The sequence below is a fragment of the Rhizobium sp. MHM7A genome (assembly GCF_005862215.1).
Classification (GTDB): domain Bacteria; phylum Pseudomonadota; class Alphaproteobacteria; order Rhizobiales; family Rhizobiaceae; genus Rhizobium; species Rhizobium bangladeshense.
Map to the genome: position 1 here is coordinate 1 of NZ_VCHT01000014.1, position 57,671 is coordinate 57,671.

The 57,671-nt window shown below is 62.3% G+C and carries 48 protein-coding genes and 3 pseudogenes; 30 read left to right on the top strand and 21 right to left on the bottom strand.

Annotated elements, in window-relative coordinates:
• Window positions 1-473 (bottom strand): annotated as a pseudogene (locus FFR93_RS31545) (GGDEF domain-containing protein); the annotation flags it as partial.
• Window positions 474-820: 347 nt separating this feature from the next.
• Between FFR93_RS31545 and FFR93_RS31550 the strand changes: the two are divergent.
• The 7 genes from FFR93_RS31550 (at window position 821) to FFR93_RS31580 (ending at window position 10,674) form a co-directional block, all read left to right on the top strand.
• Window positions 821-3,433 carry an AMP-binding protein gene (locus FFR93_RS31550; protein ID WP_138396088.1) on the top strand — a complete coding sequence of 871 codons (2,613 nt, stop codon included), beginning with the start codon at window positions 821-823 and terminating at the stop codon, window positions 3,431-3,433.
• Window positions 3,434-3,571: 138 nt separating this feature from the next.
• Complete coding sequence (locus FFR93_RS31555; RefSeq protein ID WP_138396089.1) at window positions 3,572-6,562, top strand: AAA family ATPase; 2,991 nt, start codon at window positions 3,572-3,574, stop codon at window positions 6,560-6,562.
• A gap of 11 nt (window positions 6,563-6,573) precedes the next feature.
• Complete coding sequence (locus FFR93_RS31560; protein WP_138396090.1) at window positions 6,574-7,722, top strand: YcaO-like family protein; 1,149 nt, start codon at window positions 6,574-6,576, stop codon at window positions 7,720-7,722.
• On the top strand, window positions 7,712-8,473 hold the full coding sequence (locus FFR93_RS31565) for a TfuA-like protein (RefSeq protein WP_138396091.1): 762 nt from the start codon (window positions 7,712-7,714) through the stop codon (window positions 8,471-8,473). Before FFR93_RS31560 ends, FFR93_RS31565 begins: the two co-directional genes overlap by 11 nt.
• Window positions 8,474-8,518: 45 nt before the next feature.
• Window positions 8,519-9,739: a hypothetical protein gene (locus FFR93_RS31570; RefSeq protein ID WP_138396092.1), complete on the top strand. Its 1,221-nt coding sequence runs from the start codon at window positions 8,519-8,521 to the stop codon at window positions 9,737-9,739.
• Window positions 9,740-9,758: 19 nt separating this feature from the next.
• Window positions 9,759-10,229 (top strand): hypothetical protein, encoded by a 471-nt coding sequence (locus FFR93_RS31575; RefSeq protein ID WP_064713235.1) that lies wholly within the window; start codon window positions 9,759-9,761, stop codon window positions 10,227-10,229.
• A gap of 28 nt (window positions 10,230-10,257) precedes the next feature.
• Window positions 10,258-10,674: a hypothetical protein gene (locus FFR93_RS31580; RefSeq protein WP_138396093.1), complete on the top strand. Its 417-nt coding sequence runs from the start codon at window positions 10,258-10,260 to the stop codon at window positions 10,672-10,674.
• 88 nt (window positions 10,675-10,762) lie between these two features.
• On the opposite strand, the gene FFR93_RS31585 is transcribed toward FFR93_RS31580, so the two are convergent.
• Window positions 10,763-12,856, bottom strand: coding sequence for a carboxy terminal-processing peptidase (locus FFR93_RS31585; RefSeq protein ID WP_138396094.1), 2,094 nt, complete (start codon window positions 12,854-12,856; stop codon window positions 10,763-10,765).
• 235 nt (window positions 12,857-13,091) lie between these two features.
• Between FFR93_RS31585 and FFR93_RS31590 the strand changes: the two genes are divergently transcribed.
• The gene (locus FFR93_RS31590; RefSeq protein ID WP_138396095.1) at window positions 13,092-13,388 is read left to right on the top strand and encodes a hypothetical protein; all 297 of its coding nucleotides are present in this window, start codon (window positions 13,092-13,094) and stop codon (window positions 13,386-13,388) included.
• A gap of 70 nt (window positions 13,389-13,458) precedes the next feature.
• On the opposite strand, the gene FFR93_RS31595 is transcribed toward FFR93_RS31590, so the two are convergent.
• The 4 genes from FFR93_RS31595 to FFR93_RS31610 form a co-directional block, all read right to left on the bottom strand.
• Window positions 13,459-14,658, bottom strand: coding sequence for a mandelate racemase/muconate lactonizing enzyme family protein (locus FFR93_RS31595; protein WP_138396096.1), 1,200 nt, complete (start codon window positions 14,656-14,658; stop codon window positions 13,459-13,461).
• A 14-nt stretch (window positions 14,659-14,672) separates the two neighbouring features.
• Window positions 14,673-16,034, bottom strand: a complete 1,362-nt coding sequence (locus tag FFR93_RS31600; protein ID WP_138396097.1) for a mandelate racemase/muconate lactonizing enzyme family protein — start codon at window positions 16,032-16,034, stop codon at window positions 14,673-14,675.
• Between the two features lie 64 nt (window positions 16,035-16,098).
• Entirely contained in the window at window positions 16,099-17,265 is a 1,167-nt protein-coding gene (locus FFR93_RS31605; protein WP_138396098.1) for a mandelate racemase/muconate lactonizing enzyme family protein, read from the bottom strand.
• 53 nt (window positions 17,266-17,318) lie between these two features.
• Window positions 17,319-18,029 (bottom strand): GntR family transcriptional regulator, encoded by a 711-nt coding sequence (locus FFR93_RS31610; protein ID WP_138396224.1) that lies wholly within the window; start codon window positions 18,027-18,029, stop codon window positions 17,319-17,321.
• Between the two features lie 208 nt (window positions 18,030-18,237).
• On the opposite strand from FFR93_RS31610, the gene FFR93_RS31615 reads away from it, so the two are divergent.
• The 9 genes and pseudogenes from FFR93_RS31615 to FFR93_RS31655 form a co-directional block, all read left to right on the top strand.
• Entirely contained in the window at window positions 18,238-19,716 is a 1,479-nt protein-coding gene (locus tag FFR93_RS31615) for a sugar ABC transporter substrate-binding protein (RefSeq protein WP_064707278.1), read from the top strand.
• Window positions 19,717-19,789: 73 nt separating this feature from the next.
• Window positions 19,790-20,749 carry a sugar ABC transporter permease gene (locus FFR93_RS31620; protein WP_138396099.1) on the top strand — a complete coding sequence of 320 codons (960 nt, stop codon included), beginning with the start codon at window positions 19,790-19,792 and terminating at the stop codon, window positions 20,747-20,749.
• The gene (locus FFR93_RS31625) at window positions 20,746-21,636 is read left to right on the top strand and encodes a carbohydrate ABC transporter permease (RefSeq protein ID WP_138396100.1); all 891 of its coding nucleotides are present in this window, start codon (window positions 20,746-20,748) and stop codon (window positions 21,634-21,636) included. The genes FFR93_RS31620 and FFR93_RS31625 overlap by 4 nt, the downstream gene beginning before the upstream one ends.
• A 10-nt stretch (window positions 21,637-21,646) precedes the next feature.
• Window positions 21,647-22,744, top strand: coding sequence for an ABC transporter ATP-binding protein (locus tag FFR93_RS31630; protein ID WP_138396101.1), 1,098 nt, complete (start codon window positions 21,647-21,649; stop codon window positions 22,742-22,744).
• Window positions 22,745-22,778: 34 nt separating this feature from the next.
• On the top strand, window positions 22,779-23,939 hold the full coding sequence (locus tag FFR93_RS31635) for a mandelate racemase/muconate lactonizing enzyme family protein (RefSeq protein WP_138396102.1): 1,161 nt from the start codon (window positions 22,779-22,781) through the stop codon (window positions 23,937-23,939).
• A gap of 21 nt (window positions 23,940-23,960) precedes the next feature.
• Window positions 23,961-24,707 carry a ribonuclease activity regulator RraA gene (locus FFR93_RS31640; protein WP_138396103.1) on the top strand — a complete coding sequence of 249 codons (747 nt, stop codon included), beginning with the start codon at window positions 23,961-23,963 and terminating at the stop codon, window positions 24,705-24,707.
• A gap of 104 nt (window positions 24,708-24,811) precedes the next feature.
• A pseudogene (locus FFR93_RS41650) lies at window positions 24,812-24,902 on the top strand (thermonuclease family protein); the annotation flags it as partial.
• 487 nt (window positions 24,903-25,389) lie between these two features.
• A complete protein-coding gene (locus FFR93_RS41085) occupies window positions 25,390-25,626 on the top strand; it encodes a hypothetical protein (protein WP_171049285.1) in 237 nt (78 codons plus the stop codon).
• A 14-nt stretch (window positions 25,627-25,640) separates the two neighbouring features.
• Window positions 25,641-25,997 (top strand): annotated as a pseudogene (locus FFR93_RS31655) (LysR family transcriptional regulator); the annotation flags it as partial.
• Between the two features lie 366 nt (window positions 25,998-26,363).
• On the opposite strand, the gene FFR93_RS31660 reads toward FFR93_RS31655, so the two are convergent.
• From FFR93_RS31660 to FFR93_RS31685, 6 genes are all read right to left on the bottom strand, one after another.
• Window positions 26,364-27,734 (bottom strand): alpha-glucosidase/alpha-galactosidase, encoded by a 1,371-nt coding sequence (locus FFR93_RS31660; RefSeq protein WP_138396104.1) that lies wholly within the window; start codon window positions 27,732-27,734, stop codon window positions 26,364-26,366.
• Between the two features lie 22 nt (window positions 27,735-27,756).
• Window positions 27,757-29,424, bottom strand: a complete 1,668-nt coding sequence (locus tag FFR93_RS31665) for an ABC transporter ATP-binding protein (protein ID WP_138396105.1) — start codon at window positions 29,422-29,424, stop codon at window positions 27,757-27,759.
• 10 nt (window positions 29,425-29,434) lie between these two features.
• On the bottom strand, window positions 29,435-30,571 hold the full coding sequence (locus FFR93_RS31670; protein ID WP_064707286.1) for an ABC transporter permease: 1,137 nt from the start codon (window positions 30,569-30,571) through the stop codon (window positions 29,435-29,437).
• A 1-nt stretch (window position 30,572) separates the two neighbouring features.
• A complete protein-coding gene (locus tag FFR93_RS31675) occupies window positions 30,573-31,580 on the bottom strand; it encodes an ABC transporter permease (RefSeq protein WP_064707482.1) in 1,008 nt (335 codons plus the stop codon).
• 159 nt (window positions 31,581-31,739) lie between these two features.
• Window positions 31,740-33,827: an ABC transporter substrate-binding protein gene (locus FFR93_RS31680; RefSeq protein ID WP_138396106.1), complete on the bottom strand. Its 2,088-nt coding sequence runs from the start codon at window positions 33,825-33,827 to the stop codon at window positions 31,740-31,742.
• A 122-nt stretch (window positions 33,828-33,949) separates the two neighbouring features.
• Window positions 33,950-35,416 (bottom strand): alpha-glucosidase/alpha-galactosidase, encoded by a 1,467-nt coding sequence (locus FFR93_RS31685; RefSeq protein WP_138396107.1) that lies wholly within the window; start codon window positions 35,414-35,416, stop codon window positions 33,950-33,952.
• A gap of 59 nt (window positions 35,417-35,475) precedes the next feature.
• Here FFR93_RS31685 and FFR93_RS31690 point away from each other — a divergent pair, with 59 nt between their 5' ends.
• The 5 genes from FFR93_RS31690 (at window position 35,476) to FFR93_RS31710 (ending at window position 40,488) form a co-directional block, all read left to right on the top strand.
• A complete protein-coding gene (locus FFR93_RS31690) occupies window positions 35,476-36,501 on the top strand; it encodes an AraC family transcriptional regulator (RefSeq protein ID WP_171049286.1) in 1,026 nt (341 codons plus the stop codon).
• 309 nt (window positions 36,502-36,810) lie between these two features.
• A complete protein-coding gene (locus FFR93_RS31695) occupies window positions 36,811-37,146 on the top strand; it encodes a transcriptional regulator (protein ID WP_064707289.1) in 336 nt (111 codons plus the stop codon).
• Window positions 37,147-37,407 carry a hypothetical protein gene (locus tag FFR93_RS31700; RefSeq protein ID WP_064707290.1) on the top strand — a complete coding sequence of 87 codons (261 nt, stop codon included), beginning with the start codon at window positions 37,147-37,149 and terminating at the stop codon, window positions 37,405-37,407.
• A 9-nt stretch (window positions 37,408-37,416) separates the two neighbouring features.
• Complete coding sequence (locus tag FFR93_RS31705; RefSeq protein WP_064707291.1) at window positions 37,417-37,656, top strand: hypothetical protein; 240 nt, start codon at window positions 37,417-37,419, stop codon at window positions 37,654-37,656.
• 270 nt (window positions 37,657-37,926) lie between these two features.
• Window positions 37,927-40,488, top strand: coding sequence for an FAD-dependent oxidoreductase (locus tag FFR93_RS31710; protein WP_138396109.1), 2,562 nt, complete (start codon window positions 37,927-37,929; stop codon window positions 40,486-40,488).
• Between the two features lie 60 nt (window positions 40,489-40,548).
• Here the strand turns inward: FFR93_RS31710 and FFR93_RS31715 are convergent, their stop codons facing one another.
• Window positions 40,549-41,286: a phosphatase PAP2 family protein gene (locus FFR93_RS31715; RefSeq protein WP_064713245.1), complete on the bottom strand. Its 738-nt coding sequence runs from the start codon at window positions 41,284-41,286 to the stop codon at window positions 40,549-40,551.
• A gap of 189 nt (window positions 41,287-41,475) precedes the next feature.
• Here FFR93_RS31715 and FFR93_RS31720 point away from each other — a divergent pair, with 189 nt between their 5' ends.
• Complete coding sequence (locus tag FFR93_RS31720; protein WP_138396110.1) at window positions 41,476-42,018, top strand: hypothetical protein; 543 nt, start codon at window positions 41,476-41,478, stop codon at window positions 42,016-42,018.
• Window positions 42,019-42,029: 11 nt separating this feature from the next.
• Here FFR93_RS31720 and hutH (FFR93_RS31725) read toward each other — a convergent pair whose 3' ends face one another.
• The 5 genes from hutH (FFR93_RS31725) to FFR93_RS31745 all read right to left on the bottom strand — a co-directional run bounded on the left by hutH (FFR93_RS31725) (window position 42,030) and on the right by FFR93_RS31745 (window position 46,708).
• Window positions 42,030-43,520 carry a histidine ammonia-lyase gene (gene hutH, locus FFR93_RS31725; RefSeq protein WP_138396112.1) on the bottom strand — a complete coding sequence of 497 codons (1,491 nt, stop codon included), beginning with the start codon at window positions 43,518-43,520 and terminating at the stop codon, window positions 42,030-42,032.
• Window positions 43,517-44,293, bottom strand: a complete 777-nt coding sequence (locus FFR93_RS31730; RefSeq protein WP_064707297.1) for an ATP-binding cassette domain-containing protein — start codon at window positions 44,291-44,293, stop codon at window positions 43,517-43,519. The genes hutH (FFR93_RS31725) and FFR93_RS31730 overlap by 4 nt, the downstream gene beginning before the upstream one ends.
• Window positions 44,294-44,319: 26 nt before the next feature.
• Entirely contained in the window at window positions 44,320-45,024 is a 705-nt protein-coding gene (locus FFR93_RS31735; protein WP_064707298.1) for an ABC transporter permease subunit, read from the bottom strand.
• A 10-nt stretch (window positions 45,025-45,034) separates the two neighbouring features.
• Window positions 45,035-45,760: an ABC transporter permease subunit gene (locus tag FFR93_RS31740; protein WP_138396114.1), complete on the bottom strand. Its 726-nt coding sequence runs from the start codon at window positions 45,758-45,760 to the stop codon at window positions 45,035-45,037.
• Window positions 45,761-45,865: 105 nt separating this feature from the next.
• Window positions 45,866-46,708 (bottom strand): transporter substrate-binding domain-containing protein, encoded by an 843-nt coding sequence (locus FFR93_RS31745; RefSeq protein ID WP_138396116.1) that lies wholly within the window; start codon window positions 46,706-46,708, stop codon window positions 45,866-45,868.
• Between the two features lie 194 nt (window positions 46,709-46,902).
• Between FFR93_RS31745 and hutC (FFR93_RS31750) the strand changes: the two genes are divergently transcribed.
• A complete protein-coding gene (gene hutC, locus FFR93_RS31750) occupies window positions 46,903-47,658 on the top strand; it encodes a histidine utilization repressor (RefSeq protein ID WP_064707301.1) in 756 nt (251 codons plus the stop codon).
• Between the two features lie 32 nt (window positions 47,659-47,690).
• Here hutC (FFR93_RS31750) and hutC (FFR93_RS31755) read toward each other — a convergent pair whose 3' ends face one another.
• Together hutC (FFR93_RS31755) and FFR93_RS31760 are read right to left on the bottom strand one after the other, a co-directional pair.
• Window positions 47,691-48,413: a histidine utilization repressor gene (gene hutC / locus FFR93_RS31755; RefSeq protein ID WP_138396117.1), complete on the bottom strand. Its 723-nt coding sequence runs from the start codon at window positions 48,411-48,413 to the stop codon at window positions 47,691-47,693.
• A 60-nt stretch (window positions 48,414-48,473) separates the two neighbouring features.
• The gene (locus FFR93_RS31760) at window positions 48,474-49,823 is read right to left on the bottom strand and encodes a formimidoylglutamate deiminase (RefSeq protein WP_138396118.1); all 1,350 of its coding nucleotides are present in this window, start codon (window positions 49,821-49,823) and stop codon (window positions 48,474-48,476) included.
• Window positions 49,824-49,944: 121 nt separating this feature from the next.
• Between FFR93_RS31760 and hutI the strand changes: the two genes are divergently transcribed.
• The 6 genes from hutI (at window position 49,945) to FFR93_RS31795 (ending at window position 56,828) form a co-directional block, all read left to right on the top strand.
• A complete protein-coding gene (gene hutI / locus FFR93_RS31765) occupies window positions 49,945-51,207 on the top strand; it encodes an imidazolonepropionase (RefSeq protein WP_138396120.1) in 1,263 nt (420 codons plus the stop codon).
• Window positions 51,204-52,739: a histidine ammonia-lyase gene (gene hutH, locus FFR93_RS31770; RefSeq protein WP_138396122.1), complete on the top strand. Its 1,536-nt coding sequence runs from the start codon at window positions 51,204-51,206 to the stop codon at window positions 52,737-52,739. The genes hutI and hutH (FFR93_RS31770) overlap by 4 nt, the downstream gene beginning before the upstream one ends.
• 202 nt (window positions 52,740-52,941) lie before the next feature.
• Window positions 52,942-53,748, top strand: coding sequence for an N-formylglutamate deformylase (hutG, locus tag FFR93_RS31780; protein ID WP_138396123.1), 807 nt, complete (start codon window positions 52,942-52,944; stop codon window positions 53,746-53,748).
• Between the two features lie 22 nt (window positions 53,749-53,770).
• The gene (gene hutU / locus FFR93_RS31785) at window positions 53,771-55,444 is read left to right on the top strand and encodes a urocanate hydratase (RefSeq protein ID WP_064707307.1); all 1,674 of its coding nucleotides are present in this window, start codon (window positions 53,771-53,773) and stop codon (window positions 55,442-55,444) included.
• A 5-nt stretch (window positions 55,445-55,449) separates the two neighbouring features.
• Window positions 55,450-56,025 carry a HutD family protein gene (locus tag FFR93_RS31790; RefSeq protein ID WP_138396125.1) on the top strand — a complete coding sequence of 192 codons (576 nt, stop codon included), beginning with the start codon at window positions 55,450-55,452 and terminating at the stop codon, window positions 56,023-56,025.
• Between the two features lie 173 nt (window positions 56,026-56,198).
• Window positions 56,199-56,828 (top strand): J domain-containing protein, encoded by a 630-nt coding sequence (locus FFR93_RS31795; RefSeq protein ID WP_011427926.1) that lies wholly within the window; start codon window positions 56,199-56,201, stop codon window positions 56,826-56,828.
• A gap of 19 nt (window positions 56,829-56,847) precedes the next feature.
• Here the strand turns inward: FFR93_RS31795 and FFR93_RS31800 are convergent, their stop codons facing one another.
• On the bottom strand, window positions 56,848-57,549 hold the full coding sequence (locus tag FFR93_RS31800; protein ID WP_138396127.1) for a DUF899 family protein: 702 nt from the start codon (window positions 57,547-57,549) through the stop codon (window positions 56,848-56,850).
• Between the last annotated feature and the right edge of the window lie 122 nt (window positions 57,550-57,671).

Sequence of the window (57,671 nt, forward strand, 5' to 3'; positions counted from 1 at the left end):
TCGACGCGCGCCATGACGAAGCGGCGGTTGGCGACGCCGGTGAGTTCGTCGGGGTAGGAGGCCTTGATCGCCTGGTCCCGATCCTGCCGGACGGGGCGGCCATGGACCTTGAGACGGGTGATGTCGCTGGCAATGCAGAGCATCCAGCCGTTCTTCTGCACCGCCTCGGTCATCCACAGCCAGCGGCCGTCGGAAAGATCCGTTTCGAAGGCGCGATAGCCGATCTTGCCGCGGCGCGACTGGGTGGAGCGCAGCCACTCCTCGAAATTCTCCGTGCGGATGACGGTGCCGCGGCCGAGATGGAAATTGCGCCGCATCAGATCCGGCCAGAGCGGCGTTTCCTCCGGCTCGATGAAATAGGCCGAGCGAAAGGCGCTGTTGGCATAGCGCAGCCGATCGTCCCCATCATAGACCGCCATCAGCGTTTCCGTCTGTGCGGAAAGATGGAGAAGCTGTTCGATTGTCTCGTCCATAAAGCACCCTGTCTGGTTGCCCCGGCAAGAGATGGCGCAGAAATCCTATGAGAAAAGAGCCGCCCGGCAAGCAAAGGCGCTTGCCGTGATTACGGAAGCGTCAACGCGCCGCGCCGATGGTGATTGATATCGGCTGCGCCCGGATTGGAACGAACAGCCATCCGGCGTTGCAGGGCTGGTCTTTCCGCCGAAGTGAAACAGCCGCGGAGGCGGTGGCGACACCTCCCAGCGCGTGCCGGGGCTGAAACAGTTGCCCCGGCGCAGATATGCACCTGCAAATTACTTGACTGCGATAATCAAGGATTATACGCCCTTCGGCCAGTTTTCTGCCAATCCGAAGCGCGAGCATGATCCCCGCCGACCTCATTTCTGAAATCGCTCGCGCCGATCAGCGCCCGGCCCTCATCTTCGCCGATGGACGGACGCTCTCCTATGCTGACCTCAACGCCCGCACGCTGCGCTTTGCCGAACGGCTGGGACGCGGCGAAAAGCGGCTTGTGGCGATTTCGGCCGATCTCTCGGAACATGTGATCATCGCCTATCTCGGCGCCTTGCGCGCCGGCCATGCAGTGGCCATGCTGCCGCCCTGCGACGACAGGCTGTGGCGAGAGTTCCTGTCAGCCTTTCAGCCGGACTTCACCTTCCGCTCGGCCGATGGCCGCTGGCGGCTCGTCGAGGAAAGCCGGCCGGGGCAGAGCGCCGGGCCGCTGCATCCGGATCTCGCTCTGCTGCTGATGACATCGGGCAGTTCGGGGCTGGCGAAAGCCGTTCGCCTTTCGCACGCCAATCTTGACGCCAATGCGCGCTCGATCGCTTCCTATCTCGAGCTCTCCCCTGCCGACAGGACCGCGCTCGTCCTGCCGCTTCACTATTCCTACGGCCTCTCCGTGCTGCATTCGCATCTGGTTGCCGGCGGCAGCATCTTCATTCCTGGCGTCTCCGTGGTCAGCGAGGATTTCGCAAGACTGCTCGGCGACAGCGGCTGCACCAACCTTTCGGGCGTGCCCTATTCCTATGAGCTGATGGAAAAGACCGGTTTCCGGACAAACGCGCTGAAGACGCTGCGCTTCATGACGGTGGCGGGCGGCCGGCTGGCGCCGGAACTGATCCGCCTCTACCGCGACCATATGCGCGCGAGCGGCGGCCGCTTCTTCGTCATGTACGGTCAAACCGAGGCCGCCGCCCGCATCGCCTTCGTGCCGCCGGAAAGCCTGGCGGATGATGAAGAGCGGATCGGCATCGCCATTCCAGGCGGCAGCCTCAGCCTCGTTGGCGATGACGGGCGTCCGCTCGACCGAGCCGGTGTTGCCGGAGAGCTCGTTTATGCCGGGGCGAATGTGATGATGGGCTATGGAGCCGATCGCGCCGATCTTCAGCGGGGGGCCGAGGTCGCGGCATTGATGACCGGCGACATCGCCATGCGCGACGAGGACGGTTTCTTCCGGATCGTCGGCCGCAAGAGCCGTTTCGCCAAGGTCGCGGGGCTCAGGATCGGCTTCGACATCATGGAGCAGGTTCTGGCCGAAGCGGGGATCGCCGCTGCCGTCGTCGGCGACGATCACGGGCTGCAGGCTTATGTGACCGATGCGGGTGACGCCAACCGGGCGCTCCAGGTGCTGGTCGAGGCGAGCCATCTTCCCGCCAGCCTTGTTACCCTCAGGACGCGGAGCGAGCTCCCGAGGCTTGCCTCCGGCAAGGTCGACTATGCGGTCCTCGGCGAGGAGATGCTGGCGGCGCGCGAGACGAGCCGTGCGGCTGTGCTCAGCGTGCTCGACGCCTATGCGGGGGTGTTCTATCCCCACACGGTCAGCCGCAACGACAGCTTCGTCTCGCTCGGCGGCGATTCGCTGCGCTTCCTGCAATTGACGATGGCGCTCGACCGGCTTGGCGTCGAGCTGCCGGAAGGCTGGGAGCAGAGGCGGATCGCCGAGCTCGATATAGCCCCGCGGGTCACCGCGCCGGGCCGGAGCGCGGAGTTGAGGGCGCTGCCGACCGATCTGGTTCTGAGGGCTATCGCCATCCTGCTCGTCGTCACCCATCACGAGATGCTCTGGCCCATTCCTGGCGGATCGGGCGTGATGCTGCTGCTCGTCGGCTTCAGCCTGGCGCGCTTCCAATCGGGCCATTTCCTCGCAGGCAATTTCCGCCATGCGCTGCGGCCGGCGGTCAATGTCCTCATTCCCTATTTTCTGATCATCGCCACTTATGCGCTCGCCTGGGGCACCATTCCCTGGGCCTCGATCACGCTGACCGGCAATTTCGGCTATGCCGAGCCGGAGCGTCACGAGATGCTTCCCTATCTCTACTGGTTCATCGAAGCCTATGCGCAGACGCTTCTCGTCTTCTCGCTGATTTTTGCGGCGCCTCAGGTGCGCAGCCTGGCGCGGGCGCAGCCCTTTGCCTTCTCGCTGGCGCTGCTGGGGCTCGCAGTCGCGGCGCGTTTTTCCCTGCCGCACGTCTTCGATATCGGCAATCGGCAGATTTTCACCCTCTACTGGGGCCTGCATCTCGGCATGTTCGGCTGGTGCGCGGGGCTCGCCGGCAAGCCGGCGCAACGGATCATGTTGACGGTCATTGCCGCCGCCGTGCTCGGTTATCTCGCCTTCTGGGAAACGCTGTGGATCGGCACGACGGTCAAATATCTGACGATCTTTTCCGCACTGATGGCGCTTCTCTACCTGCCGCGCATTCCCCTGCCAGTGCGGCTGGGGCGCCTGGTGACACTGATCGCCGTCTCGGCCTTTCCGATCTACCTGCTGCACCGTTTCGTACCGGAACTGCTGATGCCTGAGGCCGCGGGCCTGCTGCCGGCTCCCCTCTTCCATCTGCTGGCGATATCAGGCGGCCTGGCGGTCGGCATCATCGCCAACAGAACCGCGGCGGAGCTTCGCGATGTGCTTGGCGCGCTGGCTCCGGCTCGCGGCACGGGCGGGCGCGCCATGGCGGCGGAGACGGTCTGAGCCGGTTCAGCGCGTCGCACGGCTCACGCAGCTCCGGCGAAACTGCGGATATATGAGCGGCCACGCACGAAAAGCTTGCATGCAAGCAATAAATCGGATGTCCTGAACAAGGCTTCCGTGGTGGTGGGGCGACGCCAAATGAAAACGCTCGACACGCGAATTCGGTTCACAGGTGAGCGGCGGCAGGTTACCGCCCTCTTCTATGACATTGTCGGCTCCACGGAGCTTTTGCTGCGCAGTGAGCCGGAGAAATTCTTCCGATCGGTTTCGGCGTTACATCAGAGTGCCGAAACGATCATCAACAAGCACGGAGGCTTTCTTCATCAGCGGCTCGGCGATGGCGGCTGCTGTTTCTTCGGATTTCCCGAGCAGTCCGAAGATGCCGCCGAAAGCGCGGTGCAGGCCGCTCTGGAGCTGCTGCAGATCGCTACCGGCAGCAAAGCCAGAGCGCGCACGCCGTTCCGCCTGCGGATCGGGGTCGCCACCGGCCTGGTGGTCTTCTCCAACGAAGGCGATGAGCTCGTCGGCACGGCGCCGGTGCTGGCCGCGCGCCTGCAGGCGGAGGCCGAGCCCAATTCGGTGCTCGTCGCCGATTCCACAGTCCAGCTCACCCGGCACAAATTCGATTACAGCCTGCTGCGCGAGGCAAGGCTGAAGGGTTTTGACGATCCGGTTGCGCTCTGGCGGCCGCAGCAGCGGCGCCGCTCGGCCGCCGAAGCTTCGCCCTCCCGGGAGCCCGAACGGCCGATCCGGGGCAGAGACAAGGAACTTGCCGCCCTCTCCATCGCCTGGAATTCGGCGCTCCGCGGCAAGGGGAGCCTGATCGCCGTCGTCGGCGAGGCGGGCATCGGCAAATCCAGGCTGGTCGGCGAATTCGCCGGGCATTTGCGGCAGACCGCGCATGAGACCATCGTCCTTCAGTGCGGCAGGCGCCTGGAGAGCCAGCCGCTGCATCCCTTCCTTTCGTTCCTCGAGACGCTGATCGGCGAGGCTTCGGCGCTCAGGGATGGCGACAGTGAGCCCTTGCTGCAGGCGCTTCGGACATCCGGTCGGGAGATTGAGGCAGGCGTCGCCGAGGCGATCCTCACCTTCACGACCGAGCGTTCCGCAGCGCCGTCGCGCAATATCCGCGTCTCCGACCCTTCCGGACTCGCCTTCCGGCGGAAGGTGATCGAGGCCGCGGCCGAGATCCTGACCTGCAAGTCGCCCGCCGTGCCGACGGTGCTCGTCTTCGAGGATGTTCACTGGGCCGACGACATGACGCTGGAGCTGATCGACAGGCTGGGATCGCTCGCCGCCGGGCTGCCGCTCCTCGTGGTGCAGACATCGAGAATCCGGCGGTCGCTCGCGGTTGCAACCGAGATCGAGCTGTCGGGGCTGAGCGCTGCCGCGGTGCGCGATCTCGTTGCCTCGATCTGGGGCGAACATCCGCCGCCCGGCCTTTCGGATTTCATTCTCGATCAATGCGACGGCATGCCGCTCTACGCCGAGGAACTGGCCAATTTCTTCCGCGGCAGGCAGCCATTGGGCCAGTCGCCCTCCGAATGGAAAGGGCTGCTGCGGGAGGGCAGCGTCACCTCGCTCAACGATCTGCTTTCGGCCAAACTCGCGGCGACCGGTTCGGCCCGGCGGGCGGCGCAAATTGCGAGCGTCATCGGCCGCGAATTCAGCATTTCGCTGCTCGTCTACCTGCTTGAAGGCGTCAGTCGCCGCAGTGTCGACGTCGATATCGACCGGCTGCTTGCGCAGGGAATCATCGAGCGTTCCGCCGTCGTCCACGGTTCCTTTCAGTTCCGGCACGTTCTGGCGCAGGAGGCCGCCTATGCCAGCCTTCTGAAGAGCGACCGGCGCCGCATCCACCGGCGGATTGCCGATCTGCTGATCGCAGAGTCAAAACCCAGCCTGCCGGCTGCGATCGCCGCCTGGCAATGCGCCGAGGCGGGCCTGCATGACGCCGCCGCCCGGTTCGCCTTGGCGGCGGCGGAAGCAAGCGTGCTGCGCTTTGCCATGCACGAGGCGAACGTCTCGCTCGAACTCTGTGCGCGCGCGGTCGCGAGCCTCTCCCGCCGCCACCCCGAGCGCACCGAGCTCGCCCTCAGCCTCAGCGAATTGCAGGGCGTCGTGGCGACCGCCCTCGAAGGCGAGGGATCGGAGAACGCGCGCCGGATCTATTCCCGCGCCATGCAGCGTCTGCGCAAGGAGCCGCCCGCCATGCGGACGAACCATTTCCCGGTCTATTGGGGCTGGTGGTTCACGGCGCCGAACATCCTGACGCAGCAGTCGCGAGCGCGCATTCTCGTCGGCGACATGCAGGCGGTCGAGGATCGGGAGACCAGGCTTCAATCCTATCACTGCGGATGGGCGACCAGCTTCCACGCCGGCGAGCACGGCTTCTGCCTCGATTGCGTTGCCGGCGGCCTTCAGCTCTACGATCCGGAACGCGCGGTCAGGAATCGCGCCTTTTTCGGCGGGCATGACGCCAAGGTCTGCGGGCTCGGCGAGAGCGCCCTCTCCTATCTGCTGCTCGACCAATCCGAGGCGTGTGAAACAGCGATCGGGCGGTGCCTGGAATGGGCGGCCGCGACCGATCACGCCGGCAGCATGGTGCATGCGCTTTATTACGCCATCGTGCTCCGCCGCTGCCAAAGCCGCTACGACGATGTGCAGGCGCTCGGCGAACGGATGCTGGCCCTTGCCGAGCGGCACGGGCTGGCCGCCAGCCGGGCGCGCGCCAACATGTATTGCGGCTGGGCGGAGCTGATGACCTCGACCGGTAAACGCGGCCGGGAGCGTTTCGAGGAGGGTCTGCTGCAGCAGCAGCAACTGGGGACGGACGATAATGTCTCGATGCACAGCGACATGCATGCGCAGGTACTGCGGCGGCTCGGCAAGCCGGCCGAGGCGCTCGCCATCATCCGGAATGCGATTACTGTCGGCCGCAGCAGCGGCCAGCGGTTTTGGCTGGCCGAACTCTATCGCCTCAGCGCCGAACTGAGGTTCGAACTGCACGAGCCTTTCTCGGTGATCAGGAGAGATCTGACGCGCGCGATGCAGGTTGCCGAAGGGCAGAAAGCCGCCTGGCTCGTCGAACGCGCCAGCCGGGCGCTCGCCGAAATGACGAGGCCTTAGGGAGAAGCGCGATGGACGACGGGGGGCTCGACGCCATCTTCGACATGCCCCTCGCCTCGCCTGCGGATCCATGGCGGACGGTGCAGCGCATTCTGGCGCGCAGGCGCGAATACGGCATCACCCGGCTCGGTTCGGTCACCGAGCTCGACCGGATCGGCATTCCCGTCGTCCAGGTCGTCAGGCCGCGGGCGCTTTCCGTCGCCGTCAGCCAGGGCAAAGGCCTGACCGTGCCGCTGGCGGCGATCTCTGGCCTGATGGAAGCGCTTGAGGGATGGGCCTCGGAGCGGATTGCCGCCGACCGCGTCTTCACCGCGACCTTCGGCGCGATGAATCGGGAGATTAACTGGTCCTATCTTGGCGCCGGGCGAGACGTGGAGAGGCTTGGCTGGATCGACGGGCTTGACCTCCTTTCCGGCCGAAGAATGGCCGTGCCGCTGGCGCTTGTCGATTCCGCCTATACCATGCCGTCGCCGCATCCGCATTGGCTGCCGAGAGATACGACAGGTCTTGCGGCCGGCACCAGCCTGACTGGCGCCGTCCGGCATGCCTGCCTGGAAATCTTGGAGCGGCAGGCGCGCTGCACGGCGATGAAGACGCCGCATTTCTTCGACCGCTTCCAGATCGACAGCCGCTCGGTCCGCTCCGGCAGCGCCGGTCAGATCCTGCAGCGGCTTGCCAAGGCCGGTTTCGTCACCGGCATCTGGCAGATCCCGGCGCCGCACGCCCTGCCGATCTACTGGTGCCACGTGATGGAGGATGAAAGCAGAGCCCCCTTTGCGCCCCTGCCGGCCGAAGGCTTCGGCTGCGACGTCAGCCACGATCGCGCGCTGACCAGGGCCTTGCTGGAAGCCTGCCAGTCCCGCCTCGGCGTCATTTCGGCGGCGCGCGACGATATCAGCACGGAGCTTTACGCCTATCCCGACGCGGGAGAACTGGCGGCCTGGCGAGGCCAGCTGGCAAGAGGCGGCCGCTCCTTCTGCGACGACGGGGCTGCCGGCGAAGAGCGGTCGATCCGGCCGATCGTCGACGCCCTGGCGCTGGCCGGCGCCAAGGCGGCCATTCTGGTCGTTCTGCATGGGGATGATCAGATCCCGCTTCACGTCGTGCGGGTGGTTGCGCCGCCGCTGGAAACCAATCCGGAGGCCGATCTTGCGCGATGACATCGTGGTGTTTCTCGGCCCCACACTCTCCGAGGCGGATGCCCGGACCTGTCTGGATGCGATCTACCTTCCGCCGGCCGGCTGCGCCGATATCGTGCGGGCCGTGGCGCGCTACGCGCCGGCGGCGATCGTCCTGATCGACGGCGCCTTCGCGCAGCGCCCGGCCGTCCGCCACCAGGAGATCCTCTGGGCGATCGCCCGGGGTGTGGCGGTCCATGGCGCGGCGAGCATCGGCGCGCTTCGGGCCGCCGAACTCGCCCCCTACGGCATGATCGGGCATGGGCTGATCTATCGATGGTATCGCAGGTTCCCGCTTGCCGACGATGCCGACGTCACCGTGCCGATGGCGCCGGCCGCGCTCGGATCGCGCGCACTCGGCGACGCGCTCATCGACATCAGGCTGGCGCTCAGAAGGGCCGAGCGCCTGGGGCTGATCGACAGACCCTTGAGATGGCAGCTTGAATTGCTGGCGCGCTCGCTTCACTTCAGCGAAAGATCGTTCTCCAGGCTTTTGACGGCCGCTGAAAAATACTCGGACCCCAGGCGCCAGCGCGAAGCACTAAAAGGCTGGCTGAGAGCCGAAACCGCAAGCCAGAAGCGGACCGATGCGGTAAATCTTCTGAAATATCTGGCTGATCCGAAGATCAACAGATCGACCGAGCACCATCCTGGCGATTTTGAACTTACGGAGTCATTTGCCAACGATATGGAGTATTTTGATCTGCTAGACACGCTATTGTCGAATGACTGATAATACTGCTATAGTCCGCGATCGCTTGACGTTGGGCAACGAGCGGTGGGGGCAGCATTGGATGCCATCACACATCCGCAGGGCGCAGGTGAGGCAGCCGCTTCGGAGCGGCGGCTGGGCACGCGTTTCCTCGTCTTTCCGCAGCCACCCTTCATTCCCGGCTATGAAAAGCCCGAAGTGGTGTGGATCGGGCCTTCAGCGGGGCCGATCCTGGCCGGGCCATCCGACGGCAGGATCTATGTGGCCAATCCCGTCGAAGCGAAATCTCCCTATGCCGCGCCCTATATCCCGCCCTATCCGGGCCTGCTCAGGCCGCCGGCCGAGCCGGATGCCGACGGGCATTTCGATCACATCGGGCCCGGCTCGCCGGCATTCCTTGCGGCCCACAGCTATGCCTGCGCCCGCCGTGTTCTCGACATCTGCGAAGGTTATCTGGGACGCCCGCTCGTCTGGTTCTTTCAGCCGACGCTGGAACGGCTGGAAATCATTCCGCGCATCCCGCATTGGCAAAACGCGCAATCCGGCTTCGGCTTCCTCGAACTGGGTGAGAGCGAAGGCAAACGCCCGGCCTCCTGTTTCGCGCTGAATTTCGACGCGGTCGCCCACGAAATGGGCCACCTCATTCTCTTGAGCGAACTCGGCATTCTCGAAGGCGACGGCGCCGGCAGCGATTTCTTCTCCTACCATGAGGCGATCGCCGATTTCATATCGCTGCTGGGATTGCTGCACTTCGACACGGCGCTCGACCGGCTGCTGCGCCGCACCGGCGGAAATCTGCTGTTGCACAACGAACTCGACAAATTCGCCGAGCTCAGCCAAGAGAAACAGCTGCGGTCACTCAACAACTCGCTTCGCATCGGCGATGTCAGCCGCGAGGTGCACGACCAGTCGAAACCCTTTGCATCAGGCCTTTTCGACTGCCTCATCGAGGTCTACCAGTCGCTGCTCTTCGAGCGCGGCCTGTCGGATATCGATCCGAGGCGGTTCAGCGATCTGCGCCGGCAGATGGCGCCGGTGCTGCTGGAAAAAGGGCTGCAGAAATCAGCAGCCTCCTATGAGCTGACGCATTTTGCGGTGAAGGCCGCCCTGCAGGAGGCGCGCGACATCGTCGGCGAGGCGATTGTCCGCTCATGGCAATATCTCGACCCCGACAGCCTGACCTTCGAAGCGGCGGCGTCAGCCTTCCTCGAGGCGGCAAGCCGCGGGCGCGGGGTGGCTTTTCTCGATCAGCTCGAAGATTGCATGAGGTGGCGCGGCATTTTTTAACCAATGACGGGAGGCATCGATGGCAGACGACAGCGTTCCAGCACCTTCTGGACCCCGCTATAAAGCGGATGAGATCATACTTTACGGCATAGATTTGAATGACGCCAACGGCGTTGCTCATCTGGATGTAGGCCTGGTGAGAAAAGCGGAATTGCAGATAAAGCTGGTGAGCGGCGTCCACATCACCGGTTCGACGGTGGTTGCCTATGGCTACGCCTTCGAAGGTCACTGCTACAGGCTCGATTCAACCCGCATTTTTGTTGTTACAGGTCCAGTTGCCGAGGAGGCCAAGGGCTGCGGCTTTGACAAAGACCTGGGCTACAAGATGTGGCGGATCACCGCATCTGAACAGATCCTCGAAATCTCAACCGCCTTTGGCGACGCAAGGACCCTCATTCTGGATTCGCAACTGCCCGGCAAGAGGTCTCCCAGTTCCTACGCCATCACCTTGAGGATGGCGCACCGCAATGGTCGCCTCAATAACGAGTAGGTCGGTTCTGCAGCAACGGGAGGCAATTATGGCATATGAAGTTGAGCTCTACATTGCGAGTACCCACGCATCGATCACAGTGAAAGACTGGCTTAGCGATAGCCCCTGCGCGGATGTTCAGACGGGTAAAAAACTTGAGAACGTTCCAGTAAACCCGAGGGATACTTTCCATGTGCTGATTGGGCAGCAAGACGGCGTAGGTGCTGTCATCATCCACGAAACGGTGTCAGGTGTCACGCATGTGCCTACTGAGTACGAAATTCCGGCCGACCTCGATGGGACCGGAAAAATCACGTTCCCCAAAGGAAAGAGCGCGTTGCAAAGCCAACTCGACAACCTTGATGCGCAGGTCAAGGCTTTAGCGAGCCAAGCTGCGAGCAATAAACCCGGAAGCAACGAAGCCGCACGCTCTGGCTCTCAGGGTACACCGCGCGGAAAAAAATGAACGGCTGACTCCAGGGTCGGCCGCACTAGCGCATGACATCGCGGGGCCGCAGGGTTGCGGCCCACTTTGGCTGGACTTTTCGCCCCGACTACTGTGCGGCTGCCTTTACAGCACCTCCCTGCAGATCCGCCTCGTCCGCAACGATGGCGGCGGCCTCGTCGAGCAGGATGTCCTTGGCCTTCTTGCGAGCATTTTCCATGGCGATATCGGCGCTCAGGCTGCGCTCGTCCGCCTGCAGGCCGTCGTCTCCGGTGAGGTTTTCGCCATCGCCGGCTTCGGCCCGCGCCTTGAAACGGGCCTCACGAGCCGCCGCTTCCTTGCGGCGTTCGGCTTCATTCAGGGAGACGACGCCTTTCTCGCGCTGCGCCTTCAGATCCGCAATATCCTGCAGCAGGCGCTGGAAGTCCTGATCGTCTTTGACCCGCGCCTCGTGGCGGCCCTGCAAGGCCGGCAGCAATGCCGTGATATCGCCTTCGGGCTTATATTTCGCCGGCTTGATCTCCGCCCATGGCAGGGCATTGTCAAAGCTGGTCTCGCCGAAGCTCGCGGGATCAGACAGTCCGGGCAGGCTGATATCAGGGGTGACTCCGCGCAGCTGCGTCGTGCCGCCATTGACCCGGAAAAACTGGGCGATCGTCACCTTCAGCTCCCCGTATTCGGGTTTGCTGTTGCGGACGATCTGGTCGAGATCGACGACGGTCTGAACCGTGCCCTTGCCGAAGCTGGGTTCGCCGATGATCACGCCGCGCCCGTAATCCTGGATCGCCGCGGCAAAAATCTCCGAAGCCGAGGCCGAGCCGCGATTGATCAGGACGCCCATCGGGCCTGTCCAGGCGGGTTTTCCAAGGTCGGCGCTCCTGACGTCGATCTTGCCGTTGCCGGCGCGCTGCTGAACGACCGGGCCCTTGCCGATGAAGAGGCCGGTGAGATCAATCGCCTCCTCCAGCGAACCGCCGCCATTGTTGCGCAGGTCGATGAGAACGCCGTCGACCTGTTCCTGGTTCAGCTCGGCAAGAAGCTTGGCGACATCGCGGCTGGCGCTCTTGTAATCCTTGTCGCCCTTGTTCTTGGCTTCGAAATCCTCGTAGAAGACCGGCAGGGTGATAATGCCGATCCTGCGCGTGGCCTCGCCCGCCTTGACCGAAAGCACGGTCTTCCTCGCCGCCTGTTTATCGAGGCTGATCTTGTCGCGCACCAGGCTGATGACGCGATGCACGCCATCGGCGCCGGCATCGGCCGGCAGGATGTCGAGGCGCACGATGGAGCCTTTCTTGCCGCGGATCATCTGCACGACTTCATCGAGGCGGGTGCCCACCACTTCCTTGATCGGCCCGTCCTTGCCCTGGCCGACGCCGGTAATGCGGTCGCCGACGGCGAGCTTGCCGGAGAGCTGCGCCGGCCCGCCGGGCACGAGCTCGCGGATCGTCGTGTAATCGTCGCGCTCCTGCAGCACCGCGCCGATGCCGAACAGCGACAGCTTCATCGAGACATTGAAGTCGGCAGAGGCGGCCGCGCCGAAATAATCGGTGTGCGGGTCGGTCGACGTCGCATAGGCATCCATGAAGGACTGGAACACGTCGTCGCTCTTGAATTTGTAGGCGCGCTCGAGCGTGTTTTCATAGCGTTTGTCGAGCGTTTCGCGAATGGCCGCGTCGTCCTTGCCGCCGAGCTTCAAGCGCAGCCAATCGTTCTTGACGCGCTTTCGCCAGAGATCATCGCTCTCGGCTTTCGACTGCGGCCAGGGGGCCTTTTCGCGCAGCACCGTATAGTCTTCCTTGCCACTGAAATCGAAGCCCTGCTTCAGCAGGCTGCGCGCATAGGTCATGCGGTCGACCACGCGCTGCTGATAGGCGTTGAACATCGCAAACGGGATCTTCAAGTCCTGCCGCTCGATGGCATCGTCGATCTCGCTGCGGTCGGCCATGAACTTGTCGATGTCGGCCTGCAGGAAGAGCATGCGGTCGGGATCGAGCGACTTGATGAACTGATCCATGACCCTCGCCGACAGGGCGTCGTCGAGCGGGACCGGCTTGTAGCTGTATCGCGAGAGAAACTGCGCGCTCAACTCGGCGGCCTGCGCCTGCCGCGCCAGAGGCTTCAAGACAGGCGGCGCTGCGACCTCAGCATAGGCGGACTGTGCAATTGCAAGAAATGCACCGAGAAGAAAACAGGCTATGCGCATCGAACGAGAATCCAATTCTTATGCCGAAGTGTCGTTAGAGTGATTTAAGTGGGGCAATTGTGGTTTTTTGGCAACCGGCCGGCAAATGGGATGGCCGGGAAAGCCGGGGAAAACGCTCCGGCACCAATTTTGGGAGGTCGGGGATCGCCTGCACCGGCGCGCTTACAAAGTTTGGGTTGACCGCTTTCGACGGCGAGGCGACAGTTGCAGCTGCAGCAAGGCAGGAGGAAAGACGATGGACGAACCGGACCGCTGGCGCCCCATGGCAAGTGCACCGAGAGACGGCAGCCGGATCCTGGTGACGATCCGCGCCTCCGAACAGGGGCCGGCGGAAGTCGACCTCGCCTATTGGTCGCATGGCGATCAGTTCGCCGGAGAAGGCTGGCGCGCGTCCGATTCCTCGCCGGGGCACATCATCGAATATGCCGAGCCGGAGTTGAAGTGCTGGATGCCGATGCCCTCGGCCAACCGCACCTCGATGCCCTCGCCCTGGGAAGGCGACGACGAGCAGCTCGACGGCTCGGGGATTTGAAGACAGCCAGATAGTCTTTTCTACTATTTCCTGGCGCCCGACAGGATAGGCACGGCAGGTGAAGGGAGGTTCAGTCGAAAAACCCTGAATCCTCTTCCATCAGATATTTCCTGGCCCCTTCCGCGTCGATGTCGAGCCCCAGCCCCGGCGCTTCCAGCAGGTCGATCATGCTGTCCTTGACGATCTGCGACGGCAGGCCGATGACAAGGTCCTCCCACCACGGGTCGGACGCGGTGGGATATTCGAAAGCGATGTAATTTGCCGGCAACGTGGCGCAGACGTTGATCAACGCGCCGAGGCCGAGCAGCCCGTTAGCCGTGCCGTGCGGGGCCATCAGGATCGAGTGCATGTAAGCGTGCTCAGCCACCCATTTAAGCTCGGCAATCCCGCCAATGTCGGCTGGGTCGGGGCCGATGACGCGGACCGCCTGCGTCTCGATCAATTCCTTAAAATTGTGCCTGAGGTAGATCTGCTCACCGGTATGGATCGGGGTCGAGGTGGAGGTCGTCAGCTCCCGATAGGCCTGCGGGTTGACCCACGGCACGTAGTCTCCTGTCAGCATGTCCTCGAGCCACATCAAATTGTACTTCTCCACCGCGCGAGCAAACCTGATCGCATCGGGCAGCATCCAGCCCGGGCCGCAGTCGAGCGCCAGGCTGACTTTGTCGCCCAACACTTCCTTCATCGCGATCACACAGTCGAGCATATGGTTGAAGCCGCGCTCGCTGATCACGCCCTGGTCCATGGCACCGTGATAACCGGCCTTCTTCTGCGTCACACCGTAGTGGAAGTCCTCGATGGTGTCCTTCATGTTGGAGTGGAACGAGATTCCTTGCTTGATCATGAAGAAGTTCTGGGGCTGCTCCATCATCCACTTGACGTCAGCGGCGTAGTCTTCCGGCCGATCGCCAGTGCGTTTCTGGCGAACCGAGCCGTTGTAGACGCGCACTTTGTCCCGTACCTTGCCGCCGAGCAGTTTATAGACGGGCACGCCCGCGGCCTTGCCGGCAATATCCCACAGCGCATGCTCGATCGCGCTCACCGCCGCACCGTACGGCTTGAAGGAGCCGCGTTGACGGATCTTCAGCATCACTCTCTCCACGTCAGTCGGATCCTCGCCGATCAGCGCCTCACGGAAATGCAGCACAAAGGGCTTGAGGTATGACTTCGTGAATTCGACTTCGCCCAGGCCATAGAGGCCCTCGTCCGTGATGATCCGCACGATCGGGTGTCTACCGATAACGGCACAGCGGAGATCGGTGATCTTCATCTTCTTTCTTTGCCTCAGCTCCAGGTGCGATCCCAGGAATACTCATCGTCCCAGTGATCCGTAGGTTGCCAGATGCCGGCGACGCCCGGCTGCAGATGCTCTGAGATCACCTCGTCGACGACATCGTCGATGCCAAGGCCCGGCTTATCCGAAACAGTGATGAAGCCGTTTTTCACCAGCGGCTTGGGAAGGCCGGTGACGATATCGTCCCACCAGTCGACATCGGCGGAATGGTATTCGAGCGCCATGAAATTTTCGGTTGCTGTCGCGACATGTGCGGCGGCCATCGCGGCGATCGGGCTTTCTGCCATGTGGATGGCCATGGCGACACCTCGGTCCTGCGCCATGTCGCCGATCTTCTTGGTCTCGAGGATACCTCCACTGGAGAGCAGGTCAGGGTGGATAACGGAGACACCGCCGCTGTTCAGCAGCGGCTCGAAGCCCTCCTTGAGGTATATATCCTCGCCGGTGCAGATCGGGACCGTGGTGGCGTCCTGGAGCTGTCGGTATTGCTCGGTATACTGCCATGGGATCACATCCTCGAGCCAGGCCGGCACATATTTCTCGATTCGCCTGGCAAGGCGGATGCCATTCTGCATCGAGATATGGCCGATATGATCGATCGCCAGCGGCACATCCATGCCGATGACCTCACGGACCTCGGCGATGTATTGCTCAAGCAGGTCGAGGCCCTTGTCCGAAAAGTGCAGGCCGGTAAACGGGTGCTGGATGTTATGCTGATCGTAAGCAGCGTTGCGGGTCCGTCGCTCCTCTATCGTCTTCAGCGGCCCCCGAACGGGACTGTTTCGGTACCCCTCCAGTGAACCGGCAGGAAAGACGACCGCACCGGGGACATCAGCGATCTGCATCAGACCCAGATCCATCTTGAGGAAGGTGAAGCCGAGCTCCATGCGCTGCTTGAGGCGCCTGCCGGTTGCGGTGCCGCTCGCCACAGCGGCGTCGGTATCGCAATAGACGCGCACTTTCTCCCGAAAACGGCCGCCAAGCATCTGGTAGATGGGGACGCCATAAGCTTTTCCGGCAAGATCCCACAAGGCGATTTCAACCGCCGATACGCCGCCACCTTGCCGGCCGTGGCCACCGAACTGCTTGATCCGGCGAAACAGGCGGTCGATGTCGCAAGGATTTTCGCCAAGCAACCGGCTCTTCAGCATCAGCGCGTAGGTAGCGCTGGCACCGTCGCGCACCTCGCCCAGCCCGACGATGCCCTGGTTCGTGTAAATCTTGAGCAGCACTGAGGCGAACGGCGCTCCGGTAATTTCGGCTACCCGCATGTCGGTGATGCGAAGGTCTGAGGGCTTGGAATGCGTGTTCACCCGATTGAGCGCCTCGTCGGCTGAATATGCCTCTGGCATGACTTTTCCTCGTTCTGGTGGGGAGCCCATCGCCGCACGCTGGGGCGGCCGAGAGCGGTGCTGGCTAGTCGAGTTCTATCTCATGGTTTTGAAGGTATTCGCGGTTCATCTCAACGCCGAGACCAGGCTTGAGCGTAAGCGTGAGGTTGCCGTTGGAAACATCGAGCGGTGTGTCGATCAGGTGATCGTATTTGCCGAGGTTCCACTCTGACGTTTCAAGCTTGTAGAAATTCGGAACGGTCATCATCACCTGCGCTCCGGCAACCACGTTGATCGGCCCTGCGGCGTCATGCGGCGAGACGGGAATGTAGTAGGCTTCGCACAGGGCAGAAATCTTCTTGAGTTCAGTAATGCCGCCGGTCCAGGTGACATCAGGCATGATGTAGTCGGCGAGCCTTTTTTCGAGCACCGGCACGAAATCCCATTTCGTGTGGCCGCGCTCGCCCCACGAGATAGGGGCGCTGACCTTCTCGCGGACCTGTCTGAGAGCGTTGAGGCTCTCGGGCGGACAGGGCTCCTCGAACCAGTCGATCTGACCGGCTTCCTCGAGACTGCGGCAAAGGCGAATGGCGGTGGGAACGTCGAACCGGCCATGCGCATCGATGAGGATGTCGACATCAGGGCCCGCCGTTTCGCGGATCAGAGCAGTGAGTTCGGCGGCCTCACGCTCATCCTTACGCGTCATGCTGCCATCGAGGTAGCCATTTCGTTGTTCGCGAGGCTGTCCATCGGCGGCGCTGCCCTGGTACGGGAAAGGATCGAATTTGAGCGCCGTGTGGCCGGACTCGACGATGTCTCGAATTTCCCTTACCACCGCCTCCTTGCTGGTAAACTTGGCCTGGTTGGGATGGGTGTAAAGGGCAATTTGGTCGCGTACCGGTCCGCCCAAGAGCTCATATATCGGCTTGCCGAGGACTTTGCCCCGGATGTCCCAGAGGGCTATGTCGATGGCGCTTACGCATTCGACGGCGGCGCCGCGGCTGCCCATGTAGGTGAAGCTGCGGAAAACCTTGTGCCAAAGATACTCGATGCGCGCCGGGTCCTCGCCCATCAAAGCGGCGCCGATCTGCCGCAAGATCGTGCAGAGGGCCCGATTGGCAAGCCTTGTCGTGGTGGTGATCTCTCCCCAACCGCTCACCCCTTCGTCGGTCGTGACTTCGACAAACAGAAACTCTCCCCAATAAGATGCATCCGATCTGATGAGCCACGGCCGAACGTTGGTGATTTTCATCTCAACTGCCTCTAACTGAATTTTTCCGGCTAACGTTATTCATGACAAATCTTCTATCCTGCGCGAGCGGCGTTGCGGGCACGCATGTGTTCGAGGATGTGCCGGCCTGAGCCCTCGACGTGGCTTGCAATAAGTTCGGCGGCCTCGTTCGCCCTGCCGGCTTTGACATGCGCGATAAGCTCGCGATGCTCGCTCAGGATCGCTGCACGCCGGGCAAGCGTAAAATCGAAACGGCGGCTCACGGCTCGAAGCACTTCGCGATGCTTCCACCAAAGCTCGGCAGCATGGCGGTTGTAGTGCTTCCGGTACATGACGGTATGAAACGCTGTGTCCAGTTCGCTGTGTCTTACCGTGTCGGTAAAGTTGTTCTCTTCAATGAGGCCTTGGATTCGTTCGAGTTCAGCGATGTCCTCCACCGTGGCCATATTCACGAACCATCGCGTCAACGACGGCTCGATCAAAACGCCGATCTCGTAGATATCCCGAACAAAGTCCTGATCGATGGGCCGGACACGCGCCCCGCGGTTGGGAACGAAGGTGACAAAACCCTCCCCGCGCAAAAGTTGCAAAGCCTCCCGCACGGGGTTGGTCGAGGTGCCGTGGCGCCGGGCGAGATCGGTGATGACGAGCCGCTCGTTGGCCGCGAGCCGCCCTTCGATGATGTCTTCCCTGATCAGTTGGTAAACAGACGCGCCCTCGCTCGAGGCCCCTGTAGCGTCGATCCCCTCAGGGGGCTGTGCTTTGAATTCACTTGTTTCGGCCAAGACTGTCCCCAATCCATACATGCATTCATCGGATATCATGCGAAACTTCTCAAAACAATGTACGATTTCTCTGGTTGACAGACAATCTTTGACATGAAAATGTATGATAAGGTCGAAGGGATACATTAGGTGGGAGAATCCCACGGCCTGGGAGCAAGACCGCTCGCCTCGATGCAGAGCGGCTTGGAGAAAACCTGGGAGGATCCCTATGACGAGTCTTTCACTCGGCGGTGTCGTCGTGCGCGGCACCGTATCTACTGCTTTGATGGTATCGTTGATGTCCGTGCCTGCGCTCAGCGCGCCGGTCGACTTGAGCCAATGGTCACCGCAATATGTGCGCTCCATCGCCGGCACGCAGGAGTTCGACACGGCGGCCGATTGCGGCAAGGTCACCCCCCTCGACTATAAGGGGCGGCTGACATTCTGGTATCAGGGCGTGTTCGAGGGCGACCCCGACCTCCTGCGCCAGTATTACAAGGAGTTCTTCGAGAACTTCCGCAAGACCTACCCAAACATCCAGCTTGAGGAACAAGCCCTCACCTATAACGACCTGCTGGACAAGTTCCGGACCGCGCTCCTTGGCAATGCAGCGCCCATGGCGGTCCGCCTGCAAATCCTGGGCGGCACCGAGTTCGCCGCAAAGGGTTATCTCGAGCCGCTCAAACCCGAAGATGTCGGGTATTCGACCGAGGATTTCTGGCCGGGCGCAATGAAGGCCGTAACCTGGGAAGGGGTAACTTACGGCATTCCGACCAACAACGAGACGATGGCGTTCATCTGGAACGCCGACATCTTCAAGCGTGCAGGCCTCGATCCCGACAAGGCTCCGGCGACCTGGGACGACGTCGTCAAGTATTCCAAGCAGATCCACGACAAGCTCGGCGTTGCCGGTTACGGTCTCGTGGCTCGCAAGAATGCCGGCAATACGCCGTACCGCTTCATGCCGCAGCTGTGGGCCTATGGCGGCGGCGTCTTCGACGAAGCGACCGCCAACCCGACCTATAAGGAGGTCCAGCTCAACAGCCCGCAGAGCAAGGCGGCATTGCAAGCCTCCTACGATATGTATGTTCGCGACAAGTCGGTTCCGGTTTCGGCGCTCACCAACCAGCAGGCCGACAACCAGCCCCTCTTCCTCGCTGGCCAGCTCGGCATGATGATCTCGCACCCGTCCGACTACAACGTCATGCTCGACCTGCAGAAGAAGACGACGGGCAGCGACAAGGAAAAAGCGCAGACCGTCATCGACAACATGCGCTACGGCCTCATTCCGACCGGCCCCGATGGAAAGCGTGCCGTCGTGTTTGGCGGCTCCAACATCCACATCCTGAAGCCCGAATATGTCGAGGGCGGCAAGGTAGACGAGCCGGCTGCAAAGGCCATAATCTGCATGTGGACGAGCCCCGAATGGTCGCTGAAGATGGCCTATGCCGGCTCGAACCCGGGAAACCTTAACGGCTTCAAGACCAAGTGGATGAAGGAACGTCTGGACAGTATCAAGTTCCTTGATGTCACGACGTCGATGCTGCCTTACGGAATCCCGTTCCCGGCACTGCCACAGTCCCCCGAGATCATGAACATCATCGTCCCTGATATGCTGCAGAATGCCCTGACCGGAGCCATGACCGTCGACCAGGCAGCGGATGACGCGGCCAAGAAGGTCAAGGACCTGATGGACGGCGGACTCTAGTCCAAGCCTGACGATCTGACCGGCTGCACCTCGATTGCAGCCGGTTTGTTCCGAAGAATAAGGGCACCGCACAGTGACGATCTTGACTGGCAAGGCCGAGGCTCGGCGAAGACTGCAACCCGATCGGGCCGGCGCGCTGCGAAAGATTTGGGAGCATCGCGCTGACTACGCGTACGTGCTGCCTGCGCTCGCCGTGATGCTCATCGTCATTGCGTACCCGATCTACTACACGATCGAGCTGTCGTTCTTTAATACACCGCCCGCCTTGCAGCTCCGGGACAAAATCTTCGTCGGTTTCGAGAACTACATCGCCATCCTCACAAGTCCGGTGTTCTGGACGGTCACCTGGAACACTCTCACTTGGACACTGGCATCCACTTTGATCGCATTTGTCCTAGGATTTGCCTGCGCCCTGGCGCTCAACCGTGACTTTGTCGGCCGCGGCGTCCTGCGCGCGGTCCTCATCATCCCCTGGGTCATCAGCGCGGTCGCCGCGTCCTATATCTGGAAGTGGATCTACCATTCGGACTTTGGAATAATCGGCGCGGTGCTGGTCGGCCTCGGATGGGCCGACCGGCCGCCGAATTTCATCGACAGCGTCGGCACGGTGCTGCCCTCGTTGATCGTCGTCAATATCTGGCGAGAGTTTCCCTTTGCAATGATCATGATGATGGCTGGCCTGCAGACGGTTCCCGACCAGTTGCTGCGCGCCGCAAAAGTCGACGGAGCCAATGCATGGCAGCGATTCTGGCACGTCACATTTCCGCACTTGAGAAATGTCTCGACGGTGACGATTCTTCTGCTGGCAGTGGCCAACTTCAATTCCTTCATCATCCCCTGGATCATGACCGGCGGCGGACCGTCGAACGCATCGCATATCTGGATCACCCACATTTATGAACTCGCCTTCGGCCGCCAGCGCTGGGGGGTGGCATCGGCCTATTCGGTGCTGCTGTTCTTGATCCTGATGGCGCTCGGCTACTTCTACGTCCGTGCGCTGACCGGCAACGAGCAGAAGGACGGGAGCAAATGAGCACAATTGCCGAGACTACTCATCGGCGCCTGACCCATCGCCGTACGCGCATCGATGGGTGGCGGTGGGGCGGACGTATATTCCTGGTGTTCATGCTGCTTTACACCGCATTACCGATGATCTGGATGCTGAGCACCTCGATCAAGTCCGGCTTCGCGGCCATGCAATTTCCGCCGCAATGGTGGCCGGACCAACCCACCCTCGCCAGCTATCAGAAGCTGCTCGATCCGCAAAACAGCGTCGGCCAGGACTTCTTGCGCTTCTTCTGGAACAGCCTTTTCGTGTCCACCGCCACGACCATCCTTTCAGTGATCGTGGCGGTTCCTGCGGCCTACGCGTTTTCGCGCTTCACATTCCCGGGCCGGAACTTTCTGTTCTTCGCCGTCTTGCTTCGCAACATGTTCCCGGCAGTGATCTTTCTCGTGCCGCTCTTCATCCTGATGCGCGCGATCGGGCTCGTGAACACGCACGGATCGCTTGTCCTCACCTACCTCACATTCGGCCTGCCGCTGGCAATCTGGCTCCTCAAGGGATTCTACGACAACATCCCGGTGCAACTCGAGCAAGCGGCGCGCATCGACGGGGCGACGCGGTTCCAGGCATTTGTCCGGATCGTGATGCCGCTCTCGGCGCCAGGAATCATCGCCACGGCGATCTATTCCTTCATCGGCGCGTGGAACGAGTACATCTACGCCTACACCTTCCTCTCCAAGAACGAGCAGCTGACTCTGCCGGTCGGCATCCAGCGCTTCTTTTCGGAAAATACAACGGACTTTCCGGGCCTGATGGCGGCCAGCTTCATGATGAGCGTGCCCGTCGTCGTCCTGTTCCTCGTCCTGCAGCGATACTTCGTACGCGCCCTCACCGAAGGCGCAGTCAAGCACTAGGGAGTTGCCGGTGGCCCACGTGGTCCTCAAAGATCTGGTCAAGACATATGGCAGCTTCAAAGCTGTCAACAAAGTTTCGCTGACGGTCAACGACGGCGAATTCGTTGCGCTCGTCGGCCCTTCAGGCTGCGGCAAGACAACCACGCTCAATCTTGTAGCGGGGCTCATCCCCATCACATCTGGCGACATCGTCATCGGCGACCGGGTGGTCAATGACCTCGATCCCAAGGACCGGGACATCGCGATGGTGTTCCAGAACTACGCGCTCTATCCGCAGAAATCGGTCTACAAAAATCTGGCGTTCCCGCTGCAGATGCGCAAATTGCCAAGGGACGAGATCGACAAGAAGGTCAAGGAAGCAGCGCGAGTGCTCGACATGACGCAACTGCTCGAGCGCAAGCCGCGCGAACTTTCGGGCGGGCAACAGCAGCGCGTGGCGCTGGGCCGTGCCCTCGTTCGCGATCCGGCTGTATTCCTGATGGATGAACCGCTGTCCAACCTCGACGCAAAGTTGCGCGTGCAGATGCGGTCGGAGATCAAGCGTTTTCACCAGGACCTCAAGGCGACGATCATCTACGTGACGCACGACCAGCTCGAAGCGGTTACCATGGCCGACAGGATGGCGGTGATGAACGGCGGCTACCTGCAGCAATACGATTCACCGGCGCAGATCTTTGCCCATCCGGTGAACATGTTCGTCGCCAGCTTCGTCGGCAGCCCGGCGATGAGCCTTATCCCACTGGAGGCATCAACGGCAAACGGCAACACCGTGTTGACCAGTGCGGAGGGCTGGCGCCTCGATCTTTCGCCAACCAACGCCCGGAAGGTCGAGAGGGCAACAACCAGGAAAGTCGTGCTCGGCGCACGTCACTCGACAATCAAGCTGCACAAGAGTGCGGTGCCTGGAAGCATTCCTGCCAAGGCCTACACGGTGGAGCCGACCGGAGACGTCACCTTCGTACAGGCGTTCCTGTCCGGCGCCCTCGTCAATGTCAGCGTGCCGCCGACAATCGCCGTCGCGCCCGACGAACAGATTTGGCTCGAGTTCGATCAGGAGCGGATGCATCTGTTCGACGGCGAAACGGAAATGGCGCTGAAGGCCAACTGAGACCCTGGCGGATGCGCGTGAAACGAGGGCGTGGATGACGAAGCTTAAAATCAAGGCGATCAAGCCCTATCCTGTATGGGTTGGAACGCGCAACCAGATGCTGGTCAAGGTGGAGACCGACGACGGCATCTTCGGTTGGGGCGAGAGCGGTTTGAGCGGTCGCGAGAAGGCCGTGGCCGGGGCGATCGAGCATTTTCGCGAATTTCTCATCGGCCGCGACGCGATGCAGATTGGTCGGATTTGGCAGGAAATTTATCGCAGCCAATACTTCGAAGGCGGGCGCGTTCTGCAGGCGGCGATTTCGGCCATCGACATTGCCCTTCACGACATCAAGGGCAAGGCGCTGGGGGTTCCGGCGTACGAACTGCTGGGCGGCAAGCAGCGCGACCGCATTCCTACCTTCGCCTCGACCGGCGACGAGGCGGAGGGCGAGGTCGCCATCGAACGCGCCCGCGAACTACGAGCACAAGGGTGGCAGGCGATCCGCTTCTTCCCCATCGGGCAAAACAGCAAGGACATCTTTGAGCCGCGGGAGTCGATCGGCGCTACCGCAGCGATGCTGAACAAGGCGCGCGAGGCAATGGGCGACGACGTCGTCCTCGGCATCGATTATCATCATCGCCTGTCGGTGGCAGAGGCGGCGAGCTTCTGCAACAAGCTCGGCCGTGGCGTGCTTGATTTCCTCGAGGAGCCGATACGAGACGAGACACCAGAGGCCTACGAATCCCTGCGCACGATGACCGACATCCCGTTCGCGATCGGCGAGGAATTTGCCAGCAAGTGGCAATTCCTGCCTTACATCGAGCGAGGCATCCATCAGTTCAACCGGCTCGATGTTTGCAATGTGGGCGGGCTCACCGAAGCGATGAAGGTCGCTGGTTGGAGCGAGGCGCACTACGTGGACCTGATGCCGCACAATCCCCTCGGCCCCGTCTGCACGGCCGCGACCATTCATCTCGCCGCAGCGGTACCGAATTTCGCCTGGCTCGAGACCAGGTCGCCCGAAGCAAAGCTAGGCTTCGACAATTCCGACTTCTTCCCCGTGCAACCACGGCTCGACGGCCCCGAATATCCGGTCAGCCATCTGCCGGGGCTTGGCGTCGAGGTCAACGAAGAGGCCGTCAAGGCTGAGAGTTTTCGTTTCTGGGAAGCGCCTCACCTGAAGCGCCGCGACGGTTCTGTCACTAACTGGTAGTTTCATCCACCGGAGCCTAAAATGACGCATACGCCCGATATTACGCGTCCGCCGAGAGACTTGATCGACGCACTGAAGGAGATCGGCGCCGCGACCATTGCCGGTACGCTCGGCCACATGGGCTTCCGCAATCCGCATATGCTCGGCCCTGTATCGCAGAGCCGCGGGAAGTCGATCGTCGGCCCGGCCCTGACGCTTCAGTTCCTGCCGCAGCGGCCGGACCTTTTCACCGAGGGAGAATATGCAGATCCGGAGACGCAGTTGCACCGGCACGTGCTTTATCACGTGCAGGAGGGGGATGTGGTCGTGGTCGACGCGCGCGGCGACATGAGCTCGGGCGTCTTTGGCGATATGATGTCGACGTATTTCAAGGGCAGAGGCGGCGCTGGAATCGTGATCGATGGGTGCATGCGCGATCGGCCCAATGTCGAAAAGCTCGATCTCGCGCTCTGGCTACGCGGCTGGACGCCCAACTACCATGTCCAGACGAGCATCTATCCGAACGCCGTCAACGTTGCGATTGCCTGCGGAGGTGTCACCGTTATACCCGGAGACATCATCGTCGCCGACGATGACGGGGTGGTGGTGCTTCCGGTCGCTATGGCCCCGATGGTAATCGAAGAATCCCAAAAGCATCACGATTGGGAGGAGTTTTCTCGGGCGAAGCTTATGGAGGGCGGGTCGCTGCAGCGCTACTACCCGCTTCATGACGATGCCCGCGCAGAGTACGAAGAGTGGCGCAAAACAAACCGCTTAGGCACAGCTTAGCCGATGGATTGCCCCAGGTGGACGGCGAACGTTCTGGAACAGCGCCGGATGAGCCGATGTCACCTAACGGATTCCAGCTGTCGTCGCAGCGTGGGCTCGCCTACATCTACCGAACGAACGGCGAAGGGATAGGCAAGAAACTTTTGAAAGAAGGCTTCGCGCGCACCTAGAGCCCCGAAGCAGCGAAACGACTGATGTCACTAAGTGGAACCACGGGCAGCCTTGTTTGTCCGCCATCGTACGGGAACTGCATTGGTACAATCAGGTTATTTAACCGGATCGCGGGAGAAAGACAGTAATTTTCGATCGCTGGCTGCCTTCCTCCTGGCGATCCACCCCTGCCAGAGTTGGGTCGTGCGGAGGCAATTTCTCGGTCCGCTCCCAAGCGACAATCGCGCGACCCTCCTCGGCAACGGCACTCAGCCGCGGTGGATGGACACCATCACGCCGGCCTCTCAAAAACATCAGTCGAACCAACGGGGAAGATCGGGGCCAACTTGCTCACGGAAGGCTTCGCTCGAGCGTGTCCTTACCAAAACGAATGCCGGCAAAGTCCCGGCCGCGGCGTGCTCGTTTCGATCAGCTTCTGATGGCGATGCGTTTGACCTGTGACTGCGCCTTTCGGTCTTAGGCAGAGTGACGGTGAGAACGCCGTTTCTGCAGGATCGATGCCGAGCGGGCAGTGGCGAAAAACTCGGCCTCGATCTGCTCTCATAATGCCGAGATTGTTGACGAGGATATCGACCGAACGCTCGGCCTTGGCAATGATCGCGGCACCTTCGGCGCTGGCTGCATCCGCGACAACCCCGATGATGTCAGAATCAGCGGACGCCTTGATATCGGCAATCGCGCTGTCGGGCTTCTTGCGGTCGCGTCCCGTAATGACGACGGGAGCGCCCTCGCCGGCACTATTGCCTGAACGGAGGATCATCAATGCCGCGGATTCCGATGGAACGCTCCGGCGAATGTAAGTGTTTGCACGCGTAGTGCAGGACGGGGGATTCTCCGCTGCCGCCCGCAATCTCGACATCGCTCCGTCGGCTGTGAGTAAATTGATCGCACGCCTGGAAGCGAGGCTCGGCACGCGTCTTCTGGTGCGGACAACTCGCGCTCTGACGCTCACGGAAGAAGGTGAGGCCTATCATCATGCCGCGCTGAGGATCCTGCAGGCTGAATGACGCGGATCAGCAGGCGGCGGGAGGCGCCGCGCGAGGGCGGCTTAGGATCAAAACGACAATTCCGTTCGGCACGATGTTCGTGGCGCCGGTGGTGCCGGAGTTCATCGCGCGGAAGCGCTTCGCGATAATTCCAATGCTCCCAGGAGGCAAACCGACGCGGTAAGTCGACCATGTTGCTTCATCCGTTGAGGAGGTTACCTTGCCAGAACGTGATCGCCAAAATCGCCGAATAGGTGAGATGATGAGCCAACTGATCGGCGCCATGCAACACCCAAAATGAACGCCCAGCCGGCCGGCGAACTTCTCAGGTATCTGGGCGTCTACTACACGATAAGCACGGCGTCGCATTTCGCCGTCGGCGCGCGCTTCATCTGCCAGCCGGGTGCAGCCGAGTTCGCTCGATTTCACCACTAAATCGCAAAAAGCCCCGCGGCCGTTGCCACCGCGGGGCTCTCGACGCCTCACCCGGGAGAGGGGATCAGGCCGCCTGGACTTTACGGTTTGTGCGGGCCCATTCGGGCAGCCAGTCGCCGTGGGCGGCGAGCAGGTCGTCGACCAGCGACCAGATCTGGTCTAGGTCGAGTTCGGCCGCCGTATGCGGGTCCATCATCGCGGCGTGGTAGATGTGCTCGCGATTTTCGGTCATCAGCGCCTGCACCGTCAGTTCCTGCACGTTGATATTGGTGCGCATCAGCGCCGTCAGCTGCGGCGGCAGATCGCCGATGAAGGTCGGCTGGATGCCAGAGGCGTCGACCAGGCAGGGCACTTCGGCAGCGCAATTTTCCGGCAGCGAGGTGATGCAGCCATTGTTGCGGAGATTGCCGTAGATGACAGAGGGTTCGCCGGTCCAGACCGAGTTGATGATCGAGGAGGCATATTCCTTCGACGGCGTCACCTCGATCTTATCAGCTGAACGATAGGCCTCGGCCTGGCCCTTCCAGCGCTCGATCTGCTCGATGCAGCGCTTCGGATATTCATCGAGCGGGATGCCGAATTTCTCGATCAGGTCCTCGCGGCCCTCCTTGATGAAATAGGGCGTGTATTCCGCGAAATGCTCCGAGCTTTCGGTGACGAAATAGCCGAGCCTGGTCAGCATCTCGTAGCGCACCTTGTTCGGGCAGCGCGGGTTCCAGCCGGGCTTCGGCGCCCTGCCCTCGCGATAGCCGCGCAGGAGATCGGGATAGAGGTTGCGGTAGGAGCCATCGGCCTGGCGATGCTCGAATTTGAGATAGAAGGCCATGTGGTTGATGCCGGCGGCGCGGTAGCGGATCTCCTCGTAGGGAATGTCGAGATCGTGGGCGAGCTCCATCGCCGTGCCCTGCACCGAATGGCAGAGGCCCACCTGGCGGATCGTCGGATATTTCTCCGATATCGCCCAGGTGTTGATTGCCATCGGGTTGACATATTGCAGCATGATCGCCTCGGGGCAGACGGCCAGCATGTCCTCGCAGACCTTCCAGAGATGCGGCACGGTGCGAAGCCCGCGCATGATGCCGCCGACGCCGAGCGTATCGGCGATCGTCTGGCGCAGCCCGTATTTCTTCGGCACCTCGAAGTCGGTGACGGTGCAGGGTTCGTAGCCGCCGATCTGAAAGGCGACGACGACGAAATCGGCGCCTGAAAGCGCCTTGCGCTGATCGGAATAGGTCTCGGCCTTGGCCTTGACGCCGAGCGTCGAGATCAGCTTGTTGACGACGATGGCGCTTTCCTCAAGCCGCTGCGGATTGAGATCCATCAGCGCGATCGTCGCGCCCGAGAGTGCGGGACGCTGCAGCACGTCGCCGATGATGTTCTTCATGAAGACGGTGGAGCCAGCTCCGATGAAGGTGATTTTGGGATTTCCTGCCATTATAGCCTCCGGCATTCGATAATCATGCTACCTCGAAAGCGGCCTTGACGAGCCGTTCGGTGTAGGCGGTCTTGGGATTGGTGAGAACTTCGTTGACGGGCCCCTCTTCGACGATCCTGCCATGCTGCATGACGATGACGCGATGGCAGAGCGCCCGGACGACCTTGAGGTCGTGGGAGATGAAGAGGTAGCTCAAGCCCCGCTCGTCCTGCAGCTTGCGCAGCAGTTCGATGATCTGCGCCTGGACGGACAGGTCGAGTGCGGATGTCGGCTCGTCGAGCAGGATGAATTCCGGCTCCAGCGCGATGGCGCGCGCGATTGCGATGCGCTGGCGCTGGCCGCCGGAAAATTCATGCGGGAAACGCGACAGGATATTACCCGGCATGCCGGCGGCGACGAGCGCCTCGCGCACCCGGTCCTGCCGTTCGCCACGGGTGGCGCCCAGCCGGTTGACGACGAGGCCTTCCTCGATGATCTGGCCGATCGTCATGCGTGGGTTGAGCGAGGAGAACGGATCCTGGAACACCACCTGCATGCGGGCGCGCAGAGGCCGCATCCCGGCGCGGGAAAGGCCGTGGATCGGCTGACGGTCGAAATGGATCTCGCCCGCCTGGGGCGTGTTCAACCGCAGGATCGCCTGGCCGAAGGTCGTCTTGCCGGAACCGGATTCGCCGACAAGGCCGAGCGTCTCGTGACGGCGCAGCGAGAGATCGAGGCTGTCGACGGCGACGAGCTCGCGCATCTCCGGTTTGAGGAAGGTGCCATGGCGCAGCATGAAGGCGACCCGCACACCCTTGGCATCGAGGATGACATCCGATCCCGCCGGCAGCGGATTGGCTTGCCCACGCGGCTCGGAGGCGAGTAGATGCCGCGTGTAGGGGTGCTGGGGATTGGCAAAGAGCGCCTCGGTGACATTGTGCTCGCGCACCTCGCCATGCTGCATCACATAGACGTAATCAGAGAACTGCCGCACCACCGTCAGATCATGCGTGATGAGGATGACGGCCATCCCCAGCTCTTTCTGCAGGTTGCGGATGAGGTTCAGGATCTGCGCCTGCACTGTGACGTCGAGCGCCGTCGTCGGCTCGTCGGCGATCAAGACGTCGGGATCGTTGGCGAGCGCCATGGCGATCATCACGCGCTGACGCTGGCCGCCGGAAAGCTGATGCGGATATTGCTTCAACCGCGCGGCGGGATCGGGGATCTGCACATGTTCGAGCAGTTCCAGCGCCCGCTTTTCCGCATCCCTCCGGCTCACGCGGCGGTGCACGCGGATCGCCTCGACGATCTGGCTGCCGATCGTATAGATCGGGTTCAGTGAGCTCATCGGCTCCTGGAAGATCATCGAGATGCGATCGCCGCGGAGCTTGCGGCGGGCCCGCTCGGAGAATTTCAGGATGTTGCTGCCGTCATAGGAAACCGTCGACTTGTCGGAGACGACGGCGCGCTTCGACAGGAGCCCCATCACCGTGCGCGCCGTCACCGACTTGCCGGATCCGGATTCGCCGACGATGGCGATCGTCTCGCCGCGGTAGAGCTGGAAAGAGACGTCCTTGACGGCTTCGACGATGCCATGCTCGACCTTGAAATTCACCGCCACGTTGCGGGCGTCGATGATCGGGGTGTCCAAGCGGCCATCATGGTCGTGACGGACGGGCGGGGCGAAGGAATTGACAAGTGCAAGAGCCATATCGATCACCTCAATAAGGATCGACCGCGTCGCGCAGTCCGTCGCCGAGCGCATTGAAGGCGAAGACGGTGACGAGCACGAAGCCGACGGGAGAGAGAATCCAGGGGTAGGAACCGATGACCGAATAGGTCGCCGTATCCTGCAGCATCAGCCCCCAGGAAATCAGCGGCGGCTTGACGGCAAACCCTAAGAAACCGAGGAAGGATTCGAGCAGCACGACGCTCGGTATGTGCAGCGTCACCGCGACGATGACATGGCTCATCACGTTCGGCAGGATATGCTGGATGATGATGCGCTTGTCGGTGGCGCCGACGGCCATCGCCGCCCGGACATAATCGATGCGGGCAAGCGCGAGCGTCTTGCCGCGGACCTCGCGCGACATCTGCGCCCAGCCGAGCGCCGACATGACGACGATGACGAAGGCGAGGAAGACATTGGTCGGCGCCGTCACCGGGATCAGCGAGGTCAATGCGAGATAGAGCGGCAGCTGCGGGAAGGCGAGCACCAGTTCGACGAAACGCTGCAGCCAGATGTCGAAGGTGCCGCCGAAATAGCCCGACACCATGCCGACCGTCGTGCCGATGAGCGTGACGATGAAGACCACGGTCAGCGCGATCATCAGCGAGATGCGCGAGCCGATGATGGCGCGCGACAGCACGTCGCGGCCGAATTTGTCGGTGCCGAGGAAATGCACCGGCTGGCCGTCGACCGAGCCGAAGAAGTGGCGGTTCGCCGGGATCAGGCCGAACAGCTTGTACTCCGCGCCCTTTACGAAGAAGCCGAGCAGCCGCGGATTGTCGTAATCGACGCCGACGATCGGCTGGAAGGTGACGGGATCGAGCTCCTCGGAATCCGACAGCGCATAGACGCGCGGCTGGAAGACGAAGTTTCCGTCCTTGTCGTGGAAGCTCATCACCTGCGGCGGCGCGAAGCCGACATCGGTCGCCTTCGGATCCATCGGCGCGAAGAAATCGGCAAAGACCGCCATTATGAGCAAGAGCCCGACAAGCACGAGCCCGGCCACGCCAGTCCAGGAGCGCCGCAGCCGGCGCCAAACGAGCGCGAGATAACTTTCGCTGCCATGCGAAGGCTTTTTGATCGCGGGTTCGGTTGTCGGGGGCGTGTCGGAAGAATCGAAAGCAAGCATCTCAGGCTCCTCCGAACTGGCGCACACGGGGATCGAGCAGAGCGAGCAGCATGTCGGCGATGATATTGCCGACGATCAGAGTCGCGGACAGCACCATCATGAAGGTCGCCGTGACATAGACGTCGCCGATCGCCATCGAGCCGACGATCGCCGGGCCGACAGTCGGCAGCGCGAAGATGATCGCGGTTTCGATCTCACCCGTCAGCATGTAGGGCAGCACCACGCCCTGATACATGACGAGCGGATGCAGCGCGTTCGGCACCGCATGGCGCATCACCACCGCGCCGCCGGAGAGCCCCTTTGCCTTCGCCGTCTCGACATATTGCGCATTCAGCGTGTCGAGCAGATTGCCGCGCATGACGCGCATATTGTAGGCGAGCCCGCCGAAGGTGGCGATCGCCACAACAGGCCAGACATGGCTGACGAGATCGACGAATTTCGCCCAGGACCAGGGCGCGCCGCCATACTGCGGCGAGAAGAAGCTGCCGATCTCAGTCACGTTGAACTGAAAGACCAGGAGATAGACGATGATCAGCGCCATCAGGAAGCGCGGCACCGTCATGCCGAGAAAGGAGATTCCCGAAAGCATGCTGTCGATCCAGCTATATTGGCGCGTCGCGGCCCAGATGCCGAAGCCGATGCCGAGCAGGGAGGCGAAGATGTGGCAGACGAGCGCCAGGAGCAACGTCCGCGGCAGACGCTCGCCGACGACGTCGGCGACCGGCTTGTTGTAGAACATGCTGTAGCCGAAATCGCCGCGTGTGACGATGCCGCCGATCCAGTTAACATATTGGACTACCATCGGCTTATCGAGGCCGTGCTCGATCCGGTAGGCTTGCGCCTGCGCTTCGGCCTGGGCGTAGGATGCGCCGCCCTGATTGATCAGCTGGGATCTTATATAATCGGCATAGTCGCCGGGCGGGGCCTGGATGATCGCGAAAGTCACCACGCTCAGGATGAAGAGAACGGGGATCGCGGAGGCTATTCGCACGAGCAGGAATCGTAACATCGAACGGTTCGCTTCTCCTTGCAGCCAGTCGCTCCTTGTCAGCGCGGCCGGCTCGTTGGTCATATCAGGCCGCGCGCGGCACGCGCGGCCCGAACTCACTTCAGCTGGGAGGGAACTCCAGCGCGTCGCATCAGCTGCGACGCGTCTTTGTTTCATGCATCAGTTGATCGGGCCCTTGTCGCCGGGCTTGCCGGGCAGCTGCTCTGCGAACAGCTCGTATTTGCCCTGCTTGTCGGCAGCCACCCACAGGCGTTCGCGGATGATCGAGTCTTCAGCCCAGTTGAACATCATGATCGGCGTGCCCTGCGGCACGTTCGAGAAGCGCTTGTTGATGATCAGGGCGCCCGGATATTCCGTCAGGCCCACAGTGTTGACGTGCGCGGTAGAGATCTTCTGATACTGCTTCATCAGGCCGACCCGCTCGTCATTGCTCTGGCTCGCCCTGAACTTGTTGACGACGTCGACAAGCTCCTTTTCGAAGGGCATAAGATCGAGCTGGTCATCCTTGCCGGCCCGATGGTGCCAGCTGGTGCGCGGGCCGACAGGGGCGAGCTGCTCGGTGTTCTGCACCACCGAAGACAGCTCCGTCGTGTTGCGCTGGATCAGCCAGTCGAAGCGGCCGGCATAATGGGCGTCGTCACGCTTGGCGCCGTCGAGCGCATTGATGACGATCTTCAGGCCGAGCTTCTCCATCTGGCCGACAACACCTTCGGCAAGGCTCTTGTCGGTCGTATACTGATTGTTGATCAGCATGACGATTTCGACATCCTTGCCGCCCGCCGTGCCGGCAGGGAAGTTCACGATGCCGTTGCCATCGGTGTCCTTGAGGCCGGCCTTGGCCAGTTCCGCCTTGGCGCCGGCGAGATCGAAGGGATAATAGACGGTAGAGTTACGGTCGTAGAAGCTGGTGCCGGAGGAAAGCCCGCCGGGATAGATCGCCGTGAACGGCCCCTTGACCAGCGAGTCGCCGATCGCCTTGCGATCGAGCGCCATGGTGACGGCCTTGCGGAAATCCTCGTTTCGATTGAGCTCGCGGATCGCCTGGCCGCGCTCGTCCGGATTGCCCCAGCCATTGGCGGAGAAGTTCATGCGCAGGTTATAGCCGATCAGGCGCGGACCAAAGGCAAGCCGGGCGGGCGCGGTCTTTTCGGCGGCGCGCTTCAGCGAAGCGACGAAGTTTTCCGGCTGCTCCAGGTTGGAGATATCGGCGGAACCGGCCACTGCCTGAACGTCACGGTCGGCCCAGGTCGAGAGCTTGTAATGCAGCTCGTTGAGGTAGGGCAGCTGATTGCCCTTCTCGTCGACCTTCCAGTAATAGGGGTTGCGGCGCATGACGATGATGTCGTCAGGGCGATATTCGACAGGCACCCAGGCGCCCATCACAGGCATGTTCATGAACTCCGGCGGGAAGGCGTTCTTGAACTGGTCGTAGGTGTTCTTCGAATACTTCGGATGCTGGGGCTTGAGGATATGCGACGGACCCGGGCAGAAGTTCGGGTAGGACATCGTGTAGAGATATTGCTTCGGGAAGGCTTCCTTGAAGGTCCATTCGATGGTGTAGTCGTCGATCTTCTTCAGCGTCGTGCCGACACCGAAGGCCTCCGGTGAGGCGCCGCCGCCAAGCGGCGAGACGTTCGGATCGATGACTTCGTCCTCCCAGTAGAACATGATGTCGTCGGCACTGAACGGCTGGCCGTCGGACCACTTGGCGCCTTCGATCAGATGCATGGTGAGCTTATGGCCGTCCTCGGACCACTCCCAGCCCTTGGCGAGATTTGGCAGCGGCTCGGTATCCTGAGCCTTCACCTGAAAGAGCGGCGCGGTGCGCGTCAGGCATTCGGAAAGGCCAATATCGATGCCGCCCCAGCCCTGCGTCTGACCGGCGCCGTAGTTCCAGCCTTCCGGCCGGCCGCCGATGACGTGGCGCATCGTATCGCCGTATACGCCGATACCGTCGGGCATATTGCCTGTCTTAAAGACCAGCGGCTCCTTCGGCAGCCGCTCCTTGACCGGCGGCAGCTTGCCGGCGGCGACGAAATTCTTCGTGACCCAGTCGGGCTCGTGATATTCGGTCAGCGCCTTGAACTCCAGGATGGAGTCACGCGCGACATAGTTGATCTTGCCTTCGGCCGGAAATTCCGGCGGCACCGGCGGCACTGTCGGTTCGGAAGCATAGGCATTCAGCGCCATGACCGACACTCCGAGCGCCAGACCGGCGAGAATGCCTGTTTTGCGGAAATTCATCATCGTTTCTCCCTCTGTTTCGGAGCGCGGCTCACGCGGCTCCCTTTCCTCGCACGATGTGAAAACGGGCCCGGTGTCATGGATTTCCCTCCCGGAAACCGATGACGACCCGTCGTTCACGCGATTCACACGGCCTGTTTCAGAGCCGCCTTTTCCGCACGCAGCTCCTCGATCGAGCGGACGTTGCGGCGTGCAGCACCCGCCCAGTCACGGGTCTGCACCTTCGATCTCGACAGCCGCTCCTTGGCGGCCGGCACGGCGTCGGCATATTGCGGCAGCCAGCGCGCCTGGGCGACGACCATCTCGTCGACCATCTGCCAGACCTCCTCAGGCGTCGCCACGGCGCCGACCAGCGGATCGTGCAGCACTGCAAGCTTCAAGAGCTCGATATCGCCCGATATGGCCGCATGCACCGACATGCGCTGGACGTTGATCGAGGCGATGCAGGTCGCCGCACAGGCTTCCGGCAGGGTGACGCCGGAGACCATATTGATGCCGAAGCGATCGACGAAGCCGGGCGATTCGATGATCGCATCCAACGGCAGATTGGTGATGACGCCGTTGTTCTTGACGTTGAAATGGCCGCGATAGACCCGGTTGGTCTCCAAAGCCTCCAGAATGTGGCTCGCATGTTCGTTCGAGCGCCTGGCGGGATCGATCGGCTTGGAGGCGGATTCGAGGAATTGCGGGAACTCCGTCTCGAACCAGTTGCGCGTTTCCGTCGAGTGACGGAGGTAGCCGCCGGTCTCGCCATGGATCCAGTCGGACATGTCGATCCAGCGGGTGATCTCCTCCGGCCGCTTGCGGTACCAGGGCAGATATTCCGAGAGGTGGCCGTTGCTCTCGGTGGAATAGACGCCGAAACGCTTCAGCACGTCGATGCGCAATTTCTCCTGCTGCGAATAGACGGGATGCGCCTCGAAGGCCGCGACCAGCTCGTCCTTGCCGATCCTGCGGCCGTTGAGGCGCAGATCGATGAACCAGGTCTGGTGGTTGATGCCGGAGCAGATGTAATCGAGTTCGCTCACCGACTTGGCGCCGAGCACCTCGGCGATCTGTTCGGCGCCGTGCTGCACACCGTGGCAGAGGCCGACGGTGTCAACCTTGCCGTATTCGATCGCCGCCCAGGTGTTCATCGCCATCGGGTTGGCATAGTTCAGGAATTTCGCGCCGGGCTCGGCGACCTCTCTTATGTCCTTGCAGAAATCGAGGATGACGGGGATATTGCGCTGGCCATAGAGAATGCCGCCGGCGCAGATCGTATCGCCGACGCACTGGTCGATGCCGTATTTCAGCGGGATCCTGATATCGTCTGCATAGGCCTCCAGCCCACCGACCCGGACGCAGCTGATGACGTAACGCGCGCCTTCCAGCGCCTTGCGCCGGTCGGTCGTCGCCGTCACCCGGGTCGGCAGCTTGTTCGCCTCGACGACACGGTCGAGGATCGCCTTGATCATCTCGAGGTTATGTTCGCTGATATCGGTCAGCGCAAATTCGATGTCGCGAAACTCCGGAACGCACAATATATCGGTGAACAGCTTCTTGGTGAAACCGACGCTGCCCGCACCGATGATAGCGATTTTGAAACTCATGATCTTCACCTCGACCCAATCGAATGCTAGAGAAAAGATGATATGGAGGACCAGGCCGCATGCGGGCGCATGTGGTTGAAAAAGCCGTGAAACTGCCTGTTTTCCTCCCGGCCGCTGTGCTGGCCGTGGTCTCTTCCTCTTGTCGATGGCGATTATGCCGAAAATCCGCAGGCCGACCAGAGAAGGATTATGCTTTCAGGGGTAATTTTGTGCTGCAGGAATTGATCACCAATGGACAGGCGATGAGGACGGTTTCGCTGCCTCGCGGAGGCCAGCGGCTGCATGCTATGCCGACGAGTGCCGGGTACGAAGTGCGCGAGAACGAGACCTATGACTGGGACGGCCGCCGCCGCGGCCAGACTCCTTTCACCGTGCTGCAACACACGATCAGCGGCACCGGCCGGCTGCGTTACCAGAACCGCAATTATCGGCTCCAGGGCGGCGATACGCTGCTCGTTTTGGTGCCGCACAATCACCGCTACTGGCTGGAGAAGGGAGACCGCTGGGAATATTTCTGGATCTCGATGAACGGCGAAGAAACCTTGCGCATCCACAAGCTGGTGCTGGCGACCGCGGGCCCGGTGTTGAAGCTGCAGCCCTCGACGATCGATCACCTCGCCGATTGCAGCCTGCGCCTCCTCAAAGGGGCCACGTCGCCGGGGGCCGCCTCTGCGATTGCCTATGAAGCGGCGATGGCGCTCTATGACGATGTCTTCGGCTCACCGGCCTTTACCGCCGAGCTCAGATTGATGCAGCCGGTGATCGACCATATCAACGCCAATCTCGACAAACCGCTGCCGGTCAGCGAACTCGCGAGCATCGTCGGCCTCAGCCGCGCCCATTTCTCACGCAGCTTCGCCGAGAGCGAAGGCATGCCGCCGGCCGAATTCGTGCTGCAGCAGCGGCTGCAGCGGGCCGTCAAGCTGCTGACCAAGGCGGACTTCCTGCCGGTCAAGGAAGTCGCCATCATGTGCGGCTTCGAAGACGCCAATTATTTTTCAAAAGTCTTCCGCCGCGTCTACGGCACCAATCCGACCGAGTTCCGAACAACCGGGATGTATGCCAGCATCGGTAGGCCGAAATAGCTTCGGTCCTGGAGCCGATTCAGGCCCGGACCTCGAACACCATGTTGAACGGCGTTTCCGTCGCCCGACGGAAATGCGTGAATCCGGCGTCGAGCGCCACCTTCCGCAGCTTCCCTCCCGGCGCGTAATAAGGGAGACCTAAATTAGGACCTGTCGACATTCAGTCAATCAACCCTCCCTCACCCAATGAGCGTAGGTCGTCGAAGGTCGCGCAGGCCAGCAGCCGCCTGGTGCTGGGCATCATCTGCTTGCTTTCTCAGCCTGCGGGCACATCTTCATTGCTGACCCAGGACAAGGAACGGAGTCTCAATGCAGGGCGGTTCTTCAGGTCTATCTCCAGCTCAGTGCCGCGCCGCGCGGGCGCTCATCGCGTGGTCGGAGGAGGAGCTGTCTTCAGCCTCGAAGGTGGCCAAGGCGACGATTGCCGGTTTCGAGGCCGGAACGCTTCTCCCCGATGAGCAGACGCTCCAGGATATGAAGCGTAGCCTGGAAGCTGGAGGCGTGTTTTTCATTGCGGAAAATGGCGGCGGCGCTGGCGTTCGCTTGGCAAGATCGGCATCGGCTTCTATAGACACTGACGAGACCGAGACGGTCCAATACGAAGAATATCTCAAAAACGACGCCCCTCCCGGCGCTGGCGGTTGAATGGCAAAGAAACAGAAGCTTGAGCACTCCGAGTTGGCGGGGGAATTCACCGAAGACGGGGTTACGGTGCTCGTCGATATCTTTCGAGCCGCCGGCAGCAATGGAGACTGGACGATGGAAGTCGTCACCCAGGCAGAGGACCTGATCAAGTGGGACGAGCCTTTCGCGACCGACCGCGAAGCTTTCGACGAATTCCTCGCGGTCGTGGCGCGGGACGGCATCCGCTCCTTTCTCGACGATGAAGAACCTTCCGTGCATTGAGGGGCAGCCGTGAAAAGCATCAATGATCTCGTCGCCTCGGCGAAAACCGTCTGCGAGCGATATCGGGCCGGGCGGATGGAGCGCGAAACCGTGCGCGAGTGGGTTCTCCGGCTCGGCGCCTATCCCCCGCCGCACGGCGACCGCGTGCGCGAAGCGGCCGAATGGTTCCGCCTGCACAATCGCGAGCCTGTTTCAGAAGACATCGTGCTCGGGGATATCGATCGGCTCGAGGCGATTTCAGCGCCGTGATTCGGGCGTGCAAGCTCTTTCTCGAATAGCTCCAGCCTCGATCCGGACTGGCGCGTTTGCGCCGTTACTCGGCGGCGTAGGACCAATGGCGATTGTGAGCCTTATGCATAATGGCTCATCGCAGCTTCGATACGGAGAGGTCTGGGGGTTTTGCAGCTTCGGCAAGTGTGACACGCTCACGAGGCTGAAATCGCTCCTGCATCTCACGCGAGAAGCGCAAGCCAAGCGGCTAGGTAATTTCAATTCGTGCGGAAGTAGAAGGAACAGCACGTGGCAGCATTTCCGGAAAAGGCAAAGGTCGTCATCATCGGGCTCGGCGGCATCGTCGGCGCCTCCATCGCTCACCATCTCGTCGAGCGGGGATGGGACGACATCGTCGGCATCGATAAGTCGGGAATACCCACCGATATCGGCTCGACAGCCCATGCCTCGGATTTCTGTTATACCACGAGCCACGACTATCTATCGGTCTGGACCACGCAATATTCGATCGACTTCTACGAGAAGATGGGCCATTACGCCCGCATCGGCGGCCTCGAAGTGGCGCGCACCGGCGACCACGCCTGGATGGAGGAAATCAAGCGCAAGCTTTCCTCGGCCCGCGCTTTCGGCACACGCGCCCATTATGTCAGCCCTGCCGAGATCAAGGAGAAGTTCCCGCTGATCGAGGAAGATCAGGTGATGGGCGGCCTCTTCGATCCCGACGCCGGCCTCGTCATTCCGCGTTCGCAGACCGTTGCCGGCAAGCTGGTCGATGCCGCCGAAAAGGCAGGCAAGCTCAAGGTTTTCGGCAATACGCCGGCGAAGTCGCTGATCGTCGAAGGCGGCCGCATCAAGGGCGTCGTCACTCATCGCGGCACGATCATGGCCGACCATGTCATCGTCTGCGCCGGCCTGTGGGGCCGCCTGATCGCGGAAATGGTCGGCGAAGACCTGCCGGTCATGCCGGTTGACCACCCGCTCACCTTCTTCGGTCCCTATAACGAGTTTGAAGGCACCGGCAAGGAAATCGGCTTCCCGCTGCTGCGCGACCAGGGCAACTCCGCCTATATGCGCGATACCGGCGACCCGGCGACGACAGAGGGCGGCCAGATCGAGTGGGGTTATTACGAAGCCACCAATCCGCGCATGTGCCATCCGCGCGAACTTCTCGAAAAACACGAGGCGCGGCTTTCGCCCTCGCAGCGCGACCTTGAGATGGAACAGATCATCGAGCCGCTCGAGCGCGCCATGGAACTGACGCCGATCCTCGGCGAACTCGGCTATAACGAAGGTCACTCCTTCAATGGCCTGCTGCAGGTTTCCGCTGCCGGCGGCCCATCCTGCGGCGAGAGCCAGAAGGTGCGCGGCCTCTGGTATTGCGTTGCCATCTGGGTCAAGGACGGCCCGGGCTATGGCAAGCTGATCGCCGACTGGATGACCGACGGCCGGACCGAAATCGATCACAACAGCATCGACTACGCCCGCTTCTACCCGCATCAGCTGACGGAGGAGTTCATCGAAGGCCGCTGCTTCGAAGCCGCCCAGAAGATCTATTTCCCGGCTGTTCACACCCGCGAACCCTATGCATCCGGCCGCAACGTCAAGCGCTCGCCCTTCTACGAGCGCGAAAAGGAGCTTGGCGGCTACTTCATGGAACTGGGCGGCTGGGAGCGTGCGCACGGCTACGCCGCCAACGAGCACCTTCTGGAAAAATATGCCGACCGCGTCCCGGTTCGCGAGAACGAATGGGACAGCCGCCATTTCTGGCGCGTCTCGAATGCCGAACATCTGGCAATGAGCGAGGATTGCGGCATCGTCAATCTCAGCCATTTCCATATGGTCGATATCGAGGGGCCCGACCATGTCGAGCTGATGGAATGGCTGTGCGCCGCCAAGATCGGCGGCGATGCAAATATCGGCAAGGGTATCTACACCCACTTCCTCGACGACGAAGGCATGGTGCGCGCCGATTTCACGGTCTTCCGCATGGCCGACCGGTGCCGTCTCGTCAACGGCGCCGATGCCGGCCCGCGCGACCTGCACTATATGAAGCGCGTCGCCCAAGACCGTGGCCTTGACGTGACCATTACCGACGTCTCGGAGAAATTCGTGACGATCGGCATCTGGGGTCCGAACGCACGCGACACGCTCAAAAAAGCAGTGGCCGATCCGGCCGGGCTCGATCAGGAAAACTTCGCCTTCGCGGCGATCAAGCCGATCGAAATCGCCGGCAAATCAGTCACCGCCTTCCGCATCTCCTATGTCGGCGAGCAGGGCTGGGAACTGCATATGAAGTACGAAGACGGCCTCGCCGTCTGGGACGCGCTGCGCGCGACCGGTGTGATGGCCTTCGGCGTCGAGACCTATGCGAACTCGCGCCGCATGGAGAAGAGCCTGCGCCTGCAGAACGCCGACCTCCTGACCCAGTACAACCTGATCGAAGCCGATCTTGCTCGTCCGAAGGTCAAGGAAGCCGACTTCCGCGGCAAGGCAAAACATCTTGAATACAAGGCGCGTGAGCATCAGCCCGCCATGCTCTGCACGCTTGTGATGACCGAGAATACCGACAAGTCGGGCGTCAAGCGTTATCCCGTCGGCAACCTCCCGGTTGTCGACCCCACCACCGGAGAGGTTCTGGTCGACGAGCTCGGCCGCCGGTCGTACACGACCTCGATCGCCTACGGCCCGACAGTTGGCAAGAACATTGCTTTGGCCTACCTGCCCTGGTCGCATTGCCAGGTCGGCCGCAAGCTGAATGTCGAGTATTTCGCCGAGAGCTATCCGGTGGAGGTTGTCGGCGTCGGCTATAAGCCGATCTATGACCCGGAAAATCTGAAGCCGCGCACCTAAAGCGCGTCGCGAACTTTCACGTTCGACTGCCATGGCGCCGCAAACATGCGGCGCCACTTCCTATTGGTCGTCGCCATTTGCAGTTTCGACGCCATCGTCAGGCGCACGGCTGGGAATGAATCGTTTCGAGATCAGCCAGCAGCCGAGCGCCCAGAGCGCACCGGCGCACCATCCGGCGAAGACGTCCGTGGGGTAATGGACGCCGAGATAGATCCGGCTGAGACCGATGATGACGGCCAGGAAGACCCCGGCGCCCATGACGAAGATCCGCGTCGACCGGTAACGCTGGGTGCGCGCGACGAGCGCGCCGAGCGTCAGGTAGGTGACCGCCGAGGCCATGGCGTGCCCTGAGGGAAAGCTGAGATCGCTGACCTCGATCAGATGTGGCACGACATCGGGACGCGGCCGCGCGATGAGGATCTTGAGCAGCGTGCTCGCGAGCCAGCCCGTCAGCACCGAGGAAAAGACAAAGATCGCAATCGGCCAGCGTCGGTCAAGCAAGAGATAGACGGTGATGAGAACCGTCAGCAGCGCCAGGACCGTGATGCCGCCGAGGCTGGTGATATCGTCGACGGCATGGGTCAGCCACGCCGGACCGATCGGCACGGCAAGATCGTCCGCCCGTCGCAGCGCCAGCAAAACCGCCTCGTCGAAACGGAAAGTTTCCCCCTCGAGAACTTCGCTCGTCAGCCGCTGCAGCACGAATAGCCCGCCTGCGACGGATGCCAGCATGATCAGCGTCAGTGGCTCATAGGCATTGAGCCTCGCCAGGAAACCGCGTCGTTGAACCTCACTCATGCCGGCTTTCGAGCTCCCTTCATATCATGTCCATCCCCGCCAGATCGGCAAGGTGAGCCTTAATTTCAAGGCTTTGCAGCGTTCGGAGTTGTTCGCGGGCCTGATCCCCGCCCGATTTCAGATGACCGGTAGCAAAAGCTCAACTTTCTTTTGCTATCGCTTAAGCCAATTGTCCTGGAGGTTTCAGCGATGAACATTCTGACCGCTGTGGTTGTAATGGCGGCCGCCCTGCAGCCGGTCTCCGCCTTCGGCGAGACCGAATGGATGGGCGGTGCGAGACAGTGGTCGGTCGGTTTTGTCAGCGAACAGCCTTCCTATTGCCGGCTGCTGTGGGACAGCGAAATCGGCAAGACAATGGAGTTCCGCCAGAGTGCCACGGAGACCTTCTGGCTGGTGGCGAAGAAGACATGGGACATTCCGGCCGACACCAAGACCGAGGTGACGCTGACCGATCGTACGCAGACGAAAGTGGTTGCGGCTGAGTTCTTCGACAAGAACACGCTTCGCCTCTGGCCTCCGGGCAGCAAGGGAAGCGCCGGACTGAAGAAGATCATCAAGAATTCCTTCTCTGGAACTCCCGACGTGCAACTGACCTTTGCCGGCGACGAAGGCGACTGGACGCTGCCGCTCTCGCGGGTCGACCAGCTCTATCCGACCTATGATGAATGCCTCGAGCGTCTCGAAGCCGGGGGAAAACCCAAGCAGGATTCCGCGACCAGCAAGCCTTTCTGACCGTTGCCGGTTCAGCCCATTGGCGGTGCAGTCTCGCGGATCAGGCTTCGCACGGCCTCGATGTCGCCATTGAGCGGCCGATCGTCTCGATAATGGGAGACCTGCTGTCGCACGACCGAGTAGACAAGGTCCGTGCCGTGCGCCCGCGGCGCCGTCGCAGCCAGGAAATCATGCGCCTGGGCGGCGGCCATCAGCTCGATCGCCAGGATATATTCGGCATTGTCGATGACGGCGAGCAGCTTGCCGGCGGCGGCCGTCGGGTGGGCGAGGAAATCCTCCTGCAGGCCGGAGGTCAGGCCGCCGTCCATCGCCGCGGGTGCGGCAAGGCGGCGGTTCTCGTTGCTGAGCGCGGCTGCGGTATATTGCGCGATCATGAAGCCGGAATGGCTGCCGGCATCGCTCGCGAGAAAAGGCGGCAGACCGCTCACCAGCGGATTGACCAGCCGGTCCATGCGCCGTTCGCTGATCGCGCCGATCTGGCCCAGCGCAATCGCAAGGCTATCGGCCGCCTGCCCAAGGGCCGGGGCAACCGCATGCGCCTCGGAGGAGACGATCGGCTGCTCCGGCGTGCCCCAGACGGCCGGATTGTCCGTCACTGAAGCCAGTTCCTGGTCGACGGCGCGAGCGGAATTGTCGAAGACGTCGCGGGCGGCGCCATGGGCATGCGGCACCGAACGAAGGCTCAGCGCATCCTGGGTGCGCCGGCCGAAGGCGGCGGCGACAAGGCGGCTGCCGGAAAGGCGGGCGCGCAACGTCGCCCCGACCTTTTCGATGCCGGCGGACGGGCGCAGCTTCAGCACTGCCTCGTCGAAGGCGGCGATCTGGCAGCCTGCCGCTTCCAGCGTCAGCGCCGCGATGGCATCGGCCCAGTCGAGCAGCCGTTCGGCGCGCACAAGTGCCGTGGCACTCAAGCCGGTGGCGCAAGCCGTGCCGTTGACGAGGCTCAAGCCCTCCTTGGCGCCGAGCACGAGCGGTTCGAGGCCGATCGCTTCCAGCGCGTCGCGGCCGCTCAGGCGTTCGCCGCCGAGCGTGGCGCTGCCTTCGCCGATTAGCACGAGCGCCGTATGGGCATTATGGGTGAGGTAACCCGCCGAGCCTTTCGACGGCACGTCGGGAATGCAATCATGCGCCAGCAGGGCTGCGAGATGCTCGACGATCTCGCGCCGCACGCCGGAATGGCCGTGGGCGAAATTGGCGATCTGAGCGGCGATGATGGCCCGCACTTCGCGGGCCGCCAGCAGCGGCCCGACGCCGCAGGCATGGCTGAGCACGATGCTGCGCGACAACAGGCTCTGCGAGGCACGGTCGACCACCGTATCGGCCAGCGCTCCGACGCCGGTGTTGACGCCATAGGCGCGCACGCCGGTTTCGACGATGCGCGCGACGATGCGGCTTGCCTCGTCGACCCGCGCCCAGGCAGCCGGCGACAAGACAAGACTTTCCCCTGCGCCGACGCGGGCGACATCGCGCCAGCTCAGCAGCCTATCGAGAGTGATGGTCATTGACCCGTTCCGAAATGGCCGATGAACTGGCGGAAGGCGGGTGTCGCGCCGCCGGCAAACATCTCGTCCGGCGTTCCGCTGCTCTCGATCAGCCCTTCGCGCATGAAAACCACGCGGTTGGAGACGTTGCGGGCAAAACTCATCTCATGGGTGACGACGAGCATGGTCATGCCTTCCTCAGCCAGCGCGCGCATGACACGCAGCACCTCGCCGACCAGTTCCGGATCGAGCGCCGATGTCGGCTCGTCGAACAGCATGACCTTCGGCTTCATCGCCAATGCGCGGGCTATTGCGGCGCGCTGCTGCTGGCCGCCGGAGAGATGGGCGGGATAGGCATGGCGCTTGTCTGCGATGCCGACCTTTTCCAGCAGTGCCTCGGCCTCGGCGATGCATTCGGCGCGCGGCCGCTTCAACACGTGGATGGGCCCTTCGATGACGTTCTGCAGGATCGTCATGTGGGACCAGAGATTGAAGGACTGGAAGACCATGCCGAGCTCGGAGCGGATATGGTCGACCTGCTTCTGGCTGGCCGGCCTTGTCTTGCCCTTCTTGTGAATCATCTCGATATGCTCGCCGTCCACCCAGATTTCCCCGTCACTGGCGGTTTCGAGCAGGTTGATGCAGCGCAGGAAGGTCGATTTGCCGGAGCCGGAGGCGCCGAGCAGCGAAATCACATCGCCGTCCTGGGCGTCGAGGGAAATGCCGCGCAAGACCTCGTGCGTGCCGAAGCTCTTGCGGATATTGCGAACCGAAAGTCGGGTGACGCCTGGCATGGTTGCTCCAATCAGGTCAAAAACGCCTACGCCTTCAGAGCCTGCGGAATCGCACGGCGGTGTCGGGAGAGCGAATATTCGAGCAGGGCCATGCCCTGCAGGATGATGAAGTTCAAAACGAGATAGATGATCGCCGCGCAGAGGAAGACTTCCATCGTGCGGTAGGTCTGCGAGATCAGCCGCTGGGCCACACCGGTGACCTCCCAGACGGTGACGAGGCTTGCAAGCGCCGTCGACTTCATCATCAGCACGATCTCGGTGGAATAGGCCGGCAGCGCGTGGCGGAAGGCGATCGGCGCCAGGATGCGGCGCACCAGCAGGAAGCCTGACATGCCGATCGAGCGCGCCGCCTCGATCTCCTTCGGCGAGACGGCGCGGATGCCGCCGCGGAAAATCTCCGCCGTGTAGCCGGCCGTGCAGAGCGCCAAGGACAGGATGGCGCAGACCATCGGCTCGCGCAGGAACGGCCAGAGGAACGAATAGCGGATGACACCGAACTGGCCCAGGCCGTAGAAGACCAGGAACATCTGGATCAAGAGCGGCGAGCCGCGGAAGACGAAGATATAGCCCTTGGCAAAGCCCGACAGCACCGGGTTGCCGCTGACCCGCATCCAGACGATGACGAGCGCCAGCAGACCACCGAAGAAGATCGACAGCGAAAACAGGATCAGCGTCGTCGGCACTGCTTTCAGCAGCGTGACCATGGTCGAGGCGAGAAAGGTGAAATCCATCGTCGCCCCCTTACGCCTGGCCCATGGCCGAGGCGGGCATGCTGCGGTTGGCCCGGCGTTCGGCGCCGTTAAAGACGCGGTCCGACAGGCTGGTCAGGATCAGATAGAGGCAACCGCCAGCGATGAAGAACAGGAAATATTGCCGCGTCGAGCCCGCCGCCACCTGGCTGGTGCGCATCAGTTCGGCAAGGCCGGTGACGGAGATCAGCGCCGAATCCTTGAGGCTGAGCTGCCAGACATTGCCGAGGCCGGGAATGGCGAAGCGAAGCACCTGCGGCATGATGATGCGGCGAAAGCGCATGCCGCGATGCATGCCGATCGCCGAGGCGGCTTCGAGTTCGCCCTTGGAAATGGCGAGGAAGGCACCGCGGAACACTTCCGCCTGATAGGAACCGGAAATGATGCCGACGGCAAGCGCGCCGGCGGCAAAGGAGGGCAGGCCGAGGAAGCCTTCGTAGCCCATCGCCTTGCCGATCGAGGTGACGGCCGAGGAGCCGCCGAAATAGATGAGGTAGATAATCAGCAGTTCCGGCACGCCGCGAAACACGGTGGTGTAGACGTTGCCGAGCGCGACGAGGATAGGATTGCCGGAGAGTTTCGCTGCCGCGACGATCGCGCCCAGCACGGCGCCGATTGCAAGCGCCGTCGCGGTGACGGCGAGCGTCATCAGGGCGGCGACAATAAGCAGCGCGCCCCATCCCGTCGAGCCGAAGCCGAGCAGTTCCAAGCTTGCCATATCGTCCGTTCCCCGTCCGTGGCAGTGTCTTATGGATTTGAGAATAACACGCGGTCCCCGGCGATAAAGCCGGAGACCGGTGCCCGCGGCCAAGTGGCCGGAGGCTTATTGCTGCGGGCTGACGTCCATCTTGAACCACTTCATCGAAAGGGTCTTGACCGTGCCGTCGGCAAGAGCCGACTTGATCGCCTCGTTGAACTTGTCGCGCAGTTCCGTATCGGCCTTGCGGATGCCGAGACCTTCGCCCTCGCCCCAGATCGAGCCGGCGATCTCAGGGCCGGTGAAGGCGAGCGCACCGTTGGCGGCCTGGAAGGCGTTGGCGAAATAGACGGCATCGTCGAAGCCGAGGTCAATACGGCCGTTCTGCAGGTCAAGGTCGCGATCGGCGCCGGTCTTGTATTCGCGGATCTCAGCGATGTCGCCGAAATTGTCATAGACGAACTTGGCGTAGACGGTCGCCGCCTGAATGCCGATCGTCTTGCCCTTGAACAGCTCCTTCAACGCCTCGATCTCCTTCACGCCGGTCTGACCTGGCGTCATCTTGATCGTGGCGCCGGTGCCGGCGGCATTGGCGAGCGGGCTGTCCTTGGCGGTGGCGAAGGCGGCCGGCGTGGCGGCATAGGGAATGGTGAAGTCGATCACCTGCCGGCGCTCTTCGGTAATCGACAGCGCATCCATGATGACGTCGAACTTGCCGGCGTTGAGCGCCGGGATCATGCCGTCCCAGTCGGAGGCGACGAGCGTGCATTCGATCTTGGCGCGTTCGCAGAGCACCTTGGCAAGCTCCGGCTCGAAGCCGCCGAGCGTGCCGTCGGCATTGGTGAGGTTCCAGGGCGCATAGGCGCCCTCAAGCGTGATGGTCGCCTTCGTCCAGTCCTTGGAAAAGGCGGGCGCTGCGAAAGCGGAAAGAGCGGCGACGCCGCAAAACAGGATTGCGCTGAATTTCATCGATGAATTCTCCTCTGGAGTTGAAACAGACCTTGCGGCACCAACGCCGATCTTCGCCGGCTTGCCCCTTCCGTCCTATTTTCATGCAAGGACCGATTGGGAGGTTGTATATGGTACCATATGAGATATTTTGTGATATGCAAGAGAAAAGTCGATTTAAACGGCGATTGTCATTCGTGCAGAAGGAATAGGCAATGAAGCGTTCCGGGGAGATGAAGCGCGAACTGGCGGGCAATGACACCACGCCGCTTTATGCCGGCGTCAAGCAGGTGATCCTCGACCGCATCCACAGCGGCGAGTGGCCGCCGAAATACCGGGTGCCGTCGGAGAACGAGCTGGTCGTCGAACTCGGCGTCAGCAAGATGACCGCCAACCGGGCGCTGCGCGAACTTGCCAATGAGGGCGAACTCGTGCGCATCCAGGGCGTCGGGTCCTTCGTCGCCGAGCGAAAGGGTTATTCGGCGCTGTTCGAGGTGCGCAACATCGCCGAGGAAATCGCCGAGCGCGGCCATGTCCACGAGGCTTCCGTCGTCGTTCTCGCCCAGGAAACAGCCTCTCCCGAGGTTGCCGACGCCTTGGAACTTGAAATCGGCGCGGCAGTGTTCCACTCGCTGATCGTGCACAGCGAAAACGGCGTGCCGGTGCAGATCGAGGACCGCTTCGTCCATCCCGAGGCCGCCCCCGAATATCTCGCCCAGGATTTCACGATCGTGACGCCGAACGCCTATCTGACGGCGGCCGCCCCGCTCAGCGGCTCCGAGCACGTCGTCGAGGCGGCGATGCCGCAGGCCTGGGAATGCAAGCTGCTGACCATATTGAAGACCGAACCCTGCCTGACAATCCGCCGGCGCACATGGTCGGCAAAGCAGGTGGTCTCGACCGCCCGCCTCGTCTACCCCGGCTATCGCTACCGGCTCGAGGCCCGCAGCGGCAAGATGTTTGAAGAGTAAATCACCGTCATCTTGTATATGGAACTTGCCGCCTATTGCGAGGCTGGCGTGAACCGCGCCACCAGCGCGTGACGATCGCCGGGATAGGTGAAGCGCACGTGGGTCACCGGGCCGGCGCCGCTCCAGGTGCGGCGTTCGACCACCAGACAGGCGGTGTTGCGCGCAATTTCGAGTGCCGCGGCCACTTCGGCACCGGCTGATATGGCGTGGATCCGATGTTCGGCCGTGCTCCACGGCACCTGGTTGAGCAGCCATGGCCCCGGCGCCATTGTCAGAAAATCGACATCGGCGGCTTCAGGCACGGTCGCGAGGCTGATCAGCCGTTCCTCCAGGCAGAAGGGCCGCGCTCCGGCATTGTGGATGCAGACGACCTCGACGACCGAGGACGCCACCGGCAATTCCAGCCGGCTTCTGTCTTCCGCTTTGGCCTTGCGGCATGTCTTCTTCGACACCGCATAGGAGTAGGGCAGGTTCAGCGACTGCACTTCGGCCTTGATGTCGTGGATTTCGAGAACGGCCGATTGCGCCTGCGGCTGGGTGACGAAGCTGCCGGATTTCTTGCGACGCTCGATGAGGCCGGCCTTGGCGAGCTGGGTCAGCACCTTGTTCACCGTCATGCGCGAGCAATCATACTGCGTCGCAAGATCGACCTCGAAAGGAATACGGTGCCCCGGCGGCCATTCGCCCGAGACGATACGGCCCTCGATCTCGCCGAGAATGCGCTGGTGCAGGGTCAGATCCCGGCTTTGGTTCATCGCCACGTTCCGATTGGTTCCCCGATCTAAATCCGATACCCGCCTGTGAAAAGCGCTTTTTCAAGCAGCCAACAATTCGCCCATCGCCGCGAGGAAACGCCGGTCGATCGCGTCGCGCCCGACATGGCGCCCGCCCGCCACCTGCTTGCGGCCGCGCGCCCAGACGCAGTCGACCGAAATGCCGCCGGCAAACAGCCAATGATCGAGGATTTGGTCGCCGGAAAGGTAGGGAACGGCTGAAATATCGAGCGAAACGAGATCGGCAGCATGGCCCTCGACGAGACCGGCCGGTGCCTTCAATGCCGCGCCGCCGCCGGCAAGCGCCTGGGTGAACAGGGAAATCGCCGTCGAGCCGCCGGGTGCTGCTGCGACGACATTGCGGGCGCGCAGCGCCAGACGCTGCGAATATTCGAGCTGGCGCAATTCTCCGGGCAGCGAGATCAGCACATTGGAATCCGAACCGATGCCGTAGCGCCCGCCCTCCGCAAGGAAAAGCGGCGCGGCAAAGGCGCCGTCGCCAAGATTGGCCTCGGTGACCGGGCAGAGGCCGGCGATCGCCCCGCTTCTCGCCATCCGCCGCGTCTCGTCCTCGCTCATGTGGGTCGCATGGATCAGGCACCAGCGCCGGTCGACCGGCATATGATCGAGCAGCCATTCCACGGGACGCGCACCCGACCACGCGATGCAGTCCTCGACCTCCTTCACCTGCTCGGCGACATGGATATGAATGGGGCCGCCGCCCGCCATCGGCACCAGTCTTGCAAGTTCCTCCGGCGTCACGGCCCGCAGGCTGTGCGGCGCGAGCCCGAGTTCGGCGCCGTCGAGCCGGCCTGTCACCGCCCGGCACCCTTCCATCAGCCTTTCGAAGCTTTCGAGCGAATTGATGAAACGCCGCTGGCCGTCGATCGGCGCAACGCCCCCGAATCCGGAATGGGCATAAAAGACCGGTATAAGCGTCAGGCCGATACCCGTCTCTTCGCTTGCCGCGCCGATGCGTTCGGCAAGCTCGGCGATATTGGCGTAAGCGCTGCCATCCGGGTCGTGATGGAGATAGTGGAACTCGCCGACGCGGGAAAAACCGGCCTCCAGCATCTCGGCATAGAGCTTGGCGGCGACCGCCTCGACGTGCTCCGGCGTCATCGCCAAAGCGAATTTGTACATCACCGTGCGCCAGCTCCAGAAGCTGTCATTGGCAGGCCCGCGCACTTCGGCAAGACCCGCCATCGCCCGCTGGAAGGCATGGCTGTGCAGATTGCCCATGGCGGGAACGACGAGAGCATGGCGTTCGTCGCCCGGCGCAGGAGAAACGCTCGCCTCAAGCCGCGCGATGCGCCCAGCTTCGAGCGTCAGCCGCACATCCTTCTGCCAGCCTTGCGGGGTCAGGGCTGTCGCTGCGTGAAGTGTGGTCATGACCTCATTCTCCTTCTGTCGCGCCGCCGATCTTTCTTTTCCAGAAAAGCGCGCAAAATTTCTCTTGTCACCTAGCGATTATGTATATACATGTTTCGACATAAGGAAAGGCGCAAAGCTGATGACCGGGAACAATTTTTCAGAGGAAGCCCCATCCGCAGACATGAGGCCGGTACTGTGGCGTAATGCGCGGCTGGCGACCCTCGCGTCTGACAGGGCGGGTCTCGGCATCGTCGAAAAGGGCGCCCTGCTCACTGAAAACGGCCGCATCGCCTTTGCCGGCGCCGAAAGCGAATTGCCGGCATCCGCCATCGAGCAATCCCAGATCGTCGATCTCGAGGGCCGCTGGGTCACCCCCGGTCTCGTCGACTGCCACACCCATGTCGTTCACGGCGGCAATCGGGCCCGCGAATTCGAGATGCGCCTGGCCGGCGCGACCTATGAGGAGATCGCCCGGGCCGGCGGCGGCATCGTCTCCTCCGTCAAGGCGACCAATGCGCTGTCTGTCGAGGAGCTTGTCGCCGAAGCCCTGCCGCGGCTCGATACGCTGCTTGGCGAAGGCGTCACCACGATCGAGGTCAAATCCGGCTATGGGCTCAGCCGGATCGGTGAAGTGAAGATGCTGCAGAGCGCCCGCCTGCTCGGCCATATCAGGCCGGTCCGCGTCGCCACCAGCTATCTCGGCGCACACGCGACGCCAGTGGAATATAGGGGCCGCAACGGCGATTATCTCGACGATGTCGTGCTGCCCGGCCTTGACGACGTTCACAATCTCGGCCTTGCCGATGCCGTCGACGGCTTCTGCGAAGGCATCGCCTTTTCCACGACCGAGATCGCCCGCGTCTTCGACAAGGCGAAAGAGCTTGGCCTGCCGGTCAAGCTGCATGCCGAGCAGCTCTCCAATCTCGGTGGCGCCAAGCTCGCCGCCTCATATGGCGCGCTTTCGGCGGATCATCTGGAATATCTCGATGAGGATGGCGTTGCCGCGATGGCTGCCTCCGGCACCGTCGCCGTACTCCTGCCCGGCGCCTTCTACGCCATCCATGAGAAGCAGAAGCCGCCGGTAGAGGCGCTGCGCCAGGCAGGGGTGCCGATCGCGATCGCCACCGATTGCAATCCCGGCACCTCGCCGCTGACCTCGATGCTGCTGACCATGAACATGTCGGCGACGCTCTTCGGCCTCACCGTCGAGGAGTGCATCGCCGGCGCCACCCGAGAAGGCGCCCGTGCGCTGGGCCTCATCGCCGAGACCGGAACGATAGAGCTTGGCAAATCGGCTGATCTCGCCGTCTGGAATGTCGAAAGCCTCGCCGAGCTCGTCTACCGCATCGGCTTCAACCCGCTTCACGAACGTGTCTTCAAGGGCGAAAGGAACGGCCGATGACCATCACGCTCCACCCGGGCTCCGTCTCCCTCAGAGATCTCGAGAGGATCTACTGGACAGGCGAACCTGCTAGGCTCGATCGCTCTTTCGATGCCGGCATAATCAAGGCGGCAGCCCGCATTGGCGAGATCGCAGCCGGCAACGCGCCTGTTTACGGCATCAATACGGGCTTCGGCAAACTCGCCTCGATCAAGATCGACAGCGCCGACGTCGCCACGTTGCAGCGCAATCTCATCCTCTCGCATTGCTGCGGCATCGGCGCGCCGCTGCCCGAGGATATCGTCCGGCTGATCATGGCGCTGAAGCTGGTCTCGCTCGGACGTGGCGCCTCCGGTGTGCGGCTGGAACTGGTGCGGCTGATCGAAGGCATGCTCGAGAAGGGCGTCATTCCGCTGATTCCGGAAAAAGGGTCTGTCGGCGCCTCCGGCGATCTCGCGCCGCTTGCCCATATGGCGGCGGTGATGATGGGCGAGGCCGAAGCCTTCTTTGCCGGCGAACGCTTTCCCGGTGCGCTGGCCTTGGAAAGGGCCGGGCTGAAACCGGTCGTGCTCGCCGCCAAGGAGGGCCTGGCGCTGATCAACGGCACCCAGGCCTCGACGGCCTTGGCGCTTGCCGGCCTTTTCCGCGCCCATCGAGCCGCCCAATCCGCATTAATTACCGGCGCCATGTCAACCGACGCCGCCATGGGCTCCTCGGCGCCCTTCCACGCCGATATTCACAGCCTGCGCGGCCATAAGGGCCAGATCGATACAGCAGCCGCGCTTCGCGGCCTGCTCGAAAACTCCGTGATCCGCCAGAGCCATATCGAGGGCGACGAGCGTGTGCAGGATCCCTATTGCATCCGCTGCCAGCCGCAGGTCGACGGCGCCTGCCTCGATCTCTTGCGCTCGGTCGCCCGCACACTCGAAATCGAGGCTAATGCGGTCACCGACAATCCGCTGGTGCTGTCGGACAATTCCGTCGTGTCCGGCGGCAACTTTCACGCCGAACCCGTCGCCTTCGCCGCCGACCAGATCGCGCTTGCCGTCTGCGAGATCGGCGCGATCTCGCAGCGCCGCATCGCGCTTTTGGTCGACCCCACGCTCTCCTACGGCCTACCGGCCTTCCTGGCCAAGAAGCCGGGCCTGAACTCCGGCCTGATGATCGCGGAGGTCACTTCGGCGGCGCTGATGTCGGAGAACAAGCAGATGTCGCACCCGGCTTCGGTCGATTCGACGCCGACCTCGGCCAACCAGGAAGACCATGTCTCCATGGCCTGCCACGGCGCTCGCCGTCTACTTGTCATGACCGAGAACCTATTTGGCATCATCGGCATCGAAGCGCTGACCGCCGCCCAGGGCGTCGAGCTGCGCGCGCCGTTGGCGACGAGCCCGGAGCTTATGAAGGCGATCGCGGCGATCCGCAGCAAAGTGCCGAGCCTCGAGAGCGACCGCTATATGGCGGATGACCTCGCCGCCGCTGCCGAGCTGGTGGGGACGGGCGCGCTGAATGCCGCCGTTTCCTCGGGCATCTTGCCGGTTCTGGAGGGCTGATCGTGATGTATGTGCACTTGGTACCCCCCTATGCCCTGCCGGGCATCTCCCCCACAGGTGGGGAGATCGGCTGGGCAGCCCCGCGCGCTCTAACATCGATTGTTTGGGGAGATACTATCCGCGCGTCGATCTCCCCCCTTGTGGGGGAGATGTCCGGCAGGACAGAGGGGGGTGACACCCTCAGCGCTGGAGCGCTTTGCCTATGAGTGTCGCACCATACGAAATCCATCGGGGCACCTCCCCCGTCATCCTCGCTTTCCCCCATACCGGCACCGACGTGTCGCCGGGGATCGCCGACCGGCTCAACGACAATGGCAGGATCCTCGCCGATACCGACTGGCACATCCACCGGCTCTATGGCGGCCTGCTCGACGATGTCACGACCGTGCGCGCCACCTTCCACCGCTACGTGATCGACGCCAACCGCGATCCGCAGGGCGTCAGTCTCTATCCCGGCCAGAACACCACCGGCCTTGTCCCGGAAACGGACTTCGATGGCAAACCGATCTGGAAGGATGGGCAGGCGCCTGACGAGGCCGATATCGCCGCGCGGCTGCGGGATTTTCATGCGCCCTATCACGCCGCTCTTGCCGCCGAGATCGAACGTGTAAAGGCAATCCATCGCGTTGTGATTCTCTATGATTGCCACTCCATCCGCTCGCATATTCCCTTCCTATTCGAGGGCAAGCTGCCGGATTTCAATATCGGCACTGACATGGGCAGGACCTGCGACGGCGCCATCGAGCAGGCGACGCTCACGGTTGTCGAAGCCGCCGAAGGCTATGACAGCGTGCTCAACGGCCGCTTCAAGGGCGGCTGGACGACCCGACACTATGGCCGGCCCGAAACCGGCGTGCATGCCATCCAGATGGAGCTCGCACAATCAACGCATCTTCAAACCGAGGCGCCGCCCTTCGCCTATGACGCCGCCAAGGCGGACAGGCTTCGCGTCCATCTCAAAGACATTCTGGTGCGCATCGAACAGATCGCGCCGGGCCTCAAGCGCTAAGATCACTCGACAGGGAACCGTCATGACCAATCCACGCCACAACATCCGCGAAATCCGCGCGCCACGCGGCAGCGATCTCAATGCCAAGAGCTGGATGACCGAAGCGCCGTTGCGCATGCTGATGAACAATCTCGATCCCGACGTCGCCGAAAACCCGAACGAGCTCGTCGTCTATGGCGGCATCGGCCGCGCCGCCCGCACTTGGGAAGATTTCGACCGCATCGTCGCGACGCTGAAGACGTTGACGGAAGAGGAAACGCTGCTGGTGCAGTCCGGAAAGCCGGTCGGCGTCTTCCGCACCCACAAGGATGCGCCGCGCGTGTTGATCGCCAATTCCAATCTCGTGCCACATTGGGCGACCTGGGATCATTTTAACGAGCTGGATAAGAAGGGCCTTGCCATGTACGGCCAGATGACGGCCGGTTCGTGGATCTATATCGGCACGCAGGGCATCGTGCAGGGCACTTACGAGACCTTCGTCGAGGCCGGCCGCCAGCATTATGGCGGCAATCTCAAGGGCAAATGGATCCTGACCGGCGGCCTCGGCGGCATGGGCGGCGCCCAGCCGCTCGCCGCCGTCATGGCCGGCGCCTGCTGCCTCGCCGTCGAATGCAATCCGGATTCGATCGATTTCCGGCTGCGCACCCGCTATCTCGACGCCAAGGCCGAAACGCTCGACGAAGCGCTTGCGATGATCGACGCCTGGACCAAGGCCGGCGAAGCCAAGTCCGTCGGCCTGCTTGGCAACGCCGCCGAAATCCTGCCGGAAATGGTTCGCCGCGGCATCCGCCCCGATATCGTCACCGACCAGACCTCGGCACATGACCCGATCAACGGCTACTTGCCGAAGGGCTGGACGATGGCCGAATGGAAGGCCAAGCGCGAAAGCGATCCGAAGGCGGTGGAAAAGGCCGCGCGCGCCTCGATGCGCGAACATGTCGAGGCGATGATCGCCTTCTGGAACGCCGGCATCCCAACGCTCGACTACGGCAACAATATCCGCCAGGTCGCCAAGGATGAAGGCCTGGAAAACGCCTTCGCCTTCCCGGGCTTCGTGCCCGCCTATATAAGACCGCTGTTTTGCCGCGGCGTCGGCCCATTCCGTTGGGCTGCGCTATCGGGCAATCCGGAGGATATCTACAAGACCGACGCCAAGGTGAAGGAACTGCTGCCCGACAACAAGCATCTGCACAATTGGCTCGACATGGCCAGGGAGCGCATCGCCTTCCAGGGCCTGCCGGCGCGCATCTGCTGGGTCGGCCTCGGCGACCGCCACCGCCTGGCATTGGCCTTCAATGAGATGGTCAAGAACGGCGAGCTTTCCGCGCCGATCGTCATTGGCCGCGACCACCTCGATTCGGGTTCCGTCGCCTCGCCGAACCGCGAGACGGAGGCGATGAAGGACGGTTCCGACGCCGTCTCCGATTGGCCGCTCCTGAACGCCCTGCTCAACACCGCTTCGGGCGCCACCTGGGTGTCGCTGCACCACGGCGGCGGCGTCGGCATGGGCTTCTCCCAGCACTCTGGCGTGGTTATCTGCGCGGATGGCACTGATGATGCGGCCAAGCGTCTCGAGCGCGTGCTCTGGAACGATCCGGCGACCGGCGTCATGCGCCACGCCGACGCCGGCTATGACATCGCCATCGACTGCGCCCGGGACAAGGGCCTGCGCCTGCCCGCCATTCTCGGGAACTGAGCGGCGTGAGGATCCTGCGCGCCGGCGATCACAAGCGCATGCCGTGGAAGAATGGCAAGGGAGAGACGGTGGAGATCGCCGTCTTTCCGCCTAGTGCTTCGATCGATGGCTTCGATTGGCGCATCAGCATGGCAACGGTCGCGGAAGACGGACCGTTCTCGATTTTTCCGGGCATTGACCGGACGCTGGCGGTCCTCGAGGGCAACGGCATGGTGCTCGCGATCGACGGCCGCGCCCCGGCGCTGCTGACGACGCAAAGCGCTCCTCTTTCCTTCCCCGCTGATATCCCCGTCACCGCCACACTCGATCACGGCGCGATCACCGATCTCAACGTCATGACGCGCCGGGGCGGTCTCACCCATAGCCTGACCCGAGTCGAAATCGACGGCGCTACGCGCGTACCGTTACCGTCGCCGACATGCCTGTTGCTTTGCCATCGCGGCGCGGCGTCTTTCCGGCGGAATGGCGAGACCGGGATGCTGAGAGATGGCGACGCGCTGCTGATCGAGGACGCGACGGCGACGGCGCTGGAAATCGACGGCGAGGCCATCGCTTATCTCGTCGCAATTGCCACGGACTGACATCGTGCAAGTATCTGTAAACACAGGACGATCTTGCAAAAACCGTGGCCTGAGCACCGACCACTGCCGTTTCGGGCCGTAGACGCCATTCCCGCTTTCGGTCTAAACTTTGCCCTTCTGATGCAGAAGAAGACCTAGACTGCCCGTGACATCAGGGCGGCAAGGGAGCAGGTGTGACGGATCCATACGATATTCTCGGCGTTGAACGCGATGCAGACGAGGCGAAGCTGAAGGCGGCTTACCGTCGCCTGGCAAAGGTCGCCCATCCTGATTCGGGCGGCGATACGGAAGCCTTCGACAATCTGCAGAAGGCCTATGCGCTGCTGCTCGATCCGGTCCGGCGCAAGGTCTATGACGATACCGGCTATGACGTCGAGTTCGCCGATGCGGCCGAGTTGCAGGCGCTTGTGATGATCGAGAAGCTCGTGACCGACGCCGTTCTCGACGAGCGGGCGCCGGGCAGTTTTGATCCGGTCGCCGTCATGCAGGAAAGCCTCTCCGAGGAACTGCGCAAGGCGCGGTTCAGCAAGAGCGAGCTGGAACGCCACGCGTCGCGCGTCGGCCTGCATCTGGAGCGGTTGGAAAAGCAGTCCGGGCGCGATGTGCTCGCCCATATGTTCCGCGCCCGCATCGAAGCGATTTCCAAGGCGGTCGCGGAAACCGAGGCGAAGATCAAGGCGGCCGAACGTGCCGCCGACATGCTGAGCGGTTATGTCTACGATCTCGATCCATCGCTGCTGCCGGAGGCTTCGGTCACCAATCTCGAATGGATCGAGACCTCCAGAAACCGCTCCACCGGCTGACGGCAGAGCGTGCTTGATCTCAATAAGACAGTTTTGGATACCAGTCCGGTGCGCGGCCTTCCGGCGTCGCATCGAGCACGGTCCAGAGCGGCATCAGGTCGGGCGCGCCGCGTGGATCCTCGCCGGGATCGGCCGTCGCTTCGCCCATCTCCTCGCTCCAGAAATGGCGGATGGTGCCGTCGCGCCGCGTGAAGACGTTGAAGGCGGCGCCATCGCTGCCGTCCCTGCCGATCGCGCGGTAGTCGCGGCTGTATTCATCGGTCATATCCGAGTAGAGCGGCAGGTGATGCCAGCCGCGCTCCTTCTTGAAAGCGAGCAGCCTTTCGATCGGCGAGCGGGCGACGACGGCAAGCGCCACGCGTTGCTGGATGTCGGGCACTTCGCCGTCCCAGGCCGACAGCAGCGAGGTGCACATCGGGCACGGACGCTCGCGCTCAGGGCCGTACATGTAGCTGTAGACAACCAGCGTGTCCTTGTCGGCGAAGAGCTCGCTGAAGGATACCGGGCCGTTACTGCCTTCGAAACGATAATCCTTTTTCACCTCGCCGCCCGGCGGCAGCGCCCGGCGCTGTCTCGCCACGCGTTCGATATGCCGGCGCAATTCAATCTCTTCGGCCAGCAGCGCGTCACGCGCGATACGATATTCCTCGCTCTCATTCGGGAAACGGGCGCCATTCTTGGCCGCGAGTACGGCCGCGGGTAACAGCTGTCGACTATCCATGACGATATCCTCCTGTCGTTGCCTGATGATGTGCTGACCGTAAGGAATTTCAGCATATCCTTAGAATGACGAATGGCGGATACGAAAATCGACAGCGCCGAGACGAAAAATCCCGCTTCGGA

Coding starts and splice junctions, on each gene's coding strand:
- FFR93_RS31550 (WP_138396088.1), top strand. CDS start 821: ATGATCCCCGCCGACCTCATTTCTGAAATCGCTCGCGCCGATCAGCGC.
- FFR93_RS31555 (WP_138396089.1), top strand. CDS start 3,572: ATGAAAACGCTCGACACGCGAATTCGGTTCACAGGTGAGCGGCGGCAG.
- FFR93_RS31560 (WP_138396090.1), top strand. CDS start 6,574: ATGGACGACGGGGGGCTCGACGCCATCTTCGACATGCCCCTCGCCTCG.
- FFR93_RS31575 (WP_064713235.1), top strand. CDS start 9,759: ATGGCAGACGACAGCGTTCCAGCACCTTCTGGACCCCGCTATAAAGCG.
- FFR93_RS31580 (WP_138396093.1), top strand. CDS start 10,258: ATGGCATATGAAGTTGAGCTCTACATTGCGAGTACCCACGCATCGATC.
- FFR93_RS31585 (WP_138396094.1), bottom strand. CDS start 12,856: ATGCGCATAGCCTGTTTTCTTCTCGGTGCATTTCTTGCAATTGCACAG.
- FFR93_RS31590 (WP_138396095.1), top strand. CDS start 13,092: ATGGACGAACCGGACCGCTGGCGCCCCATGGCAAGTGCACCGAGAGAC.
- FFR93_RS31595 (WP_138396096.1), bottom strand. CDS start 14,658: ATGAAGATCACCGATCTCCGCTGTGCCGTTATCGGTAGACACCCGATC.
- FFR93_RS31600 (WP_138396097.1), bottom strand. CDS start 16,034: ATGCCAGAGGCATATTCAGCCGACGAGGCGCTCAATCGGGTGAACACG.
- FFR93_RS31605 (WP_138396098.1), bottom strand. CDS start 17,265: ATGAAAATCACCAACGTTCGGCCGTGGCTCATCAGATCGGATGCATCT.
- FFR93_RS31615 (WP_064707278.1), top strand. CDS start 18,238: ATGACGAGTCTTTCACTCGGCGGTGTCGTCGTGCGCGGCACCGTATCT.
- FFR93_RS31625 (WP_138396100.1), top strand. CDS start 20,746: ATGAGCACAATTGCCGAGACTACTCATCGGCGCCTGACCCATCGCCGT.
- FFR93_RS31635 (WP_138396102.1), top strand. CDS start 22,779: ATGACGAAGCTTAAAATCAAGGCGATCAAGCCCTATCCTGTATGGGTT.
- FFR93_RS31640 (WP_138396103.1), top strand. CDS start 23,961: ATGACGCATACGCCCGATATTACGCGTCCGCCGAGAGACTTGATCGAC.
- FFR93_RS31660 (WP_138396104.1), bottom strand. CDS start 27,734: ATGGCAGGAAATCCCAAAATCACCTTCATCGGAGCTGGCTCCACCGTC.
- FFR93_RS31665 (WP_138396105.1), bottom strand. CDS start 29,424: ATGGCTCTTGCACTTGTCAATTCCTTCGCCCCGCCCGTCCGTCACGAC.
- FFR93_RS31670 (WP_064707286.1), bottom strand. CDS start 30,571: ATGCTTGCTTTCGATTCTTCCGACACGCCCCCGACAACCGAACCCGCG.
- FFR93_RS31675 (WP_064707482.1), bottom strand. CDS start 31,580: ATGTTACGATTCCTGCTCGTGCGAATAGCCTCCGCGATCCCCGTTCTC.
- FFR93_RS31680 (WP_138396106.1), bottom strand. CDS start 33,827: ATGATGAATTTCCGCAAAACAGGCATTCTCGCCGGTCTGGCGCTCGGA.
- FFR93_RS31685 (WP_138396107.1), bottom strand. CDS start 35,416: ATGAGTTTCAAAATCGCTATCATCGGTGCGGGCAGCGTCGGTTTCACC.
- FFR93_RS31690 (WP_171049286.1), top strand. CDS start 35,476: ATGCGGGCGCATGTGGTTGAAAAAGCCGTGAAACTGCCTGTTTTCCTC.
- FFR93_RS31695 (WP_064707289.1), top strand. CDS start 36,811: ATGCAGGGCGGTTCTTCAGGTCTATCTCCAGCTCAGTGCCGCGCCGCG.
- FFR93_RS31700 (WP_064707290.1), top strand. CDS start 37,147: ATGGCAAAGAAACAGAAGCTTGAGCACTCCGAGTTGGCGGGGGAATTC.
- FFR93_RS31715 (WP_064713245.1), bottom strand. CDS start 41,286: ATGAGTGAGGTTCAACGACGCGGTTTCCTGGCGAGGCTCAATGCCTAT.
- FFR93_RS31720 (WP_138396110.1), top strand. CDS start 41,476: ATGAACATTCTGACCGCTGTGGTTGTAATGGCGGCCGCCCTGCAGCCG.
- hutH (WP_138396112.1), bottom strand. CDS start 43,520: ATGACCATCACTCTCGATAGGCTGCTGAGCTGGCGCGATGTCGCCCGC.
- FFR93_RS31730 (WP_064707297.1), bottom strand. CDS start 44,293: ATGCCAGGCGTCACCCGACTTTCGGTTCGCAATATCCGCAAGAGCTTC.
- FFR93_RS31735 (WP_064707298.1), bottom strand. CDS start 45,024: ATGGATTTCACCTTTCTCGCCTCGACCATGGTCACGCTGCTGAAAGCA.
- FFR93_RS31740 (WP_138396114.1), bottom strand. CDS start 45,760: ATGGCAAGCTTGGAACTGCTCGGCTTCGGCTCGACGGGATGGGGCGCG.
- FFR93_RS31745 (WP_138396116.1), bottom strand. CDS start 46,708: ATGAAATTCAGCGCAATCCTGTTTTGCGGCGTCGCCGCTCTTTCCGCT.
- hutC (WP_064707301.1), top strand. CDS start 46,903: ATGAAGCGTTCCGGGGAGATGAAGCGCGAACTGGCGGGCAATGACACC.
- hutC (WP_138396117.1), bottom strand. CDS start 48,413: ATGAACCAAAGCCGGGATCTGACCCTGCACCAGCGCATTCTCGGCGAG.
- FFR93_RS31760 (WP_138396118.1), bottom strand. CDS start 49,823: ATGACCACACTTCACGCAGCGACAGCCCTGACCCCGCAAGGCTGGCAG.
- hutI (WP_138396120.1), top strand. CDS start 49,945: ATGACCGGGAACAATTTTTCAGAGGAAGCCCCATCCGCAGACATGAGG.
- hutH (WP_138396122.1), top strand. CDS start 51,204: ATGACCATCACGCTCCACCCGGGCTCCGTCTCCCTCAGAGATCTCGAG.
- hutG (WP_138396123.1), top strand. CDS start 52,942: ATGAGTGTCGCACCATACGAAATCCATCGGGGCACCTCCCCCGTCATC.
- hutU (WP_064707307.1), top strand. CDS start 53,771: ATGACCAATCCACGCCACAACATCCGCGAAATCCGCGCGCCACGCGGC.
- FFR93_RS31800 (WP_138396127.1), bottom strand. CDS start 57,549: ATGGATAGTCGACAGCTGTTACCCGCGGCCGTACTCGCGGCCAAGAAT.